The sequence below is a fragment of the Arthrobacter terricola genome, from assembly GCF_004354015.1.
GTDB lineage: Bacteria > Actinomycetota > Actinomycetes > Actinomycetales > Micrococcaceae > Arthrobacter > Arthrobacter terricola.
The window spans coordinates 57,672-114,594 of sequence record NZ_SMRU01000018.1 but is presented as its reverse complement, the minus strand read 5'-3'; the positions used below and the strand labels follow the sequence as shown (position 1 = coordinate 114,594).

General features: G+C 65.4%; 51 protein-coding genes and 4 pseudogenes (2 of these 55 only partly in view). 28 read left to right on the top strand and 27 right to left on the bottom strand.

From position 1 onward, the window contains the following. The 3 genes in view from E1809_RS15800 to E1809_RS15790 are tightly spaced (at most 28 nt apart) and all read left to right on the top strand, a layout consistent with a single transcriptional unit that may run on beyond the window. Positions 1-1,080: the 3' portion of an ABC transporter substrate-binding protein gene (locus tag E1809_RS15800; RefSeq protein ID WP_235835629.1), read on the top strand. The gene continues 177 nt to the left of window position 1, outside the view; only the last 1,080 of its 1,257 coding nucleotides appear in the window; the start codon falls outside the window, past its left edge; it ends in the stop codon at positions 1,078-1,080. Between the two features lie 28 nt (positions 1,081-1,108). Then, positions 1,109-2,017, top strand: a complete 909-nt coding sequence (locus tag E1809_RS15795; protein WP_133205191.1) for a carbohydrate ABC transporter permease — start codon at positions 1,109-1,111, stop codon at positions 2,015-2,017. Beyond that, positions 2,017-2,919, top strand: coding sequence for a carbohydrate ABC transporter permease (locus E1809_RS15790; protein WP_133205190.1), 903 nt, complete (start codon positions 2,017-2,019; stop codon positions 2,917-2,919). The genes E1809_RS15795 and E1809_RS15790 overlap by 1 nt, the downstream gene beginning before the upstream one ends. A 21-nt stretch (positions 2,920-2,940) precedes the next feature. On the opposite strand, the gene E1809_RS26735 is transcribed toward E1809_RS15790, so the two are convergent. From E1809_RS26735 to E1809_RS15765, 9 genes and pseudogenes are all read right to left on the bottom strand, one after another. Next, positions 2,941-3,099, bottom strand: a complete 159-nt coding sequence (locus E1809_RS26735; protein WP_165962342.1) for a hypothetical protein — start codon at positions 3,097-3,099, stop codon at positions 2,941-2,943. Beyond that, the gene (locus E1809_RS26730; protein ID WP_165962341.1) at positions 3,096-3,257 is read right to left on the bottom strand and encodes a hypothetical protein; all 162 of its coding nucleotides are present in this window, start codon (positions 3,255-3,257) and stop codon (positions 3,096-3,098) included. The genes E1809_RS26735 and E1809_RS26730 overlap by 4 nt, the downstream gene beginning before the upstream one ends. A 35-nt stretch (positions 3,258-3,292) precedes the next feature. Continuing rightward, the gene (locus tag E1809_RS15785) at positions 3,293-4,273 is read right to left on the bottom strand and encodes a LacI family DNA-binding transcriptional regulator (protein WP_165962340.1); all 981 of its coding nucleotides are present in this window, start codon (positions 4,271-4,273) and stop codon (positions 3,293-3,295) included. Positions 4,274-4,368: 95 nt separating this feature from the next. Beyond that, positions 4,369-5,172, bottom strand: coding sequence for a heme-binding protein (locus tag E1809_RS15780; RefSeq protein ID WP_133205188.1), 804 nt, complete (start codon positions 5,170-5,172; stop codon positions 4,369-4,371). 26 nt (positions 5,173-5,198) lie between these two features. Next, a complete protein-coding gene (locus E1809_RS27435) occupies positions 5,199-5,837 on the bottom strand; it encodes a Gfo/Idh/MocA family protein (protein WP_235835636.1) in 639 nt (212 codons plus the stop codon). Between the two features lie 95 nt (positions 5,838-5,932). After that, positions 5,933-6,235 (bottom strand): annotated as a pseudogene (locus E1809_RS27430) (Gfo/Idh/MocA family protein); the annotation flags it as partial. 53 nt (positions 6,236-6,288) lie between these two features. After that, positions 6,289-6,669: a choice-of-anchor J domain-containing protein gene (locus E1809_RS27425; protein WP_235835628.1), complete on the bottom strand. Its 381-nt coding sequence runs from the start codon at positions 6,667-6,669 to the stop codon at positions 6,289-6,291. Between the two features lie 124 nt (positions 6,670-6,793). Continuing rightward, positions 6,794-7,063: pseudogene (locus tag E1809_RS27990) on the bottom strand (fibronectin type III domain-containing protein); the annotation flags it as partial. 93 nt (positions 7,064-7,156) lie between these two features. Further along, the gene (locus E1809_RS15765; protein ID WP_133205186.1) at positions 7,157-8,944 is read right to left on the bottom strand and encodes a polysaccharide deacetylase family protein; all 1,788 of its coding nucleotides are present in this window, start codon (positions 8,942-8,944) and stop codon (positions 7,157-7,159) included. 250 nt (positions 8,945-9,194) lie between these two features. Here E1809_RS15765 and E1809_RS15760 point away from each other — a divergent pair, with 250 nt between their 5' ends. Both E1809_RS15760 and E1809_RS15755 read left to right on the top strand, forming a co-directional pair. Next, positions 9,195-10,814 carry a LuxR C-terminal-related transcriptional regulator gene (locus E1809_RS15760; RefSeq protein ID WP_133205185.1) on the top strand — a complete coding sequence of 540 codons (1,620 nt, stop codon included), beginning with the start codon at positions 9,195-9,197 and terminating at the stop codon, positions 10,812-10,814. 144 nt (positions 10,815-10,958) lie between these two features. Then, on the top strand, positions 10,959-12,092 hold the full coding sequence (locus E1809_RS15755; RefSeq protein WP_133205184.1) for a flavin-containing monooxygenase: 1,134 nt from the start codon (positions 10,959-10,961) through the stop codon (positions 12,090-12,092). A gap of 112 nt (positions 12,093-12,204) precedes the next feature. Here E1809_RS15755 and E1809_RS15750 read toward each other — a convergent pair. Continuing rightward, positions 12,205-12,429 (bottom strand): annotated as a pseudogene (locus E1809_RS15750) (amino acid permease); the annotation flags it as partial. A gap of 246 nt (positions 12,430-12,675) precedes the next feature. Between E1809_RS15750 and E1809_RS15745 the strand changes: the two are divergent. Next, entirely contained in the window at positions 12,676-13,173 is a 498-nt protein-coding gene (locus E1809_RS15745) for an SRPBCC family protein (protein ID WP_165962338.1), read from the top strand. Between the two features lie 158 nt (positions 13,174-13,331). On the opposite strand, the gene E1809_RS15740 is transcribed toward E1809_RS15745, so the two are convergent. After that, complete coding sequence (locus E1809_RS15740; protein WP_133205182.1) at positions 13,332-16,676, bottom strand: galactose oxidase-like domain-containing protein; 3,345 nt, start codon at positions 16,674-16,676, stop codon at positions 13,332-13,334. A gap of 313 nt (positions 16,677-16,989) precedes the next feature. Between E1809_RS15740 and E1809_RS15735 the strand changes: the two genes are divergently transcribed. The 9 genes from E1809_RS15735 (at position 16,990) to E1809_RS15695 (ending at position 26,828) form a co-directional block, all read left to right on the top strand. Continuing rightward, on the top strand, positions 16,990-17,607 hold the full coding sequence (locus E1809_RS15735) for a PadR family transcriptional regulator (RefSeq protein WP_133205181.1): 618 nt from the start codon (positions 16,990-16,992) through the stop codon (positions 17,605-17,607). 53 nt (positions 17,608-17,660) lie between these two features. After that, positions 17,661-19,448 (top strand): sulfatase, encoded by a 1,788-nt coding sequence (locus E1809_RS15730; protein ID WP_235835627.1) that lies wholly within the window; start codon positions 17,661-17,663, stop codon positions 19,446-19,448. 66 nt (positions 19,449-19,514) lie between these two features. Further along, positions 19,515-20,861, top strand: coding sequence for an MFS transporter (locus E1809_RS15725; RefSeq protein ID WP_133205180.1), 1,347 nt, complete (start codon positions 19,515-19,517; stop codon positions 20,859-20,861). 62 nt (positions 20,862-20,923) lie between these two features. Further along, a complete protein-coding gene (locus E1809_RS15720) occupies positions 20,924-22,573 on the top strand; it encodes a sulfatase family protein (protein WP_133205179.1) in 1,650 nt (549 codons plus the stop codon). Between the two features lie 25 nt (positions 22,574-22,598). Continuing rightward, complete coding sequence (locus tag E1809_RS15715; RefSeq protein WP_133205178.1) at positions 22,599-24,878, top strand: glycoside hydrolase family 3 C-terminal domain-containing protein; 2,280 nt, start codon at positions 22,599-22,601, stop codon at positions 24,876-24,878. Continuing rightward, positions 24,871-25,095, top strand: coding sequence for a hypothetical protein (locus E1809_RS15710; RefSeq protein WP_133205177.1), 225 nt, complete (start codon positions 24,871-24,873; stop codon positions 25,093-25,095). Before E1809_RS15715 ends, E1809_RS15710 begins: the two co-directional genes overlap by 8 nt. Continuing rightward, positions 25,067-26,041: a formylglycine-generating enzyme family protein gene (locus tag E1809_RS15705; protein ID WP_133205176.1), complete on the top strand. Its 975-nt coding sequence runs from the start codon at positions 25,067-25,069 to the stop codon at positions 26,039-26,041. The genes E1809_RS15710 and E1809_RS15705 overlap by 29 nt, the downstream gene beginning before the upstream one ends. 71 nt (positions 26,042-26,112) lie before the next feature. Next, on the top strand, positions 26,113-26,484 hold the full coding sequence (locus E1809_RS15700) for a YidH family protein (RefSeq protein WP_133205175.1): 372 nt from the start codon (positions 26,113-26,115) through the stop codon (positions 26,482-26,484). Continuing rightward, a complete protein-coding gene (locus E1809_RS15695; RefSeq protein ID WP_133205174.1) occupies positions 26,481-26,828 on the top strand; it encodes a DUF202 domain-containing protein in 348 nt (115 codons plus the stop codon). The genes E1809_RS15700 and E1809_RS15695 overlap by 4 nt, the downstream gene beginning before the upstream one ends. A gap of 50 nt (positions 26,829-26,878) precedes the next feature. Here E1809_RS15695 and E1809_RS15690 read toward each other — a convergent pair whose 3' ends face one another. The 5 genes and pseudogenes from E1809_RS15690 to E1809_RS15670 all read right to left on the bottom strand — a co-directional run bounded on the left by E1809_RS15690 (position 26,879) and on the right by E1809_RS15670 (position 31,505). Next, positions 26,879-27,766 (bottom strand): polysaccharide deacetylase family protein, encoded by an 888-nt coding sequence (locus E1809_RS15690; protein WP_133205173.1) that lies wholly within the window; start codon positions 27,764-27,766, stop codon positions 26,879-26,881. Then, entirely contained in the window at positions 27,745-27,993 is a 249-nt protein-coding gene (locus tag E1809_RS15685) for a hypothetical protein (RefSeq protein WP_133205172.1), read from the bottom strand. Before E1809_RS15685 ends, E1809_RS15690 begins: the two co-directional genes overlap by 22 nt. 68 nt (positions 27,994-28,061) lie before the next feature. Next, positions 28,062-29,092, bottom strand: a pseudogene (locus E1809_RS15680) (6-phosphofructokinase). 182 nt (positions 29,093-29,274) lie between these two features. Continuing rightward, a complete protein-coding gene (locus tag E1809_RS15675; protein WP_133205171.1) occupies positions 29,275-30,300 on the bottom strand; it encodes a PstS family phosphate ABC transporter substrate-binding protein in 1,026 nt (341 codons plus the stop codon). A gap of 98 nt (positions 30,301-30,398) precedes the next feature. Beyond that, positions 30,399-31,505 (bottom strand): YncE family protein, encoded by a 1,107-nt coding sequence (locus E1809_RS15670; RefSeq protein ID WP_133205170.1) that lies wholly within the window; start codon positions 31,503-31,505, stop codon positions 30,399-30,401. A 284-nt stretch (positions 31,506-31,789) separates the two neighbouring features. On the opposite strand from E1809_RS15670, the gene E1809_RS15665 reads away from it, so the two are divergent. Further along, the gene (locus E1809_RS15665; RefSeq protein WP_133205169.1) at positions 31,790-32,425 is read left to right on the top strand and encodes an inositol monophosphatase family protein; all 636 of its coding nucleotides are present in this window, start codon (positions 31,790-31,792) and stop codon (positions 32,423-32,425) included. Beyond that, positions 32,422-32,994, top strand: coding sequence for an NUDIX hydrolase (locus E1809_RS15660; protein ID WP_133205168.1), 573 nt, complete (start codon positions 32,422-32,424; stop codon positions 32,992-32,994). Before E1809_RS15665 ends, E1809_RS15660 begins: the two co-directional genes overlap by 4 nt. A gap of 49 nt (positions 32,995-33,043) precedes the next feature. Here E1809_RS15660 and E1809_RS15655 read toward each other — a convergent pair whose 3' ends face one another. After that, positions 33,044-34,735: an ABC transporter substrate-binding protein gene (locus E1809_RS15655; protein WP_133205167.1), complete on the bottom strand. Its 1,692-nt coding sequence runs from the start codon at positions 34,733-34,735 to the stop codon at positions 33,044-33,046. A 261-nt stretch (positions 34,736-34,996) separates the two neighbouring features. Between E1809_RS15655 and E1809_RS15650 the strand changes: the two genes are divergently transcribed. Then, positions 34,997-36,007 (top strand): PstS family phosphate ABC transporter substrate-binding protein, encoded by a 1,011-nt coding sequence (locus E1809_RS15650; protein ID WP_133205166.1) that lies wholly within the window; start codon positions 34,997-34,999, stop codon positions 36,005-36,007. Positions 36,008-36,081: 74 nt separating this feature from the next. On the opposite strand, the gene E1809_RS15645 is transcribed toward E1809_RS15650, so the two are convergent. The 8 genes from E1809_RS15645 to E1809_RS15610 form a co-directional block, all read right to left on the bottom strand. Then, positions 36,082-37,191 carry an NAD(P)/FAD-dependent oxidoreductase gene (locus E1809_RS15645; protein WP_133205165.1) on the bottom strand — a complete coding sequence of 370 codons (1,110 nt, stop codon included), beginning with the start codon at positions 37,189-37,191 and terminating at the stop codon, positions 36,082-36,084. Between the two features lie 33 nt (positions 37,192-37,224). Beyond that, entirely contained in the window at positions 37,225-38,919 is a 1,695-nt protein-coding gene (locus tag E1809_RS15640; protein ID WP_235835634.1) for an ABC transporter substrate-binding protein, read from the bottom strand. 125 nt (positions 38,920-39,044) lie between these two features. After that, positions 39,045-40,052, bottom strand: coding sequence for a PstS family phosphate ABC transporter substrate-binding protein (locus E1809_RS15635; RefSeq protein WP_133205164.1), 1,008 nt, complete (start codon positions 40,050-40,052; stop codon positions 39,045-39,047). A 114-nt stretch (positions 40,053-40,166) separates the two neighbouring features. Further along, complete coding sequence (locus tag E1809_RS15630) at positions 40,167-41,474, bottom strand: hypothetical protein (protein WP_133205163.1); 1,308 nt, start codon at positions 41,472-41,474, stop codon at positions 40,167-40,169. 53 nt (positions 41,475-41,527) lie between these two features. Next, entirely contained in the window at positions 41,528-42,853 is a 1,326-nt protein-coding gene (locus E1809_RS15625; protein ID WP_133205162.1) for an MFS transporter, read from the bottom strand. Between the two features lie 85 nt (positions 42,854-42,938). Next, the gene (locus E1809_RS15620) at positions 42,939-43,811 is read right to left on the bottom strand and encodes a TauD/TfdA family dioxygenase (RefSeq protein WP_133205161.1); all 873 of its coding nucleotides are present in this window, start codon (positions 43,809-43,811) and stop codon (positions 42,939-42,941) included. 111 nt (positions 43,812-43,922) lie between these two features. Then, entirely contained in the window at positions 43,923-44,909 is a 987-nt protein-coding gene (locus E1809_RS15615; protein WP_133205160.1) for an ABC transporter substrate-binding protein, read from the bottom strand. 291 nt (positions 44,910-45,200) lie between these two features. After that, positions 45,201-45,836 carry a Chromate resistance protein ChrB gene (locus tag E1809_RS15610; RefSeq protein ID WP_205754209.1) on the bottom strand — a complete coding sequence of 212 codons (636 nt, stop codon included), beginning with the start codon at positions 45,834-45,836 and terminating at the stop codon, positions 45,201-45,203. A gap of 250 nt (positions 45,837-46,086) precedes the next feature. Here E1809_RS15610 and E1809_RS15605 point away from each other — a divergent pair, with 250 nt between their 5' ends. From E1809_RS15605 to E1809_RS15570, 8 genes are all read left to right on the top strand, one after another. Further along, positions 46,087-46,899 (top strand): COG4280 domain-containing protein, encoded by an 813-nt coding sequence (locus E1809_RS15605; RefSeq protein ID WP_133205159.1) that lies wholly within the window; start codon positions 46,087-46,089, stop codon positions 46,897-46,899. A gap of 3 nt (positions 46,900-46,902) precedes the next feature. Then, positions 46,903-47,124, top strand: a complete 222-nt coding sequence (locus E1809_RS15600) for a hypothetical protein (RefSeq protein WP_133205158.1) — start codon at positions 46,903-46,905, stop codon at positions 47,122-47,124. 95 nt (positions 47,125-47,219) lie between these two features. Further along, positions 47,220-48,077, top strand: a complete 858-nt coding sequence (locus E1809_RS15595) for an isocitrate lyase/phosphoenolpyruvate mutase family protein (RefSeq protein WP_133205157.1) — start codon at positions 47,220-47,222, stop codon at positions 48,075-48,077. Continuing rightward, positions 48,074-49,192 (top strand): phosphonopyruvate decarboxylase, encoded by a 1,119-nt coding sequence (aepY, locus tag E1809_RS15590; protein ID WP_205754208.1) that lies wholly within the window; start codon positions 48,074-48,076, stop codon positions 49,190-49,192. Before E1809_RS15595 ends, aepY begins: the two co-directional genes overlap by 4 nt. Then, positions 49,185-50,381, top strand: coding sequence for an iron-containing alcohol dehydrogenase (locus E1809_RS15585; RefSeq protein ID WP_133205155.1), 1,197 nt, complete (start codon positions 49,185-49,187; stop codon positions 50,379-50,381). The genes aepY and E1809_RS15585 overlap by 8 nt, the downstream gene beginning before the upstream one ends. 161 nt (positions 50,382-50,542) lie before the next feature. Then, positions 50,543-51,520 (top strand): ABC transporter permease, encoded by a 978-nt coding sequence (locus E1809_RS15580; RefSeq protein ID WP_133205154.1) that lies wholly within the window; start codon positions 50,543-50,545, stop codon positions 51,518-51,520. Between the two features lie 7 nt (positions 51,521-51,527). Continuing rightward, a complete protein-coding gene (locus tag E1809_RS15575) occupies positions 51,528-53,588 on the top strand; it encodes a dipeptide/oligopeptide/nickel ABC transporter permease/ATP-binding protein (RefSeq protein WP_133205153.1) in 2,061 nt (686 codons plus the stop codon). Further along, positions 53,585-54,640 carry an ABC transporter ATP-binding protein gene (locus E1809_RS15570; RefSeq protein WP_133205152.1) on the top strand — a complete coding sequence of 352 codons (1,056 nt, stop codon included), beginning with the start codon at positions 53,585-53,587 and terminating at the stop codon, positions 54,638-54,640. The genes E1809_RS15575 and E1809_RS15570 overlap by 4 nt, the downstream gene beginning before the upstream one ends. Before the next feature lie 54 nt (positions 54,641-54,694). Here the strand turns inward: E1809_RS15570 and E1809_RS15565 are convergent, their stop codons facing one another. Both E1809_RS15565 and E1809_RS26725 read right to left on the bottom strand, forming a co-directional pair. Next, the gene (locus E1809_RS15565; RefSeq protein WP_268908704.1) at positions 54,695-55,933 is read right to left on the bottom strand and encodes an MFS transporter; all 1,239 of its coding nucleotides are present in this window, start codon (positions 55,931-55,933) and stop codon (positions 54,695-54,697) included. Positions 55,934-56,074: 141 nt separating this feature from the next. Beyond that, a complete protein-coding gene (locus tag E1809_RS26725) occupies positions 56,075-56,230 on the bottom strand; it encodes a hypothetical protein (RefSeq protein ID WP_165962337.1) in 156 nt (51 codons plus the stop codon). Positions 56,231-56,415: 185 nt separating this feature from the next. On the opposite strand from E1809_RS26725, the gene E1809_RS15560 reads away from it, so the two are divergent. After that, a complete protein-coding gene (locus E1809_RS15560; protein ID WP_133205150.1) occupies positions 56,416-56,895 on the top strand; it encodes a GNAT family N-acetyltransferase in 480 nt (159 codons plus the stop codon). Between the two features lie 11 nt (positions 56,896-56,906). Then, positions 56,907-56,923: the 5' portion of a glycerate kinase gene (locus tag E1809_RS15555; RefSeq protein WP_205754207.1), read on the top strand. Its footprint extends 1,096 nt past the window's final position; 17 of the gene's 1,113 nt are visible here — the first part of the coding sequence; the start codon lies at positions 56,907-56,909; its stop codon lies beyond the right edge, outside the window.

The following is a 56,923-nucleotide window of genomic DNA, read 5'->3' as shown; positions in this document are numbered from 1 at the left end:
GCGGTCCGTGTGGTCCGCGACTCGACGTCGAGCATGTCTGCCGACTTCGTGCGCAACCAGCCACCGGACCTGGGGTGCTGGAACTACAACTTTGCGGTCGCGGAATTTGTCAAACACGGCGCCCTCAGCGACTTGTCCGACATGGCAGAGGCCAAGTCGATCAACCCCAAGCTGTGGCCGTTGGTGGACCAAACGGCACAGTATCCCGGGCGGACCAGCGCCATCCCGTATTCCGTGATGGCCGCATCCGTCATCTACAACAAGGACGTCTTCGCCAAGCATGGTCTGTCCGTTCCGACCACCAGGTCGCAGCTCGTGAAGATCTGCCAGACCCTGCAGGACGCCAACATCGCGCCTTTCTACAACACCATCAAGGACACCTGGACGGTCGGACAGGGAATGTTCGACTACAGCGTCGGCGGCATGGTGGACGTTCCGCGTTTCTTTTCCGCGCTCGGCAGCGAGGGCACGTCCCTGAACGCCGGCTCCGCGGCGTCTTTCCAAAAGGACTTCAAAGCCCCGATGGACCGGATGCTCCAGCTTGCCGCGTTTGCGAACAAGGATGCTGCCAGCCGTGGCTACGCCGACGGTAACCTCGCGTTCGCCCAGGGCAAGGCCGCGATGTACATGCAGGGTCCGTGGGCACTGAATGAAATTGCCAAAACCGCCCCGGCGCTGAAGCTGGGTACGTTCCCGCTGCCCGTGACCGACGACCCGGCCGACCTGAAGGTGCGCGTGAACGTGGACCTGGCCCTATGGATCCCCGAGGCCTCACGGAAGAAGGACGCGGCACGCCAGTTCCTGTCCTTCCTCATGCGCCCGGACATCAACGACAAGTACAACGCCGACAACAACGGCTTCGGTGTCCGCAAGGATGCGCCGCCGGCAAGCAACCCGGCCCTGGCCGGGATGCAGAAATACTACGACGACGGCGCGTTCTACCTGGGTGCCTCGCAGCTCATTCCCGCGTCGATTCCGGTATCGAACTACGCCCAGTCGATCGCACTGGGCAGCGCGCCCGACGCCCTACTGAAGACCTTGGACGCCGACTGGGCACGCCTTGCCCTGCGCAACGTCTGACCCGCTCCCGCACGAATTGAGTTCCGCTATGTCCTTAATACGCACGTCGCGCCCGTCCCGCACCTCAAGCCCGTCGCGGAAGCGGCGCGTTGAACCCGTGTTCTACGCATTCCTCCTCCCCACCGTCCTTGCCTTCACCCTGGCCATCACCGTCCCGGCCCTCATGGGCATCACCCTGAGCTTCACCGATTCGGTCGGATTCGGTGAGTTCAAGTTCATCGGCCTGACAAACTACATCGCGGCTTTCTCCGACCCGGCCATCCTCAAGGCCTACGGCTTCACCATCGGATTCGCGCTGGTGACCGTGGTCCTTGTCAACGTCGTGTCCTTCTTCCTCGCACTTGGCTTGACCGAGAAGATCCGCGCGAAGGTCGCCCTGCGCGCCGTATTTGTCCTGCCCATGGTCATTTCGGGCATCGTGATCGCCTACGTTTTCAACTTCCTGTTCTCCAACTCCCTCCCGGACTTTGCCACGGCGATCGGACTCAAGCCGCTGGAAACGTCCATGCTGGCCAACCCGGATCTCGCCTGGCTCGCCCTGGTGCTGGTCACCGCGTGGCAGGCTGTCCCCGCCACGCTGCTGATTTACATTGCCGGGATCCTGTCCATCCCCGCCGACGTCTACGAAGCCGCAGCCCTCGACGGAGCCACCGCCTGGCGGAAGCTGGCATCCATCACGATCCCGCTGGCGGCCGGCTACATCGTGATCAACGTGATCATGGGGTTCAAGGGCTTCATGAACGCCTACGACGTCATCGTCGGCCTGACCGGAGGCGGTCCCGGCACCTCAACCACCAGCGTCGCGATGTCCATCTTCAACGGCTTCGGCAGCGGCGACTACTCCTACCAGATGGCCAACGCAACCATCTTCTTCCTGATCGCCATCGTCATCGCGCTGCTGCAACTGCGTGCCACCCACGGAAAGACGACCTTCTGATGAGCATCCAAACCCTTCGCAAACCCAGCACCACTGCGCGGCCCATCGGCAGGGGTACCAGTTCGCGCCCGCGCAGGAACCGCACGCAATTCACCCGCTGGGCGCTCACCATTGTCCTGGCCCTCTGCTCGCTCACAGTCCTCGTTCCCCTCTACGTCACTGTCTGCATGGCCTTCAAGACCACCGGCCAGGCCGTGGACGGGAACGCCTTCTCACTCCCGGGACCATGGAGCCTGGACGGCTTCGTCCAGGCTTGGACCCTGACGAACTTCCCGCGCAGTTTCGCCGTCTCGGTCGGAGTCGCCGCCCTCAGCGTGGCAGGCACCATCATCCTCAGCGCCCTGGCCGCCTTCGCGATCTCCCGCAACTGGGACCGTCGGCTGTTCCGCTACTCGTTCTTCTACCTGCTGGCGGCCATGTTCCTGCCGTTCCCCGTCGTCGCACTGTCCCAGGTGAGCCTCAGCGGCATGGTCCACCTGGACAACCCCATCGGCGTCGCCATCCTGCACATCATGTTCCAGCTGTCATTCAGCGTCATGCTGTTCACCGCGTTTCTGCGTTCCATCCCGACCGAACTCGAAGAAAGCGCCCGCATCGACGGGGCCAGCACCGGCCAGGTGTTCTGGCGCCTGATCTTCCCGCTCCTGGCACCCATGAGCGCCACCGTCGGGATCTTCGCCTTCCTGGCCTCTTGGAACGACTACATGATGCCCGCACTCATCGTTTCCAACCCGGCGTTGCAAACGCTGCCTGTGCTGCAACAGATGTTCCAAACGCAGTTCAGCAACAACTACAACGTCTCGTTCGCTTCCTACCTCATGGCCATGGCACCGTCGATCATCGTGTACCTGTTCGCTCAGCGCTGGGTGATGTCAGGCCTGACACAGGGCGCTATCAAGTAAGACCCGCCGCTCGGGCTTTGGTCAGGACGGTGTGAGGCGGTCGAGGACTGCGTCCAGGCCTTCCCCGACGGCGGCAAAGGTGCCTTTGGATGCGAGGTGGCGGGCGAACTGTTCATTCAGGCCACCCTCGGTCGAGTGTGCACGGGCCAGGGCAGCGAAGTCGACCTCTTCGGTGTTCATTTCTTCCGCCAACTCGCTGAAGGTCGCGGCAACGTACCGGCGGGCGTCCCGGGCAGCGATGCCGTGGGCTGCCCGAGCACTTCTTCGGCCTGTTCCGGAAGAACGCTCAGGACAACCACGTCGCTCTGGTCAACGCCAAGTATGCCGAAGGTGGTCATGCGAAAGTCCTTCGATTGAGGGGAACCCAACAACTTCAGTCCCTTGGTGGCCGAGTGGTTGATCGGGCGATGAGGGTAGCGGTAGTCGCAACGTCCATAGGTGGGGCTTCGGAGTCGGCGAGGCGTCGGGTGATCGCGGACAGCGTCGCCTCAACCGTGAGGTTCACGTCCTGATGGATCGCCGTGAGGTCGTTGTAGGACAGCGAAGCGATATCGCTGTCGTCATAGCCGGTGACCGAAATTGCGCCGGGGACGTCGACGCCGGCCTGCCGGAACGTGGCGAGCAGCCCGGCGCCGCAGTGGTCGCTGCAGCCGATCACCGCCGTCGGGAGCTTCTCCCTGGCGAGGAGCGTTCGGGCGGCCGTCGCTCCGTCTTCCTCGCCGAAAGCGACTTCGACGACGTCGATCTCCCCCGCGAGTCCTTGCGCCGCCATCGCGGCGCGATACGTTTGCGCACGATCCGGGCCCACGACGCCTCCCAGGCCTCCCGCGTATGCGATCTCGCGATGTCCCAGGCCGGCGAGATGGGAGACAAGTAGCGCGAGTCCGGCGTCGTCGTCGGTTCGGACGACGTCCGCGCGGGGTTCCCTGGATCTCTCGCCCATCCACACCACGGGCATCAGTTCGAGGGCGCGCTTCAGGGCCGGTGATTCCGGATCCGGGTTGTAGCAAGCCAGTGCCCCGACCCTGTGTTCGAGGAGCTGTGAGATTACAACCTCCGTGGTCCGTCGCTCGGTGACCGGGCCGAGCACAACACCGTATCCCTCCTCGGCGGCACGCTCCAGAAGCCGCTCCACAACGCGGCCTTCGAATGAGTTCATGGCGCTAAAAAGGACCCCGATAAGATGGGTACGGCTTTGCCGGAGCAACCGGGCGGAAGCATTCGGCCTGAAATCAAGCTCGGCTGCGGCGGCCAAAACTAGTTTGCGCGACGCCTCGCTCGGCCCGGAAACACCGCGGAACACCATGGAAACCAGTTGCCGGGACACGCCCGCCCGTGCTGCGACGTCGCTCATCGTTGGCAACCTGTCGGGTCCTGTTTCCGTTGCGGTCCCGCGTTTCTGCCCCGAGCTGTCCATCACGCGTCTAATCATATTGCCGGCGTTCGAGGTCACCGTCCGCCGGGGTGCGGCACAAAATCGTATTCCTGGAACACCGCGACCTCGCTCTGCCAGTGCGACTTCACGAAGGCGACATGTGCGGGGTGCGCGTTGTACGCGTCGTAGGCAGCCTGGTCGGCGAAGAGCATGGAGAACTGCCAGCGGAGGTCGCTCTTCGCGCTCACTTGCTTGTTCACTTCGAAGTGCTCGACGCCGTCGATCGCCGCGAGCGTCTCGGCGGCGGTAGTCAGGAACTGTGTTTCGGCTTCCGATCCGGGTTCGTGTACCAGCCGGAAAGCGACTGTGTGGCGGATCGGGGCGCCTGCTGGCTCGGGCGCAGCTTGGCTGTCAAGGCGCCATTGAAGAGCCTCAACTACTAGTGCGTGATCTGCATCGTCGGAGATGCCAGAAACGACGGCGACACCGACGGATGTCCCTCGCACACGGATCGGGAATCCTCCGCCGCTGAGGGTGTGGGTGAGCGGGTCGAGGCCGAGCCGGGCAGACTCTTCTTCAATTCCGTAGGTGAGCAGCCGCTGCGTGGTGAGCCATGAATTCGCGTCATAGCGGCGCACGAGCGCGGCTTTGCGTTCCATCCATTGGTCGTTGTCGGCTGAGGTGCCCTTCAAACCTGTGTGGAAGACCCGCTGCTCGCCGAGCCAGATTGCAGCGGTTACCGGCATTGACCGCTCCCGGGCGGTCGCCACGATGCGCTGCCCAACAGCCCAAGCGTCGGCATGCCCAAAAGCCGGGAAGTCGATCGCGCGATCCTGGTCGATCAGTTGGTCAAGTGTGTGGACGGGGAAGTTTGTCATGAGTGCCGCTTCTCTTCGTTGTGAATTCAGGAAAGGGTCGCCGCTGCGATTTGCCGCCTGGCTTCGTCGATGGTGGACATGACCGAGACGATTTCCCCATGGGGATGCAGCGGTGACTCTGTCCGGCCTTCGGAGACATACGATGCGAATGCTGTCGCCTGGTAGCCGAGCCCATCATGAAGGGTTCCGAACGTGTCGTCCCGCCATGTCTCTGTCGTCTCGGACCCGATCTGACCGGTCGTGAGCGTCACTCCTGTGGGGCCGAAGAACGGGCTCGCGATGTCAATGCGCCCGCTCGAACCCATGATCGAAGCGACGACGGGCATGGAAGTGACCAGCGACGTGGACACGAGTGCTGTCGCCCCACTGGCCGAGGTCAGGAGCAGGTCGGCGCGGGCATCAACTCCCGTCGGTGCAAGCTCGCCGACGGCGGTGACCGTGCTTGGTGCGCCGAGCACCGACGATGCGAACGAGATTGGATAGACCCCCGCATCGAGCAGCGCTCCCCCACCGAGTTCAGCGCTCCACAACCGGTGAGCAGGATCCATTGGCATGTTGAAGCCAAAATCGGCCCGGACCAGCCGGACATCACCGACGGCCCCGTCGTCCAGGAGTTGGCGGACAATGTCAGCCTGAGGGAGGTAGCGCGTCCACATCGCCTCCATGACGAGGACTCCGGCCGCGCGTCCGGCTTCCGTGATTGCCTGGCCTCGCTCGCCGACATCGCGACCGGTTTCTCAATAAGTACGTGCTTGCCGGCGTTGATCGCCTCGAGCGCGAGGTCATGGTGCACCGGGTGCGGGGTTGCGATGTAGACGACGTCGACGGCGGGGTCCGCAATGAGCGCGGACGGGGACTCCAGAACGGTCGGGATGCCGTGTTCTTGCGCGAATGCTTGTGTTTTCGCGTCATCGCGGGCAGTCACTGCGACCGCACGCTGCCCGGTGTGGGCGTGGATGGCGCGCACAAAACGTGCTGCGATCCCTGTGCCAATAACGCCCCAGCGGAGGGCCGGCACGGATCCCGCGGCAATGATTTTCGGGGCGGGCAGTGCGAGAGACATGAGGGCGCCTTTTCTGGGTGGAATCAGAATTTAGCTCGTGCTATTAGCTCGAGCTAAATGGAGGATAGCACGTTCTTCTTGGTGCTTTGAGTGAGGGTGACGTCGTCGAGGTACATCCAGGTGTCATCGGCGGGGGTGGATCCGTCGAGGTGGACGTTGAACCAGAGCGTGACGGTCTGGCCCTTGTAGGCGGACAGGTCCGCGGTGAGCTGGGTCCAGGTGCCGTTGTTGTTGCAGAGTTTGAACAAGCTGGCCAAGGTGGTTCCACTGGTAGTGCGGACCTGGGCTTCCATCCAGTCGTACTGGCACGTGGTGGTGTTGCAGGTGTCGTCCGCGGTGTGCGGCTGGTACCAGAAGCTCAGCGTGGACGTTCCCGTCGCCCTCCGCCCCCGAGGGCAGGCCCAGCAACGCCGAGCCGGTTCCCGTATGGGCAACGTTGGAGGCAACAGGTGCCCGGACGCCTCCGGTCGTCCATCCGCTGAGCCCGGACTCGAAACCACCGTTGATGATGGTCGAGCTTGTTGTCCCCGTCGGCGTGACCGGCGCCGACGCAGCGGACGCCGCCGACGTGCCCACCGCGTTGGTGGCCGTCACCGTGAACGTATACGCGGTGCCGTTCRTCAGMCCGGTGACAGTCGCCGTCGTCGCGGGCGGGTTCCCCGTCACGGTGACCGGGGTCAGTGCCGTAGCRCCCRCATGCGGSGTSACMGCGTACGAGGTGATCGCCGACCCGCCGTTGYTYGGCGCSGTCCAGGACACGACGGCGGACCCGTTACCCGCCGTCGCGGTCACCCCCGTGGGAGCCGCAGGCGCCGTCGCAGCCGCCATCGGCGTGACCGGCGCCGACGCAGCGGACGCCGCCGACGTGCCCACCGCGTTCGTTGCCGTAACCGTGAACGTATACGCGGTACCGTTCGTCAGCTACGAGGTGATCGCAGAACCACCATTACTCGGCGCCGTCCAGGACACGACGGCGGACCCGTTACCCGCCGTCGCCGCCACCCCCGTGGGAGCCGCAGGCGCCGTCGCAGCCGCCATCGGCGTGACCGGCGCCGAGGCTGCCGACGCCGGGGAGGTACCGACCGCGTTGGTGGCCGTAACCGTGAACGTGTACGCGGTGCCGTTCGTCAGCCCGGTGACGGTCGCCGTCGTCGCTGGCGGGTTCCCCGTCACGGTGACCGGGGTCAAGGCGGTAGCGCCCGCATGCGGAGTGACAGCGTACGAGGTGATCGCCGAGCCGCCGTTACTCGGCGCCGTCCAGGACACGACGGCGGATCCGTTACCCGCCGTCGCCGCCACCCCCGTGGGCGCTGCAGGTGCCGTCGGTCCGGCTGGCGTGACGTCGATCATGGAGTAGTCGTCAGCGGTGATGGAGCCGTTGGATTGGATGTTCAGCCCGTAACTGATACCGGATGCGCCTGCCGGAAGGGCCGGTGTGGTCCAGGTTATTTGGGTCCAGTTGCTGGCGGCGTTGAACAGCGGGCTTGCGGTCCAGTAGGTCCAATACCCGGTTCCGGTGCGGTAATAGACCTCGAATTGGGTGATGACGTCGGATTGGTACCAGGCACTGAGCTGATAGATATGACCCGGTGTCCCTGTAGGTGAGCAGCCGCCAAGGTCCAGGGCAGGCAAGAGTTTAGCGTCACCGCTGACATAGCCGCTCATCGTCAGCAACTCGGCATTGTTGCCTGTGTGGCCGGGCGAGACGACGGAAAAGCTAGGCGTATTGGTGCCGTATCCGCCCGCTGCCCAGCACTGCGGAATCCCGTTGGTCAATGTTTCCAGGCTGGGGTTCTGGATCATGTTGGTGCCTTGCGGGGGCGGCGGGGGCGCGGCAGGGCCAAGGACGGCTGGTTGGACTGCGCCGCCGACGACCTGGTCAACCGTCTTCACGGCAACGCTGCCGGCGGTCTGTTGTTGGGCCAGCCAGGAGGCGAATTGGTTGAACAAGGTGGGGCTGATGGTCAGGGTCGGGTCGGTATTTGTCGCGATGTGGTGGAAGGTCAGTTGGACCCAGCCGCCGCCGGCGGCCTGTGCCTTGGTCACGCTGTCCTCAAGGTTCTGAAGGGTCCAGGTGCTGTCCACTTCCTCGGGCGCCGCAGTGTCATAGGCGTTGGCAGGCGGGATGCTTTCAGCGGCGGGCAGACCCGGGTCGTCCTTGCTGTAGAGGTCACCGAGCCCGCGTGCACTGTTGAAACCGCAGTTCTTCACGATGGTCTGCACTGAGGCATTCTGGTCAGCGAAGGGATAGGCGAAACTGGTGACTTTAAAGCCCATGTTCATCAGGGCGACCCGGCCATTGCACACCTGGCGCGTCACCTCATCCGAGGTCAGGTTGATCAGGTCCGGGTGGGTGACCGTGTGTCCACCGATTTCGTTGCCGTCGGCCGCCAGTTGCTGCAGGTTTGCCGAGGTCAAGTAGCTTGGCTGGTCGATCCACCCGGAGACGGTATAAAAGGTGCCGTGCAGACCAAGGTTCTTCATCGTGGCTGCAGCAGTCAACTGATCCGCGTTGCTGTCATCGAAAGTCAGCGAGATGACGGTATTGGCGGCGGCATGGGCGGGCACACCAAAGCCCGTCAGGACAGCGAGGACCATCGCGGCCCACACGCCGGCAGCCTTCCACCGGCCGCCGGTATGGCTTCCGGCTATTTCCCTGCGCCGCGCCAGCTCTTTCCGGGTTCGAAGGCATCCCCAGGTGGAAAGCATTTCACTCACTGTCCAATCAACGGCGGAGAAGACGGCCAGGCATGGGGTTTCCCGCACATGGCATGCGCTGACAATACGCGGCGTGTCCGATGGACGTCGCGAGTGTGCTTCACCCGGCCTTGCGGCCGCCGTTCGGCGGTGGGCACTCTAGGAGTAATTAACTCGATGACCCAGCCCTCCGCCGTCGTGCTCCCTCGCGGCACGTTCGTACGCAGCCTGGCCGGTTTATGCTGTGAGGGAGGTGGTCCCTATGCCGCAGACAATGATCGAGGAGGGTCGCCGGTTCTATGCCGCGCAGGCCTGGATGGCCGCGCTCGAGGCCTTCGAACGTGCCGACCGCGACGTTCCCGTGCCGGGCCCGGACCTTTTATCGTGGGCGTTCAGCGCGTTCCTGGTCGGCCGCGAGCAGCAAAGCCTGGAAATATTGACACGCGCGTTCCGGGGCTTCTTGGATGCCGGTGACGCCGCGCCGGCCGCCCGAACGGCTTTCTGGCTTGCTTTCGCCCACGAGATGCACGGTGACCCGGTACGTGCTGAGGCGTGGGGCCGGCGGCTCGCTGCCCTCGTCGAGGATGCCGGGCTCGATGCCGAGCGGGCCCTGGTGTGCTCGGGGCTGGGGCATGCCGCGCTCTCATCCTCGGAGCCGGCCGGGATCGAGCGCGCTCTTGAGCTCTCGCGCCAGGCCATCGAGATTGCCCGGCCTGCCGGGGACACGGACACTGCCGTGCTTTCGAGCCTGAGCGCCGGGTGGGCTCTGTTGCGCTTGGGCAGGAGGGCTGCGGGACTGGCTGAGCTGGACGAGGCCATGGCCGTGGTGAACTGTGGGGACGTCCCTACCCCGCTGGTGAACGGGGTTGCCTATTGTTCGGTCATTTCCGCGTCCCTGCGGATGCTGGATGTCGCCCGGGCACGGGAGTGGACAATGGCGGCGTCGGATTGGTGTGCCGGGCATCCGGAGCTCGTGCCGTTCCGGGGCGAGTGCCTCGTGCACCGGTCGGTAGTCAAAATGCTCGACGGCGACTGGCCGGGTGCGCTGACCGAGGCGGTCCGAGCGGGCGAGCGGCTCAGGGCCGCGGACGTGGGGCCGGCGAGCTATCAGTTGGGAGAGCTGCACCGGTTGGCTGGACGCTTCACCGAGGCCGAGGAAGCGTACCGGGTGGCGAATTCCGCCGGGCGCAGGCCGGAGCCGGGACTCATGCTGCTCAGGCTCGCCCAGGGCCGCACGGACGCGGCCGTCCTCTCAGCCAGAAGGCTTGAACGGGAGACGGAGGGCGACGTGGAGCGTTCGGAGCTCTTGCCTGCCTATGTGGAGGTGATGGCGGCCGCGAGCGCCCTTGAGGAGGCACACTCGGGGGCCGAGGAACTCCTCAGCCTTGCCCGGGCTCTGCCCTCGGCCTTGCTCACCGCACGTGCCGTGACCGCCATCGGGACCGCGCGCTTCACCGCGGGAGACGCCGTGGACGCGGCCGGAAGTCTTCGGGATGCGTCCATCCGGTGGCACGAACTGGGCCTGCCCTATTCGGAGGCGAGATCACGGGCGCAGCTCGGACGGTGCTACGCGGCCCTCGGGGACGACGAGGCCGCTTCCCTGGAGTTCGAGGCTGCCCGCGCGGCCTTCGAGCGGCTGGGTGCCGCGCCCGACCTTGCCGCCCTGCCGGGCAGCGCGCCGTCGCCGTCCGGGCCGCTGACCGCCCGCGAGATGGACGTCGTCCGCCTCGTGGCCAAAGGACTCACGAACCGCGCCGTCGCCGAGCGTCTTGTGCTGAGCGAGAAAACCGTCGCACGGCATCTGGCGAACGTCTACAGCAAGCTCGGCATCGCCTCCCGGGCCGCCGCGACCGCCTATGTGTATGACCACGGGCTGCTCTGACACCATCCTCCGGCCCTGCATAGAATGACCCATCTGCCCCGCTGCCGTGGTTGCATCATCCGCCCGAAGCGCTGACCGGACGGCTTCGCTTACGGTCGTAGCAGAAGCCCGCACAGGGCGGGTCCGAAATATCGGGAGGGCATCATGGCAGCTAACCAGCCCCTCGCGCCGGCAACGGCCAGCACGGGCAGCCGGAGTGTTGAGACGGTCATCGTGGGCGGCGGACAGGCCGGGCTCGCGACGGCCTATTGGCTTACCCGGGCGGGCCGGGAGTGCGTCGTTCTCGAAGCCCGGGACCGTGTCGGCGACCAGTGGCGTGAACGGTATGACTCGCTGCGGCTCTTCACCGCCGCACGAGTCGACGGCCTTCCCGGAATGCCGTTCCCGGGACGGAAATCGGCGTGGCCGACCGGCAGGGAACTCGCGGACTATCTGGAAAACTATGCAGCCAACCTTGGCGCGGCGGTCCGCACCGGGGTGCGCGTGCTCGACGTCGAAGTCGTCACGGGCGGTGGGTTCGCGGTCTCCACGACGGATGGTGACCTCCAAGCCGTGAACGTTGTGCTCGCGGCCGGCAGCGACGCCTCGCCAAAGGTCCCCGACGTCGCGGCCCAGCTTGATCCGGGCATCCGCCAGCTTCATTCCAGTCAGTACCACAACCCCGCACAACTGCTCCAGGGCCCGGTGCTCGTCGTCGGGGCCAGCCAGTCCGGCGCCGACCTCGCCCTCGAAGCGGCCCACGCCGGCCACCAGACATGGCTCTCCGGGCGGAACCACGGACAAATCCCGATCAACGAGCGTATCGCCGGTCCGCTCTTCTGGTTCGCCGCGAACCACGTCCTCACCCTTCGCACTCCGATCGGACGCAAGCTGCGCCCTGCCATCCGCCGCGGCGGCTCCCCGCTCATCCGCACCAAGCGGGCCGACCTGGACGCCGCCGGGGTGCACCGCATGACTGCCCGGACAGTGGGCTCACAGGACGGACGCCCCGTCCTCGAGGACGGCACGGTGCTCGACGTCGCCAACGTCCTTTGGTGCACCGGCTACCGCCCCGACTACTCGTTCGTCCACCCGGCCGCCATCGGACCCGACGGCTACCCCGCAGAAACAGGAGGCGCCGCCGACGGCGTCCCCGGCCTGTTCTACGTCGGCCTCATCTTCCAAAGCGGCTTCTACTCACATCTGGTGGGCGGAGCAGGGCGGGACGCACGCGTCATCGCCGACCGCATCAGTGCCCGTACCCTCGCCGGGCATCCCGTGGCCATGCAGGGCTGGTGACCGGGGCTGGTCCGTTACCCTGGCCAGCGCGCGCAACTGGTCAGTGCAACATTGGGACCGGAACCGGGTTTGAGCCGAAGGACGACACCGAATCGCGAGTCCGGTGAACCGGGGGGGCTGACCCGTTCATGGCCATGGACCGGAGGATCCGGCCGGTGGAGTAAAGTCCGGCGTTCAGGCTGGACAGGGCCGAGGCCAGGACGACGAAGTTCATGACGGATGCGGCTGTTTTCCCTGTTTGGGCGTCCCCGAGGTGGGAGAAGAACGTCACGAACGGTGATTCGCCGCCTTTGTAGGCGGTGAACGGCAGCAGCAAGGACAGCAAGAGGAAGCGGCCCGGAAACCATCGCACAGAACTTCATCCGCTGCGCGAAGAAGACTCTCCGCGATGGGCGCGGAGGTCAGGGCAAGACTCAACTCGGTAATCCATGAAAAGCGGAACCAAACTTTCCCTGTCGCAGCTTGGTCGAGTTGCGGAGCCCGCCTGGCGTATTGTCCGCGAACTGGCCTCCTGCTAATACTGACGACAAGCGGGCTAGCGCAGCCGACAAGAATGGATTTCTCCCGACTCCGGAGGTTGGCCATGGTCCAGTATTCGTTCCTCACACGCTGGGATCTCGAAGGGCCCATCGAAAGAGTCTGGGACACCATCATTGACGTCGATTCCTATCCGCAGTGGTGGAAGTACGTCGCGGGTGTCGAACTGGTTCGGCCCGGCGACGAGGCAGGAATCGGGGTCATTCACCGTGTGCGCTGGACTACCGCGCTTCCATATTCGCTGACGATAGAGACCGAAGTCGTGCGCCGCGAGCCTCCGCACGTGCTTGAGGTCATAGCCCGGGGCGAACTGCAGGGGTCTGGCCTTTGGGAGCTCACACAAGCCGATGGAACAACAACTGTCATTTACCGGTGGAAGGTGAGCACAACCAGGACCTGGATGAACCTGACCAGCCCGGTCCTGCGACGCGCCTTCGCACGGAACCACGACGTCCTGATGAAAGCAGGCGGAGAGGGCCTGGCCCAACGTCTCGGAGCTCGCATCACGGTCAACAGCACACGCGATGGTCGGAGCCCTGCGTAGGGAGTCCGAGGCCATGCCATAAGGTGAGGTCACTACGCTCGACGCGTGAGCGCAATGAGCCCCCTAGATAAATGGCGGTCTGTCGTAGCCCTTGGTGGGTTTACGGTTCAGCGAGCCCGCGGTACGCAGACGGCTGGAACTCCGGTCGCCCCCAAGGCCTAGGGTGCGGCAAGGATTTCAATCATCGCGAGGTTCCACTGGTCCGATGTCGGGGACGTGTCATTGATCGTCACCGGTGTGCCGTTCGTGGCTGTGGTGGAGTTCTGTCGCTGGACCCAGTAAGTGTCCCCGGCCGGCGCCAGGTACTGGTCGGCGAGGGTCTGGTTCGGCCCTGGCATGCGGGATATCGGGTTGGACCAGTCCGTGCCGACGCCCCACACCCAGGAGCCTGCCCTCGTGGTGGTGAGGGTGGCAGTCGGTGCGCCGGAGGAGGCGTTCGCGCCAAGTGTTGCTCCTGTCGTGGTGTCTGCGCCGCGGAAGGCGACAACCGTCATGGCGGCCTGCCAACTGCCCGAGGCTTGTGTGGCGGTAACGGTGGCGTTGGACAGCGGGCCGGGGGCGACGGCTTGCCAGATCTCCGCGGTACCTGGCCGCGTGTTGGATCTTTGTCGGAGTGTCCAGGTGAGCCCTGCGCCGGAAACGCCGGCAATCCGGGCCGAATTCGCGGAGTTCGGTCCGTCCGAACTGATGAAGGCAAGGAGGAGTTCGTTGGTGCCCGTGGTTGTCACACCGGGGGCGCTGATCGTCGTCGTGCTGGTTCCTTGGTGGACGGAGACGATCTTGTCGATCGTGATTCCACTGGGCGCTGCGACGGCTTGCGCGGTGGCGGTGTTCGAGGGCGGGCTGACGTTGCCTGCCGCGTCGAGGGCGACGACGGTGTAGGAGTAGGTCGTGCCGGCGACCACCGAAGTGTCGGTGTAGCTGGTTGATGCCGAGGTCCCGATCACGGTTCCGTCGCGCGAGACCTGGTACGAGGTGACGCCCACGTTGTCCGTGCTGGCCGTCCACGTCAAGGCGATCTGTCCTGGAGAGGCTGACGCCGCCAGGTTCGCCGGCGCTGTTGGAGGCGTGGTGTCCTGGCTCGGCGCCGGCAACCGGATCATGCCTGCCGTGGACGGAACACCATTGCCGTCAACGATCGAGAGCATGTAGTACCCGGGAGGGGCGTAGTTGCCGTTGACGGGCATTTGAACGTTCAGCCCGCCCGTGGCCTGCGTGAAGTTCAGGGTCATGGCCCGCGCGTTCTGGTCGAAGGCATGGGTCACGGATCCTGTCTTGATCAGAGACACGGATTGGATCCGGGACGCATCCGGTGTTCCGATGAACGCCGTCGAACCGTATTGGACGCTGCCCGGTACGCTGGAGATGCTCGGCCGCGGGCCTTTGAAGAGGTACGGCGGGGAGTAGATCTGGTAGCTTTTCTGGTCCGCGACCCCGTTGTCCCCGCCGCTGCCGGACACGAAGACCCGGCCGTCCGGGAGCAAGACGGCCACCGAGTGGTAGAGGCGGGGAACCGACATCGGCGCCATGGTGCTCCAGGTTCCCGCGGCCGGTTGCCAGACCTCGGCCTGCATCACGGCTTTGCTGACATCCTGACCCGATTTGTCGGTTCCGCCGCCCGTGGCAAGCACTGTGCCATCCGGAAGATTCGTCAGGTTCACGAAGCTGCGGGGGAACGCCATCGGGGCCGCCGCCTGCCATGCCGGGCTTGGCACGTTCATGTCCAGGGTGTAGGCGGAATTGGCGGATTGCCCCGTGAAGCCACCGTCCGAGGCGGATCCGGCCTTGATGAATTTGCCCGGCGCGTAGTTCGCGATCGAGGCGCCGTCCAGGACACGGGAGTCCACGGTGGCCCATTGCTGCGTGGACACATTCAGGGCCAACGTTGAGGTGGCCTGTTCGGACGCCCCGGCCTGGAGGATGCGGCCGTCGGGCAGCTGGTACATGAAGGGGTAGTACGGGATGCTCTGGTTAGCGCCCGTCAGGTCGGTCCACGAGTTCGTGGTGGGTGAGTAGACCTCCGGGATGGTCACGAGGTCTGTCGAGGTGGTGTTGGCGCCAGAGGTCACCAGGACGCGTCCGTCGGCCAGGGTCGTCGCGGTCGGATACCAGCGGGGGTGGTTCATGGGCGCCAGGGTCTGCCAGGTTCCGGTGGCCGGGTCGAAGGCGGTCACGTTCCGGGTGCCCAGTCCGCCGCTTGTCGCGGTCCCGCCTACGACGAGGATACGGCCGTCGGGCAGGACGGCCTGGCCTGCGCAGAAGAGGTCGACGGCGGCGCTCGGCACCTGGGTGTAGCTGCCTGTCGCGGGATCGAGCAGGTACTGCTGGCCGCCTTGGGAGAAGTCGCCCTGCCATGTGAGAACCTTGCCGGTAGGTGTCAGCGCCGCGTGGATGGACACCTCCGGCCAGGCGACGACAGGTCCCCACGAGCCGACCACCGACGGGTCCGTGCCGGACCCGCTCGCCGTCGTGAAGCTCGCGTCGCCCGAGACGGCAAGATTGCCTGCCGCGTCGGCGGATTTCACCCGGTAGTGGTACAGGGTGCCGGCGGAGAGCCCGGACAATGCCACCGAGTGCGTGGTCTGAAGCGTGGAATCCAGGACCGTGCTCTGGCCGTATGCCGTGGTGGTGCCGTATTCCACCTGCGAGCTGGAAGCTTCGTCGGTGGTCCAGGTGATGGTTGCTCCGCTGGAACCGGGCGTGCCTGCAGACACGGCGGAGATCACGGGCGGAGTGGTGCCCCCTGTTGCCGGCGAGGCCGGAAGAATTTCTATGACGGAGAGGTTCCACTGGTCAGTCGTAGGTGCTGTGTCATTGATCGCCGCGACGGTAGGAGGTGCCGCCGTCGTGATTGCGCTCTGGCGCTGGACCCAGAAAGTATCGCCTTGGCTTGAGAGGTACTCATCGACTTTTGTCTGCCCGGCGCCGACAGTACGCGCGGTGGCCGTGTCCCAGTCGTTTCCCACGCCCCACACCCATGAGCCGGCGCGCGTTGTGGTCAGGGAAGCGTTGGGCGCCCCCGTAGCGGCGTTCCCTGTTCCAACAGCGCCGTCGGTCGCCAAATCCGCGCCGACAAAAGTGGCCACAGTCATCGACGATTGGTACGAGCCCGGGTTGGTGGCCGTGACCGTGGCGTTCGTCAGCACGGTCGGTGCGACGGCCTGCCAGATCTCCGCCGTTCCCCATCGGGTATTGGTCCGTTGGCGCAACCGCCAAGAGAGGCCGCCACCGGCGACCGACGAGAATGACTCTCCCCCGGTGGATTGGGGCCCGTCCGACATGACGAAGGCAAGAAGGAGTTCGTTCGTCTGGCTTGTCGTGAAGGCGGGCGAGACGATCCGTGTCGAAGGGGTGCTCTGGTGCGTGCTGACAATCCGGTCCGTCGCCAGAGGTACGGCAGCTGCCGCCGGCGCGGCTGCCGGGAGCAGACCCACGATGGATCCGGCGACGGCAAGGGACAAGCACGCAAGCAGCGTGAGGGCCCGCCTCAGAAGCCTGATCATGGACTTTTTCCGAACACGGTGATCTCCTCACGGTTCTGCAGAGAAACGCATCACCCATGCCGCCCGACGCGCGGGCCAGGTATGGCGGCGGATGGGAAAGACCTTACTGAGCCGGCATGGCCACCGCCCGAGTAGCGACTACTTGTAAACGTTGCGATGTCTTTCACCGTCTAGTTACTCAGGCTTCAGCCATGCGACGGCAACGCTTCCCAAGAGCATTCCACTTGTGTCATTGACTGAGCATTCCACTTGTGTCATTGTTTTCTTAGAACGTGAGGTACATCACGGAATACCATCACTAGCGGAGAGAACAATGAAGCTCGAAGACATCCTCCTGGGAGTACTCCTGGAACACCCGAGCACGGGTTATGACCTCAAGAAGTACCTCGACGTGCACGGACGGTTCCTCCGGTCCAACACCCAGATGAGCCAGGTGTACCGTTCCCTCACCGCGATGGAAAAGCAGGGCTGGATCACCCACACGGTCGAACCCCGCCCGGGTGCGCAAGACGCCAAAACCTACCGCGTGACGGACGAGGGAGCCACCGTCTTCCTCGACTGGCTCACCGGACCCTACCAGCCGCCGTCGCGGTTCCAGGACCCCGAGTTCGGGGCACGGCTGAGCTTCGCGGGGTTCATGAGCGCCGAGCAGTTGCTCCGACTCCTTGACGTGGAAATCCATACCCGGCAAGAAGAGATCGCCAGGTACCGGTTCCGGGATCGGCGCGAGAACTGGGCACCGACCATTCCGTTTGACGCCGAGTTCGCCGATTCGCTCGGCGAGCGGCTTCACGCCATCGGCGCCGCGGCCATTGACGCGCACGTCGCCGCCATGATCGAGCTTCGCAGGGACCTCCTTGACGGGAAACTATCCTCGCGTTCCCTGACCGCCCTTCCCGGCGACCTGGACCGTTCCGACCTCTCCAGCTGAGCGAACCGACGACGCCGTCCCGCGACTCCGCGCCTAACCCTCCTGAAAGGAACATGATGAGGGCCATTATCCTGATGTTCGACAGCCTCAACAGACACATGCTCGCCCCCTACGCGGACACGATCGTGGAGGCGCCGAACTTCGCCCGGCTCGCGGCACAATCCGTGACCTTCGAGAACTTCTACGCCGGCTCCATGCCCTGCATGCCGGCCCGCCGCGAAATGCACACCGGCCGCTACAACTTCCTGCACCGAAGCTGGGGCCCCCTGGAACCGTTCGACGACTCCATGCCAGAAATCCTGGGCAACGCAGGGATCCACACCCACCTCGCCTCCGACCACCCGCACTACTGGGAAGACGGCGGAGCCACCTACCACCCCCGCTACACCACCTGGGAATTCTTCCGCGGCCAGGAGGGCGACCCCTGGAAGGGCGTCGTCGCCCCGCCGGCGGCAGACGGGGCAGGGCCCGGCGGCGGTGCCCGGGACTGGCGCGCGGGGATGAAACGCCAGGACCTCATCAACCGCTCCTACATGCCCACCGAAGCCGAACACTCCCAGACCCGCACCGTGGACGCCGGCATCCATTTCATCGACACGAACCAGGCCTCGGACCAGTGGATGCTCCAAATCGAGCTCTTCGACCCGCACGAACCCTTCTTCACCCACGACGCCTACAAAGCCATGTACCCCCACGACTACGACGGTCCCGAGTTCGACTGGCCAGGCTACCAGCGCGTCACCGAACCCGAATCCCAGGTCGAACACGCCCGCTACGAATACGCCGCGCTCGTCTCCATGTGCGACAAGTCCCTCGGCCGGGTCCTGGACGCCATGGACAAGTACGACATGTGGAAAGACACCCTCCTGCTGGTCAACACCGACCACGGCTTCCTCCTGGGCGAGCACGGCTGGTGGGCCAAATCCGTCCAACCGTGGTTCAACGAACTCGTCCACCTGCCCATGTTCCTGTGGGATCCCCGTACCTCTGGCCGGGACACCCGCCGCGCTGCCCTGGCCCAGACGATCGACATCGCCCCCACGATGCTGCGCTACTTCGGGCTCGAACCGACACCCGACATGCAGGGCCGGGACCTTGCCGTCGTCCTCGAAGACGACGCGCAGGTCCGCGACGCCGCGCTCTTCGGCATCCACGGCGGACACGTTAACGTCACCGACGGCCGCTACGTCTACATGCGCGCCGCCGTCGATCCTTCGAACGGACCGTTGGAAGACTTCACGCTCATGCCCACCCACATGCGCTCCCGCTTCACCCCGGCCGAACTCGCCGCATGGGAGCCGGCCGAACCGTTCACCTTCACCAAAGGGCTCCGCACCCTCAAAGTCAGCACGCACTCGCTCATGAACTCCTGGGCCCACGGAACCCTGCTCTTCGATCTCGAGAACGATCCGGAACAGAAGGCCCCCCTCACGGACGACAACGCCGAACTGCGCATGCTGGGCCTGCTCGCCGACCTCATGCACGCAAGCGACGCCCCGGCCAGCCAATTCGCCCGGCTCGGCATCCCGTTCGATACCCCACCCACCACGGACCACCTCCTCGTCCGCCGCCAGTCCGAACGCGCCGAGACAGACCTCGAACCCCTCCCGCCGCTCACGTCCTTCTTCGACAAGGGCGCAGCACTGAACATCCCGATCCTTGAACTCCTCCAGGACCCGAACCGCCGAAACATCCTCGAACGCCGCCTTCCGTACCTCGTCACCACCGAACTGGTCAACATCCCCGGCCAGCTCACGCTCTACCAACTGGCGAAGGTCAGCCCCATCCCGGCCATGACCCTCGAACACCTTGCCGCAGAGCTTGTACCGGTTCCGGCCTGAGCACGCTTCATCAAGCAAACCGCTCCACCCACCCCGTCCACCTGTCAAAGTAGTCAGGAAAAGACCATGGAAGCCCAAACCATCAAGGCCACTCCCGTCGAGGGAGAGCTCCAAGCCCGCCGCGTTCCCCACCGCTGGCGCAACCTCATGGTGCTCACAGGAGTGAGCATCGTCGACAACACGGAAGCCGGCCTCACGTCGACGATCTTTCCCTCGATCGCGCAGGCCCTGAAACTCAACAGCGGGCACTTGGGGCTCCTCGCGGCCCTCGGCAAAATTGTCGCCGTGCCCGCCGGCCCGGCCTGGACGTGGCTCGCCGGACGTATCGGACGCCGGAACACGCTTGTCCTGATCACCCTCGTCGGCGGCCTGTTTGGCGCGGCGGCCGGCTTCGCGCACGACTTCACCCAACTGCTGATTTTCAACGCGCTCATGTCCGCAGCGATGGTGGGCGGCGTTCCGATCTCGAATGCGATCCTCGCCGACTCCTTTGACGACACAAACCGCGGCAAGGCGGTCGGATACTTCTATGGCTTCATCAGCCTCATCAGTTCCTTCGTCGGTCCTCTCATCGCACTTTTCACCGGGCTCACGGACGGCTGGCGCTACGGCATGTGGACGATCGGCGGCATCTGCGCCCTTGCCGGGCTGCTGGTCGCCGCGCTGTACAGGGATCCAGGTGTCGGCGCCGCCGAGGCGCAACTGGCCGACCTGTCCGAAAGCAAGCGCCACCTGTCCCGCGTGACGTTTGGATCGGTGCTCTCGATCATGAAAGTGCCCTCGTTCTCCCTCATGATGGTTTCCCGGCTCCTTTCCGGCCACCTGCTTATCGCGATCTTCGGGATCCAGTTCCTCGTGACCGAGCGTCATTTCTCGAACGCGGTAGCAGCCACCGTGCTCGTCCCGTTCGGCCTGTCGTACTTCGCCGGAACGGTCGGCGGCGGATGGTTCCTGGCGCTTCTTGACCGCGTGATCCCGCACCGCGGCCGCGTCGCCTACCTCCAGGGTGCTCAAGTCTTCTTCGCCGTCGCAGCATTCTTCGGAACCCAGTTCCACTACGAAGGAATCGGCATCTACGCCGTCTTCTGGGGCCTCATGGGCTTTGGCCAGGGCCTCAACCCTTCGGCAAACCGCTCGATCGTCGCGGCCGTCATCCTGCCTGAGCTGCGCGGCCAGGCGTTCGCAATCTTCCTGACCATCTTCGAGACCATCGGCTGGGCGCTGTTCTCCCTTGGCGCCGGCGCCCTCGCCACGAACCTCGGCATCCAAACGGTGTTCTTCTGGATCATGGTGGTCCTCATGCTCATCAACGCAGCCGTGCTCACGGGACTCTACCGCTGCTACCCACGTGACGTTGCCAGGGTGACCGACACCCTTGAACGGCGCCGCGAGGAAGCGCTTGAGCGAGGCTAACCCGCATTCGTCACAGGCGGCCGGCCGGCAATTCGAAGAACAAGTCTCTTGGAGAGGGAACCGTGAAGCAGCCGAATATCGTGTGGATTTCCACGCATGACATCAATCCGGACCTGGGGTGCTACTCCGGGGTGTGGCCGGGGGCCGAGTACGCAGTGACGCCCCACCTGGACGCTCTGGCGGCCGACGGCGCGCGGTTCGACCGGGCGTTCGCTGCCGCGCCTATTTGTGCTCCGGCGCGGTCGGCGATCATGACGGGCTGTTTCCCGACGGCGATCGGGACGATGCACATGCGTACGAAGGCGGTCCCACCGCCGGAGGTGCGGCTACTGCCGGAGTACTTCCGGGCCGCGGGGTACTACACGAGCAACAACGTGTTCACGGATTTCCAGGTCGAGGTGCCCCGGACTGTGTTCGATGACTGTTCAGCGTCGGCGCATTGGCGCAACCGGCCCGATCCCGGCCAGCCGTTCTTCGCCGCCTTCCACGGGATGGCCACCCACGAATCGCAGATCTACCTCGGGGAGGAAGCGTTCGCCGTCGCGACCTCCCACGTGCCCGCCGAGGCCAGGCATGATCCCGCGGGTGCGCCAGTGCCGCCGTACTACCCGGACACGCCCGTGTTCCGGGGCGCAATCGCAAGGTACGCGGACCTCATCACGGAAATGGATGCGTGGGTGGGAAGGATCCTGGCAGAGCTGGAGGAAGATGGACTCGCGCAGGACACGATCGTGGTGTTCTGGTCCGACCACGGACGGGGGTTGCCGCGGGCGAAACGGTGGGCCTGCGAGTCGGGGTTGCGCGAGCCGCTGCTGGTTCGCTGGCCCGGCAGGATCGCCCCCCACACCGTTGTGACGGACCTCGTGCACACCATGGACCTGGCACCGACCATGCTCGCCGCCGCAGGCCTGCCCGTCCCTGGCCACATGCACGGCAAGGCCCTGTTCGACCGGAACGGCCGCTTGACCGACTGCCCCAACGAATATGTTTACGGCGGCCGCGACCGTCAAGGCGAAGCCGAGGACACGATCCGCACCGTCCGCGACTCGCGGTTCCGGTACATCAGGAACTATCACCCCGATCGTGCCCCGATGCAGCAGAACGACTACCCGGACAGCCTCGCCACGTGGGCCGAGCTGCGGCATTTCGCGTTTCTCGAGGCTGAGCAACTGGGCCGCGGAGAACGAAAGAGCCTCCTGACCCCGCTCCAGCGCCGGCTCCTCGCCGCGGACAAGGCGGCCGAGGAGCTCTACGACCTCGACGCCGACACGCACGAGACCCGCAACCTCGCCGAGGACCCCCGGCACGCAGGCGACCTTGTCCGGCTCCGCCAAGCGCTCGACACCTGGCAGGGATCCTACGGTGACCTCGGCCTAGTGGACGAGGAAACCCTCCTCGAAGAGTGGCGCCCCGGCGGGCGTGCGCGCACGACCGCCGCCCCCGCCGTCGTCGACACCCCGGACGGTCTCGTCGCCGAATGCCCCACCACCGGCTCATCCATCGCGTGGACCACCGACCCGCCCGGAAACCCCGGCACGCAGACACCGCTGGAAAAGATCGCCGGGATCCCCGCGGACGACGGACGCCGCTGGCACCTCTACACCACACCCGTCCACCCCGAGGCAGACACGGTCTGGTTCCAGGCCTGGCGCCTCGGCTTCCAACCCAGCGCCGAAGTCACTATCAAAGTGCCCTCCGTCCTCGCCTCCTGACACCCCCAACCACCGAAAGGCCCCCATGAACGCCCCCTTTGAATCCCGTTCGAATGCATCCCGTTCGGCTGTGCTTGCCTCGTTGTCCTTGGAGGAGAAGGCGTCCCTGACGTCGGGAGCCGACTTCTGGAACACCAAGGCAATCCCGGGGGCCGGTGTGCGGTCGATGCTGTTGACGGACGGCCCGCACGGGGTGAGGCGGCAGGCCGAGGGTGATGACCACGTCGGGCTGCATGCCAGTGTGCCGGCGACGTGTTTTCCGCCCGCGGTCGCGCTCGGATCCACCTGGGACCCGGAACTGCTGGCCAGGATCGGGAAGGCCCTAGGCACCGAGGCCAAGGCCGGAGGCGTGTCGGTGCTGCTGGGCCCGGGGATCAACATCAAACGCTCTCCCCTGGGCGGACGGAATTTCGAGTACGTTTCAGAGGACCCGGTCCTGACCGGGGAACTCGGCACCGCCCTCGTGAACGGTATCCAGTCCCAGGGCGTGGGGGCGTCCTTAAAGCACTTCGCGGTCAACAACCAGGAAAGCGACCGGCTGCGCGTCAGCGCGGACGTGGACCCCCGCCCGTTGCGGGAGATCTACCTGCGAGGCTTCCAGAAAGTCGTCACCGCCGCCCAGCCATGGACGGTCATGTGCAGCTACAACCGGATCAACGGTGTCTACGCCTCAGAGGATCCATGGCTGCTCTCCGAGGTGCTGCGCGGTGAGTGGGGGTTCACCGGGCTGGTCGTCTCGGACTGGGGCGCGGTCAACGACCGTGTGAAAGGCCTGTCGGCCGGGATGGACCTGGAAATGCCCGCAAGCGGCGGCATCACGGACGCCCAGATCGTCGACGCCGTCAAGAACGGCACCCTGGACGAAGCGGTCCTGGACACCGCCGTCGCCCGTGTCCTGGACCTGGCCGACCGCACGGCGACCGTGCGCGCAGCATCCGACGGCGGGGCGTCCTTCGACGTCGACGCCCACCATGCCCTGGCCCGGGAGGCCGCGGGGCGCAGCATCGTGCTGCTCAAGAACGAGGACGGTTTCCTGCCCCTGGACCCCTCGTCCACGGGAACGATCGCGGTGATCGGCGAGTACGCCCGTACCCCCCGTTACCAGGGCGGCGGCAGCTCCCTGGTGAACCCGACCCGCCTCGAGAACGCCCTCGATGCGATCAGTTCACTCTCCGCCGCCGAAGTCGTGTTCGCCCCGGGTTACGTCCCGGGCGAAGACACCCCGGACACCGCGCTCATCAGCGCCGCCGCGGACGCAGCCCGCGGGGCCGGGACCGTGGTCCTGTTCCTCGGTTCCGAGCTCGAATCCGAAGGCTACGACCGCACCGGCATCGGCCTGCCCGCCGCGCACCGCGCCCTCCTGGATGCGGTCCTGGACGCGAACCCGGCCACCGCCGTCGTCCTCTCCAACGGCGGCGTCGTCGGGACCGACGGCTGGGACCACCGCGTCCCGGCCCTGCTGGAAGGCTGGCTCCTCGGACAGGCCGGCGGCCCCGCCACCGCGGACGTGCTCTTCGGCCTCGCGAACCCCTCCGGACGGCTCGCCGAGACCATCCCGCACCGGCTCCAGGACACCCCCGCGTACCTCGACTTCCCCGGCGAGCACTCGCACGTGCGCTACGGCGAAGGACTCTTCGTCGGCTACCGGCACTACGACAGCCGCGACCTTGACGTCGCGTACCCGTTCGGCCACGGGCTCTCCTACACCACCTTCGCGTACGCGAACCCCGCCCTGGCAGCGGACGACGGCGGCATCACCGTGCGCGTCGACGTCACCAACACCGGTACCCGGGCAGGCCACGAAGTCGTGCAGGCCTACACCTCCGTGCCCGGCTCGGCGTTCGTGCGGCCACGCCGGGAACTAAAGGGCTTCGCCGTCGTCCACCTCGAACCCGGCCAGAGCACGACGGCGGGCATCCGGCTCGAACGCGCCGACCTCACCGTCTGGCACCCCGTCCAGGGCCGCTGGGTCCTCGAGGGCGGTGAGTACACGGTCGAGGTCGGCGCTTCCTCCCGCGACATCCGGCAAACCGCCACCATCCGGCTCGACGGCGATGACCTCACCGCACCGCTCACCCGGGACTCGACCCTGATCGAATGGCTCGACCACCCTGCCGGCGGGCCCGTACTCTCCCGGATCCTCCAGGACTCCGCCACCGCAGGCAACCAGCTTGCCGCGATGCTCAACGAACCTGAAGGCCGCGCGCTCATCGGCAGCTTCCCCCTCGGCCGCCTCGCCGCGTTCCCCGGCAGCCCCCTCACACCCGCAACCATCGACGAACTCACGGCGCGGATCGATGAGTAAGAACCCCAGCTCCTTGGAAACCTGCGAGCCCGCCACGGCGAGCATCACGCTCCAGTGGGCCACCCGCAAGCACAGCCGGACCCTCACCCTCGGCCAGCCCGGCACCGGCGACCTCCCGCCCGGCGGCATCCCGTCCGCCGGTGACGGGCTGGCCGGGGCCGGGTTGGCCGGCGGACGATCCGGGGACGATGGAGAAGGAACCCGGTCCCGTGTCTGAAATCCATGCACCCCGGCACTGTTGCACACCCCAGCGCACGGGCGTGACGATCCACGGGCAGGACACCGAAGAGACAGCTCCTTCCGGGACTGCGGCGCACGTGGACGTCCCGGTTCCGTCCGGGGTGTTCCGGATGGGTGACGCTTTTGGTGAAGGCTACCCGACCGACGGCGAAGCACCCGTCCACGAGGTGGCGCTGGACGCGTTCCGGATCGATGCCACAGCCGTGACCAACAGCATGTTCGCCGCGTTCGTGGAAGCCACCGGCTACCGCACCGAAGCCGAGCAATACGGCAGCTCCGCCGTGTTCCACCTGCTGTCCACGGCCACCGGCGACGACGTCCTCGGCGCCGCCGCCGGTGCCCCCTGGTGGCTGAACATCCGCGGCGCGGACTGGGCCCACCCCTTTGGCCCCACATCGGACTGGACCGAGATTCCGGAGCATCCGGTGGTCCACGTGTCCTGGCACGACGCCCAAGCTTACTGCCGGTGGGCCGGCCGCCGCCTGCCCACCGAAGCCGAATGGGAATACGCCGCCCGCGGCGGCCTGACCGGCAAACGCTACGCCTGGGGCGACGAACTCACCCCGGACGGGGAACACCGCTGCAACATCTGGCAAGGCACCTTTCCCACCACCAACACCCGCGATGACGGTTACCTGGGCACCGCCCCGGTCCGGTCCTTCCCGCCCAACGGCTACGGACTCTACGAAGTCGCCGGGAACGTCTGGGAATGGTGCAACGACTGGTTCCTGCCCAAGTACTACCGCACCTCACCCCGGGAAAACCCCAAAGGACCAACCATCGGGGCCGGGCGGGTCATGCGCGGCGGCTCCTACCTCTGCCACGACTCCTACTGCAACCGCTACCGCGTCTCGGCCCGCACCTCAAACACCCCCGACTCCTCCTCAGGCAACTGCGGATTCCGCACGATAGGGCTCACATGAAACTCAAAGAACCCGTCTGGCGGCGCGAGGGCCAGATACCCCAAACAACAATTCCGAACGGCACAAGAGTCATGACGAAACTTCTCCAGCGTGAACCGGCTTGGCGCCGCGAGGGGCAGCGCCCGGATTACCGCTTCTCACTGGCCAACGAACGCACCTTCCTGGCCTGGATCCGCACCGCCCTGGCCATCCTCGCCGGAGCCATCGGAATCGACCAGCTCGCACCCCAGATCGCCCCCACCCCCGTCAGGATCACGCTCTGCATCGCCTTCGCCGTCATCGGAGCGCTCCTCGCCCTTGAGGCCTACCGCCGCTGGTCCCTCCAGGAACAAGCCATGCGCAACAACCGCGAGCTCCCCCACGCCTGGCTGCTCGTCACCATGGCCATCATCGTCGCAGCAGCCGCGGCCGTTTTAGCCGTCCTTATCCTCCTCGCGCAATGACCCCATCGCCCGTCCGCGACCCCGGCCTACAACCCGAACGCACATCCCTGGCTTGGCGGCGGACCCTGCTCGCGGCACTCGTGAGCGCCTATTTCATCTGGCGCGCCGCCACCTCAGCCTGGGCCCGGCACGGCGGACGGATCGACATCGAGGTCATCGGCCTCGGCACCGCCGCGGCAGTCGCGACCGCAGCCGCCACCATCATCACCGCCAGCGCCCTCCACCGCACCAAAACACTGCACCACAACCCCGGCACACCACCGGCCGCCCTGACACGAACCACCGCAGGCGCAACACTCGCCCTCGCCGCAGCAATCATCACCGCCATCACCCTGTCGCAATAGGAGCCCCAGAGGATTCACCTTGGAATTTCATCCAGACGTCCCGTTTGGAGTCACCCAAGTAACCCACGCCTAGTAGGCCAACCGCGGATGCACTTCGGGTACGACCTCTCGTCTAAAAGTGGCCTGGGTCCGCCGTCGGAATTGATGGAGAAGTTGACCGGTACGAGGCCCATGGCGCCGACCACCTGGACCGCGGTTTCGTCATAGAACGCTGTACCGGCGCGCAACCACGGTGTCTTTTTCCCGGTGAGCGCGGCGAGGCCGGCCACGCCGCCTGAAACCTCGTCCATGACCGCATCCACCGAGCTGGTCCCGGCGATCCCGTAGGCACTCCGGCCGGTCGTGGAGAGCGGGACATGGGCGAGGCCGTGGTTTCCGATCTCGAACAGGCTGTCCGAAGCGAGTTCTCTGCTGAGGGACGGGTTGGAGGTGATCCAGCGGGCGTTTAGGAAAAGTGTTGCGGGTACGTGGAAACGCCTGAGTGTTTCGATGAGACGGGCGTCGTAGCCCGATCCGCCTGCGCCCCCGCAGGCGTCGAAAGTGAGCGCTATGGCCGAAGATCCGGTGTGGGTGACGATCCCCGGAAGGTCGAGACCCCATCGACCGGGAGGTTTGCCGGTGAAGCGCCTTTCGATATCGGACCGGCTGGGTTGAACCGGTGCAGTAGGCAGCGCCTTCGGGTTCGTTGCGGCTGCAGCCTTCGCCGCCGGAGTCTGCCGTGCCTTCGGAGAAGTGGTCGGGGCGGAAGTGTCCGGGGTCGGGAATCCGCACCCCGCTACGATAGCCCCGATGGTTGCCGCGCCGGCAGCCAAGAGGACGGAACGACGGGAAACCTCCGAGTGGGTTCCTTCGGCTGCGGCCTGGGGTGTCGTTCCGTTGGGCGCGGCTGGAAGGCAGATGGTCCGGGGGTTGGTGTCTATCCGGCAGTGATGCGCCATACGGAGGTCCGGCTGTCTGAATGGACGAGAACGCGGCCCTTGCCGTGGTCGAGCCAGACCCAGAAGAGGGCCGCCTCGGCCATGATCTGGTCAACCGTTCCTGAGTCGGACGTCTTGTCCTGACGCCGGAGGTGCACACGGTCCATTGGCTGGAGCAGGTGCCATTCATGCTCGTCCAGTCGTTGGAATTCATCGGTCACTTGAGGGGAGGTGCATTCTGTGCTCATGTTTTCCTACAGGGTCGAACCCGTTGGGGTGTGGTCGCCGGGTGAGCCGGCCTGCCGGTGGGCGGGCATTAGCCGAAAAGGAGTTTGGCTTCATCCCATCGTTCTTGCGGAACGGTTTTTAGGCGGCCGAGGGCCTCGTCGAAGTGGACAGATTCAATTGCGGTGCCTTTGAGGGAGACCATTGTTCCCCAGTGTCCGTGGGCGATGGCTTCCACAGCGGCCATGCCTAATCGGGTGGCCAGGACTCGGTCAAACGCTGACGGCACTCCCCCTCGTTGGATGTGGCCAAGGACGGTGGTGCGGGTTTCGATGCCGGTCCTCGACTCGATTTCGGGGGCGATTTTGTCGGCGATTCCGCCCAGGCGCGGACGTCCGAAGGTGTCGAGGCCGCGTTCGGAGTGCGCGGCGGTGTGACCTTGTTCGATGAACCCCTCAGCGACGACGACCAGGGGCGCTCGTCCCCGGTCTTGTGCCTGCTATACCCAGGTTGCGATCTGGTCTGCGTGCACGGGCTGCTCGGGGATGAGGATCGCGTGGGCGCCCGATGCCATTCCGGCGTGAAGCGCAATCCAGCCGGCGTGTCGTCCCATGACTTCAGCGACCATGCACCGGTGGTGTGATTCACCGGTGGTGCGCAGCCTGTCGATGGCCTCTGTGGCGATTTGGACGGCGGTGTCGAAACCGAAGGTGTAGTCCGTGGCTGCCAGGTCGTTGTCCACTGTTTTGGGGACGCCTACGATGTTGAGCCCATCCTGGGACAGTCGTTTGGCGGCGGTGAGCGTTCCTTCTCCGCCGATGGCGATGAGGGCGTCAACGCCCATGGTGTTCAGCGTGGACCTTATGTTGTCCCCCCCCCGCCGCAAGGACCGTCGAAGGGGTTGGTCCGCGATGTGCCCAGGATCGTGCCTCCTTGTTTGGAGATTCCGCGGACCGTTTCCCTAGGAAGCTGGATCGCGTCGCCGTTGACGACTCCACGCCATCCGTCGCGGAAGCCGACAAAGGTGTGATCGTAGGCTTTGATGCCTTTCAGGACGGATCCTCGGATGACTGCGTTCAGCCCTGGGCAGTCACCGCCGCTGGTGAGAATACCTATTTTCATGGTGTGCGGCTTTCCTTTACGTTCGGCCCCGAAAACTTGCGGTCAGGGGATGGGAACGCGAATGCAGAAGCGGGTTCCGGCGCCGGCCCCCGGCCGTCGGGGTGTCTGTTGCGAGGTACGTGCCGGCGCCGGAAAATGTAGTGTTTCTCGTGCGGCCCTGAAGTGGGGCCGACGCGTTCGTGTCAGCTGAGTTTTGCCCGCTCCCTGAGCAGGATCTCTTGGGGAAGCGGGAAGTAGACGCCTTGGTCAAGGATGGCTCGCTGGCCGTCCCGGCTGAGCACGTAGCGCAGGTATTCCCGCGTGCCTTCCGCCTGGGGTCCCTCGGCTCCTGGGTCGACGACGAGGTAGACGTTGCGCGCCAACGGGTATTTGCGGGTCGCGAACGAGTCGGCGTCCGGGGCGTAGAAGGCCTCGCTGCCGTGCGGGGCGAGCTGCAGTGGTCTGACGTGTTCGAAGCCGTCGGCGTGATACAGGCCGGCGAGGGCGATCCCGTAGGGATTTTCGGACAGTGCCGCCATCATGTCTTTTGTTGTCAGGGCCCCGGGGGCTTGCTGCTTGGATCCTGCTTCGACGTATTCGCGATAGTTCGGATTCCACTTGCGACCACCGCCGAAGACTTCCCGTTCGAAGAAGGTGGTCATCCCGGTCTGGGCGAAGCCGTAGGTCTGGATCGGGGCGTCCGCCCAGTGGTCTTCCAGCCCGAGCTGGCCCCAGGTTCGGATGTCCTTCTCCGCGCCCCGTGCTGCCGTGGGATTCCAACGGATTTCCTTGAACCCGCCGGTCCGTTCGGCGCCGAAGATCCCGTCCAGCTGGTCCACGTTCAGTCCGGTGATCGGGTTGCTTTCGTGGACGAAGGCTGCGAGTCCGTAGCTGCCTCCCGCGACGTCCAGGGCTCCAGTTGCCACTGCTATCTCGGCGGGCATGCGCTTGAGTTTTTCACCGAACGAGAGGAATTCGGTGAGTACCGATTCCCGTCCGCTTGCGCCGAGTTCCGCGACTCCTGTCATCACGCCGATGATGCCTGATGCTTTGCAGAGGTCGTCCTCGAACCGGGCATCGGGGTGGAATTTGCGGAATCCGTCTTCCCATCGGGGGATCATGTCGGCCAGGGAGACACCGAAATGGCGTAGCACGCCGGAGAATCGAGTGCCGGGGACGTAGGGAGGCAATTCCTCGACGGCTTGGACGGTTTCTTCGCTGTATTCCACGGTTGTCGACCGCCTTTCAGTGTCGTTTTCGGGGTCCGGGGTTGCGCGCGTTTGGGCGGACACGCAGCCCCGGACGGTGCTGTTTTCCTTGAGTTGGTTCAGTCGTTCTGGTCGCGCAGCACGGTAACGGTGCTGTCGTTGTTGAGGATGAAAAGGCTTCCGGCGGAGGTGTGGATGACTCCGCTGATGGCTCCGGGCGCGGGGTCGTGTCCGAGTTCGGTGAGCCCGATGGGTGAGTCGGAGACAAAGTCGTGCACCAGAAGTTGCCGACAGGAGGAGCCGACGATGAAGAGCCTCTTCTGGGGGCTCACGACCCAGTTTGCCGGCCGGTCGATGACGTCGATGGTGCGTGCCACGATGTGCTCTGTTCCTGAAACGGCGGCCACGGTGCCGGCGCCTGTTGATGCTTCGCCGGCTCCGAGCACCCACATTTCGTCTTTGCCGTTGATGGCCTGGATGGGCAGCATCCGGAAGGGCCGGTGATTCACCGGAACGGTGGCGAGGACCTCGTCATCGGCGATGCGGATCACGGTCACGGTGTCGTCGGCCTCGTTGGAGATGTAGATGTTTCCGTGCTCACGGAAGATGGCGTTGCGGTTCGGCCGGTGCCCGACGGCGATGCGGCGGATTACTTCGTTGCTGTGGTCGTCGAACACGGTGACATCGTCGGATTCGGTGCTGACGACGTAGGTCTTCCCGACGGGTTGGGTGATCGGTTTGTAGCTCGCGCCCCACGGCTGGCCCCATTTCGGCAGGCCACCGACCGGTATCGTTGCGATGACCCGGGCAGAGGACATTTCGACGGCGCTTACCGTACCGTTCCCCTCGTTGAGCGTGTACACAATGCCCCGGTCGAACGCGGGCATGGTTCCTGTGGGCGCGCTCCCGGCCGGCAGCGCGACTCTCTGGAGCACCTCACGGGTCCGGGGCTTGATGATCGCTGCCTCGTCCGCGGAACGGAGCGCGACGAGTCCGACGTTGCATCCGGCATCGAAGGAGAAATGTGCTGCACCGCCTCCGATGTGCCATCGATCGATCACCTGACCGTCGGCGTGGTCAAGCACGGTGATGGTTTCGCCGCCGGTGTCGGAGACCCAGACGTGTCCGGACTCCTTCACATAGCCAAGGTGGAGGTGTGGGCCTGCGCCCACTTCCACGGTCGCGATCTCCCGGTACCTGACGGTGGTCCCGACTGCCGCGGTCATCGGCCGGCCTCCGAGCGCAACTTCGCCAGGACGCCGGCATCGGCGCGGGCCGTGGGTGGGCTGTTCCGTTTTGTGATCCCCAGAGAACAGATGCTCGTCATTGTGCTGCGTTCCTCTCGTTTGACCTCGAGTCCGCCGACTCATCGCACGGCTGGCCTGATAAAGGCCAACCAAACGAAACCTATACTTAAAATCAACGAAATACTAGATCCATTTGAAACGGCTGTTAGATTCCAAACGCACGGATATGGCCATGTGGCGCGCTGGGGTGCGAGAATGACGGCATGTCGGGGAATGGACAGTGGACCATCGAGGAACTGCTTACGCTCGCGTCGGATACGGCGATGGAAGCGGGCGGCCTACTCCTGGAGCGGCTGGGCGAAGCCCCGACCCGGATCGGGACCAAAGCCGGTGCCGGTGATATCGTCACCGATGCTGATCGTGATTCGGAGTCGCTCATTGTCCAGCGGCTTCTTACCGCCCGGCCGGAGGATGGAATCATCGCCGAAGAGCGCGGGGCATTCCCCGGCAGTTCCGGACTGACCTGGGTGATCGATCCCTTGGACGGGTCGGCGAACTATGTGCGCGGCGCTACTCCGTTCGGGGTCTCAATCGCCGCCTGCGACGCTATCGAAGGCCGCAGACTGTCTTCGCTCGTCGGGGTGGTGTGCTGGGTCGGCGCAGGGAGGATCGAGGCCTTCTACCAGCCGGGCCTTAAGGTTTGGGACTTCGCCGCCGCCCAGCTCATCGTGACAGAGTCCGGCGCGAGCTTCACTCTCACCTCTGGACTGCAGGGCAGCACTGAAACAGTGGCGGCCACGGTGCCGGAGCTTGAAAGCGAGTTTCTCGCCGCACTCCATTCTTCCGGCGTGCGTCCGCTGACGACCACCCTTGCCGACGACCCGCGGGGCAAAGAATGAGGACCGTTCTGCCCAAGCATGCGGTCCTTGTCCCGCCAGGGGCAAGACTCGCCTTCGAAGGCGTCATTTTCAGCACCTACCAATGGCAGCAAAAGGCCTTCGACGGAACGGACCAGGTCTTCGAAATGCTCAAACGCCCCGACACCGTTCAGGTTCTCGCCGTGAAGGATGAGGCCATCGTGCTATTGCGTGAAAGACAGCCGGGAGGAGCGCCCTACTACTCCCTCCCCGGCGGCCGGCACGACCGCGAGCACGAAACCGAACTCGACGCGGCCCGCAGGGAGCTTCGGGAAGAGACAGGCATGGCCTTTTCCGACTGGAAGCTGCTCGACGTGACCCAGCCGCACGCGAAGATCGAGCACTTCGTCTACGTCTTTCTCGCTACCGGATTTGAGTCCTTGACATCCCCGAGCCCTGACGGCGGCGAGCGGATCCAGGTACAGCCCGTCGGCCTTGATGCCCTGAAGGCAATCGCACTACGGCCCGATGCGCGCGCCATGCCTACCGGAATCCTCCATCAGATCGACACCATCGAAACCCTGCTCCAGTTCCCGGCTTACCGTCCCTAGTCCCTCCCCGGGGCCGTCACAGGTTCACGTGCGACGCCCGATCAGAGCCCTACTTGGGCGACACTTTGAGCAGGACGAGCTCGGCGTTGACGCTGCCGGGCACGGGGGCGGCGTAGGGGTCCGACGCCGATGGCCAGCCGGTAGCCCTATCGGTGCGCCACATTCCGGCGCCGCCGGAGAACACCAGGGGCAGCCCGGGCAGGTCGTTGACCATGACATTCTGGATCGCCCCGACGGCGGTCTGCTCTTGTTTGCTGCCCGGCGCGGCTGCGGCATAGGCACCGAGCAACGCGGGCGCGTCCGGGTTCGGGTACCGCTCGTAGTTGAGCTGGGTGCCCGTTGCGGCGGAGGCCTTGATCGGCTGTTGGTTGATGATCCGGTTGTAGAAGTCATACACCGAGGGAGTTCCGCCGTTGGTGCGCATGGTCAGCTCATAGTTGCCCATCTCGACATCCTTCACGTAGGCCTGTTGCTGCTCCGACTTCACCGTGACCTTGATCCCGGCGGCCGCCAGTTCCGGCACCATCACCCGGGTCATGCCGAACAGGTCGGCCTGCGGGTAGGTCGTCGGCACCGTGAGCTTGAAGTCCAGCCGCTGGCCGGTCGGAGAGACGAACACGTTGTCCGAACCGAGTTGGTAGCCAGCGGCGGTGAGGATCTTCTTCGCTTGCTCCGGGTCCGCCTTGCCGTACTTCTGTCCGGAGAACGCCGACGCGATCAGGTCGCTGCGCGTCTTGACGTCCATCCCCGTGGGGGATTCGACCGGGGCGTTCAGCCCGGCCGTGCCGATCTTCGAAATCTCGTCGCGGTCCAGTGCCATGTCCATTGCCTTGCGCACCGGCAGCTGATCGAGCGGCGCGTGGTTGAAGTTTGGCAGGAGCAGGGCGACCGACGGGTTAATGGTGGTGTTCCAGTAGTCGATCGCGTTCGGAGCGAGCTTCTTCACGGTCGCACCGTCAATGCCGGCGGTTCCGATCCAATCGACGCCGCCGGACTGCAGGTTGGCGATCATGCTGCTGGAGGAGTCGGCCGCAAGGTACTGCACCGTGGGGAAATTTCCTCCGGCCTGCCAGTAGTTGGGGTTTTTCTGCAGTGTGATGGCCTGCGGAGTGAACGTCTTGAGCATGTAGGGGCCGGTGCCGACCGGGTTGGGGTTGGCGTACTTCACGGGGTCCTGGACGTCTTTCCAGATGTGCTCGGGCACGGTCTCGGTGCGCCACCACATGACCTGGTAGGCCGGCTTGCTGAAGTGGACGACGGCGGTCGTGTCGTCAGTGGCCTCGGCCCCGGTCAACGGAAGGGATACCGCGTTGAACGCCGGGTTGGCCTTCATCAAGTTGAACGTGAACGCCACGTCCTTTGCCGTGAACGCCGTGCCATCGGACCACTTCACCCCGTCCTTGATCTTCAGGGTCAGAGTCTTGCCGTCCGGGCCCCAAGTGTATGAGGTCACGAGCCAAGGCTGTGTCTTGCCGCTGCCGAAATCCTCCTGCAGCAAGGGCTCGAAGATCGCGTAGGCGGCAAACCCGGTGGCGCTCGAAGAGCTGGCGATGAGCGCATTGAAGTTATCGGTGAACGGTCCGGAGGCGCCTGCGGTCACCTTGAGGGTTCCCCCTGCCGTGTTGGAGGCACTGGAGGTGGTCCCGGTGCACGCCGCGGTGGCAAGTACGCAGCCGACCATGGCGGCGGCGACGGTGACCTTGGCCCGGAGTAAAGGATTCGTTGTCGTCAGGAACTTCATTGTTCTTCTTTCGTTGTGCGCGGCATCCGCGCAGCACGTGATCGCGCCCCGGCGTGGAGAGCCCATCGGGCCACCGGCAACACGAAGCTAACGGAAGCTACAGTTCTGCAAGACAAAAGAGTAGACCTGACTGCAACACAACATCAATAGAAAAATTAACAACTGTTAATTCCAAAGTGGTATTAGAGTTGAAGCGCTACGTAACTAAGTGGGAGGAAGCCACCACGGCGCCACGGTGTCTTTCCTCAGGAAAGGAAAACGATGTCGACAATGCAGACGAGTGCCGCGCAATCCTGGCAGGTCCTGCCCGAATATGAGCCCCAGGCCGAGTTGAGCGGCAAGCTCGTGGCGTGGGGTGACCCCGCGTTTCAGGAACTCTGGGACGGATGGGTCAAGCAGTTCGGACAGTTCCATCCCCAACTCGAGTTCGACTCGTTCCTCCGGGGCACATCCACTGCAGTGGGTGGCCTCTACACGGGCGTTGCAGACATCGGCCTGTTCGGCCGGGAGATCCGCAAGCTGGAGCGCACGTCGTGGAAGCGCATCTTCGATCACCAACCCGAAGGGTTCGCGATCGCCACCGGCGCGTTCGACACGTTCGCCAAGACCGTGGCGGTAGCGGTGCTGGTCAACGCAGATAATCCCCTGACGGAACTAAGCTTCGACCAGCTGGACGCGATCTACTCGGCCGAGCGCCGGCGGGGCTATCCCGAGCCGATCACCCGGTGGGGTCAGCTCGGTCTTACCGGCGAGTGGGCCGACGCGCCGATCCACGCCTATGGCCTGGATCGCGACACTGGGACGGCGCAGCACATGTGGCTGCGCGTATTGCAGGAAGGGCCGTGGTCTGATCGGGCGGTGCTGCCCAAGGGGGCACCGACGCGGATGTACGCAGGTTCCGGAGGACATGCCGCCGAGGCGCTCGTCGCTACGCTTGAGAGTGACCGCCACGGCATCGGGTTGGCGGGGTTCAGGAATCTGACCAAGGATTTGAAGGCAGTTCCGATTGTCGAGGACTCAGGTCATGCGGTCACGGGGACCCGGGAAACGACGGCCAGCCGTGAGTACCCGCTCAGCAGGTCGGTCTACGCGTTCGTCCGCGAGGCACCCCATACCCGCTGGGACCCGAAGGTGAAGGAGTTCATGCGGTTCGTGCTGAGCCGCGCCGGGCAGTCCGTGGTCGCCGCGGAAGGCGACTACCTGCCCCTGCCCGAGTCGGTCGCCGGCCCGGAACTCGAGCGGCTGATGGGTTTGTCTTCGCCCACGGAGTAGTGGGCCGGCACCTGTGGCGTGGACGGCGTCGTGGTGCCCGGGGCCAGGTCAGCGACCAGCCCCGGGCACCACGGTTATCCGACCATGCTCTCGACCCGGCCCGGCTGGAGGCCTGCAAGGAGCTTGGGCGCCTTGCCGGTGGTGATTTCCTCGGCAGCCAGCCTCCCGGTCACGGCGCCGAGGGTCACGCCGGTGGGGACGGTGGCGACATACAGGCCCGGGCGGTCGTCCCAAAAGCCAACGGCAGGAAGCCCGTCGAACGCTGGGCGGTGGGCGATCCGGATGCGTTCTGCCCGGACCGCGGCCGGCTCGACGTCGGTCAGCGCCTCCCCCAGCTGCGCGAACAGCGCCTGCACGGCCGGCTCGGGCAAGGTCCAGTTCGTGAGGTTGATGTCCGCATCGATGCCGGAGGAGCGGACGACAAGGCGCCCGCCGGAATCCGGCCGGACGCTGAGCCCGGGAACGTGCAGCACGGTCGTGAGCTTGGAGGACCCGGGCGAGGTGGTGACCGTGACTCCCGGGGTGCCCTCCGTGCGCACACTGATCCCTTGCGTTTCCAGAAGGCCGCCGATGCCGGCACCGGCTGAGACGACGACGACGTCGCTCTCGATCCGCTCACCGCCCTCGAGGACGACCCCGGTTATGCTTTCCGCGTCCGATAGGAGTGCCTCAACCTTGGTCGAGTGCCGTACGGTCGCGCCGTGGGCGGTGGCGGCGTCGAGCAGCTCGTGGATGAGCAGGGGCACCGTGATGTGCCCCTCGCCGGGAAAGAAGACGCCGGCTTGGTAGTCCTCGTTTGCACGGATCACGGGGTCAAGGCGCGGGATCTCCCTCGGGGCGACGGGGATCGCCGCGTAGCCGGAGGACTCGAGCAGCTCCGCCCGTGCGAGCAGCCCTGCGGCTTGGACAGCGGTGGCGGCCACGTGGAGATGACCGTTCCGGTGAAGCCAGGAAGAGCTGCCCAGCTCCCGGGCAACAAGTGGCCATTCGGCCATCGAGATGACGCTCAGATGGTGGTAGGGCCGGAGCTCCTTGGCGTTGGAGTTGAGCCACGCGAAGCTGGCCGCGCTGGCTCCTTCCCCGGGAATCCCCTGGTCAAGGACGGTCACGGCAACACCGCGTTTGGCGAGTTGGTAGGTGATGGATGCGCCCAGGACTCCAGCGCCGACGACGATGACTTTCACTGTTGTTTCTCCTTCTGGTTCACCCCGACGGTCCTACTTTGTGCCGGCCGGTCGTATGGCGGTGAGCACTTCCTCTGCGTTGTTGTGGTTTCCGGTGGGGACGGCGTACTGGTCCGTCTGGCTCGGCCAACCCGTGAACCGGTCGGTCCGCCACATTCCTACGCCCGAGATGTGGAAGAGCGGGATGATCGGTGCTTGGCTGACCATGAGCTTCTCCAGTCCGGCAAGAGCGGTCGTTTCTCCGGCACTGTTGGGCGCAGAGTCGGCGAAGTCCGCGAGGAGCTTGCCTGCCTGTGGGTTGGTGTAGCGCTGATAGTTCACGTTGGCCGACTTACCCAGGGGTGTGAGTTCGTTTTGGCTGAAGATCCGCGAATACAGGTCGTATACCGGAAGGATGCCGCCAAGTGCCCGGAGCGTCAGTTGATAGTTGCCATTTGACGTGTCGGTGTGCCAAGCCGGCTGAGCCTCGGTCTTGAGCGTCGTGGGGATACCCGCTGCGGCCAGGTCAGCGGCAATCGCTTGGCCGGCGCGCACCCAGTCTCCATAGGGGTTGGTGGTCGGCACGGTCAGCGTCAGCTGAAGTGGCTTGCCGTCGGGAGCCGTGAAGGTGCCGGACGTCCCTGCCGTGTAGCCCGCAGATATCAGGGTCTGCTTGGCGGCCTCAGCCCCCGCGCTGGAGAACGTCAGGTCTTTGTACTCGGGTGCGATGGATTTTGCCCTGCTCTTCGGGTCCAACCCAGTTGGCGATTCAGCCGGTGCGTTCTTGTCCCCGAAGGCCAGTTTCGAGACTTTGGCCCGGTCGATGGCTTCGCTGATTGCCAGTCGGAGGTGGGCATCATTGGTGGGCGCTTGGGCGTCGTTGGGATAAAGGAAGATCATGGCCGGGCTCGGGTTGGTGGACCAGTACCCGATTTTGGACGGTGCCTGTTTCGCGATGGCCGCAGGATCTGCTGTTCCGGTGGTGATCCAATCGACTTGGCCCGCCTGCAGGGCGGCGAGCATGCTGCTCTCCGAATCGAAGGCGAGGTACTGGGCCGTGTTGACTTTTGGCTGTTCGCCCCAGTAGTGGCTGTTTCGCTCCAGCGTGATGGCCTGTGGGCTGAAGGATTTCAGGGCAAACGGCCCGGTGCCGACCGGTTGGGGGTTGGTGTACTTGACCGGGTCGGCGACGTCCTTCCAGAGGTGCTCAGGCACAGGAGTGGTGTTAGACCAAAGGTATTGAAACGCCGGCTTCGTGAACGTCACCACTGTTGTAGCGGGATCGGGCGACGTGGCTGAAGCAACCGGCAGCCCGTAGAAATTGAGGGCAGGATATTTGCCCATCAACCGGAAAGTGAACGCGACGTCCTCCCCCGTCATGGGCTGCCCGTCGGACCACATGACGTCATTTCGCAGCTTGATGGTCAGCGTTTTCCCTCCGTTGGACCAGTCGCCCGATGTGGCGAGCCACGGCTTGCTTTGGGAATTTGCGACGTCATCGACCATGAGCGGTTCGAAGATCACGTACGACGAATTGCCGCTCGCATCCTTTGACGCATTGAGGAGCGGGTTGAACTGACTGGTGAACGGGCCCGTAGCGCCTGCGGCTACCCGGACCGTCAGTTCGTCGGCCCCCGCCGTCTTTGCAGGGCTACTGCAGGCGGCCAAGAGCATTGAGGCTGACGCAACGAGCGCCAATACCAGCCTTGTCCTGTATTTGGACTTCGTAGTTCTGTTCCTGGACTTCATTGTCACGAACTCCCCTTCCGGAACTCGAGTGGAGGGTGGCCGCCAACCCCTGCACGAACCTCCGTGGTGCCCGGTCCCGGCCTAAAGGACGGTGCGCGGGAGTCGTCCCGCGCACCGTTTTGGCGCTACTGCTCCTGAATGAGGCCTTCGAGCAGGGAGCGGTCATGACGCACCACGCGTTCGGGCAGAGGGAGGAACAGCCCGTCCTCCGCGACGGCCGCCTGCCCCTCTCGGCTGAGTGCGAAGCGTAAGATCTCTGCGGTGGCCGGCGGAACAGGCTCGCTGCCGGCGCCAGGGACGAACAGATACAACCGGCGACTGAAGGGATATTCCTGTGAGAGCGCGGTCTCGGGCGTGCACTCGACGGCAGGCCCGCCGACTCTCGGCGAGAGCGCGAGGGCCTTCGCCCCAGCGACGTCCAGGCCGTGGCCGAACCCGGCGTACCCGATTGAGTAGCGGTCCTCGGCAACACGCTGCGGAATTGTGTCCACCTGGTGCAGGAGCTCTATGTCTTCGCGGTAGTCGCCGCCAAGGAGCGAGCGTTCCTGGACGAACCTGTCAAAGCCGACATCCGGTGTCTGCCCCCAGAGCCTGATCGGCTGTTTTGCCCATTCGCCCTCGAGGCCAAGGTCCCCCCACGTGCGGATGGGGTCGAGGCCCTGGTTGCGGGTTGTCGAGTAGATGGCGTCGAGCTGGTCAAGGGAGATCTGAGCCAGGGGGTTGTCCTTGTGGACGAAAACCGCGACGGCGTGGGTAGTCCCAGGAATGTCCAGATTGCCGCCGCAGCCGGCGAAGCGACGCGGGACTCCGCCGAAGTGTGCCGCGAACAGGTCGCGCTCGCCCCAGAGCATCTCCCGCCCGATGAAAGCAAGATCGGCCTCACCGTCAACGAACGTCTGGGCTGCAACACTCGAGGCTACGATCAGCGTCTCGATGTTCAGCTCGGGGTGATATCGACTCAGGGCTTCGACCCACCGGGGGACGATCCCGATAGTGCGGTCGGAATGGACGAACCGCACCGTCCCCCTAAGTGCAGGACGGTGCGGTTCGAACGTGGGCAGCGCCGGGTCGACCTCGGGTGTGGGGCCGCTAAGCATGGGCATTTCGCGGGGTGTTTTGGTGATAACTGGCATTCGATCTCCCAATATCTATCGGTTGGATATGTGTAGTGATGACACCTCAAGGAATAGTGAATTAACAATGGTTATTTTGCGTTTATATCACCGGTGCGGATAGGCGTCAACGAATCACGCGCGGTCGACGCGACGCGTCAGCTGGCCAGCCGTCATTGCTGGCCGGTAGTCGATGCCAAGGTGCGGGGTTTCCACGACGCTGCCCCCGAGCCTGCGGGACGTCATCGCAGCTTCGAGAATGCCGCTGGTGAGCACGGTCCGTTCGATCGGGAACGGTGACTGGCACGTGAACAGGAACCGGTCGACGAAATGCGCCAGATGGTCGAAGTTCCAGGTCGGTGGCTTCTTTTGTCCCGGCGCCGCCACGGGCGCGCCGACCATCGGGACATCGGTGAGCTTGGATCCGGTGGGTGTCCAGGTGACCAGCGGGTCGGCGGTCTCTGCAGATCTCACGGCGATGGCCCGGCGCAGCATGAATCCGGTCAGCAGCAGCACGCTCACCCGGGTGCCGTCGTTGTAGTTGACGACGACGGCCTCTTCGCATCCGCGGGGCGAGGCGCCCAGGTCATGGCGTGTGTTTGACGGATACCGTGTGTAGTACTCCCGGGCGCCGCCGGCATAGTGGGGTACGGCTTCGATCGCCGCATCGGCGAGCTCCCGCGACCACAGACCGCCCTCGGTGAACGCGTCCCAAAACCGCTCTCCCGAGACGAACTGCACCGACGCCACACCGGTCTCGAATCCGGCCCGCCGTTCGATCATCGACTGGATCAGTTCCAGCGGGTGGAAGATGGGCGGCTCCCCCGAACCGGTGGCGACGGCGACGACTTCGTTCACCCGCGATCCGACCGGGATCTCCACGGGAGGGCAACGCACGGTCACGGGAACCGAGGAGCCCGCCATGAGCGGGATCGACAGCCGGCAGGACGTCTGGTAGACCTCGCTGATCTCGGCCCAGGTGTTTCCCAGGTGCTTGTCCATGAACACCGGAACCGGCCGCCCTGACCGCTCGCATTCGGCCGCCACCTGCATGAACATCTCGTAACGCCGGTCCTGGGGCCTGCCGCGCCGGTCGAACTCCTCGGGCCGCCCCGACCGGGGGTTGCGTTCGGCGATCAGGACGACGCCGTCGACATCGATCCCAGCGCCGGTCGCCGAGAGCGCATCGCCAAGGCTCCCCGCCGCCCGCACGCCCCACTGCCCGATCCGCTGCGCTCCGAGATCGGCCGGTCCCGGATCGAGCACGTGCAGCGACGCCAACTCGCAGAGCGGTTCAGACGGCGTCCACAGGAGCTCGTAGCCCTCGTGCAGGCGTCCCAGAACCAGGTCGGCGTGCGATCCGGACCAATATTCGTTGACCACCGCCGCGAATCTCGGCCGCCCACTCCGGCCGGTGGGTGTCTTGGCTTCAAATGCCGACATGTGTCGCCTCTCTTTCACGCATGAATTGGTAGACGGGATGATCCGCAGGCCGGTCATCCGGCAGGAGGCCCCACGGTCGGGTCGGGATATGGGTCGGCACGTGGATCATTCGGGTTACCGTCGGGTCCCGGAGGGTGCCCCCGACGGTCGCGGCCATGGCGCCGCAGCATCGGCAGGAGCGCGAGCCCGAGGATCAACGTCGGGATCCCACCCGCCAGCAAACCCCACCGGCTCCCGAACTCCTGTGCGATCCAGCCCATCAAGGGAGCGCCGATCACGGTGCTTCCACCCCAGCACATGGCCCACAGCGCCATGACCCGGCCTCGCATGTCGGCCCGTGCGGTCAGTTGCAGGTTGGCTTTCGCGCCGGCGTTGAAGGCAATGCTGGCAAATCCGACAAAGGCCAGGGCCACGAGGGCCGGCACGATCGTGGGGGCCAACGCGGCGAGAATCATGGTGGCACCCCAGGCGGCAGCCGTCAGCGACAGGGTGAAAGGGGTGGATGCCGCGCGCCGCCCGGCCGCGACCAGTCCGCCGACAATCGAGCCGATTGACATCGCCGCGACCAAAGCACTGTAGGTGGCCGCGTTGCCCGCGAACGCATCCGTGGCCAACAACGGCAGCGTCGTCGGGAACTCCCAGGCAAGGGTCCCGGTCACGATGATCATCAGCAGAGTGATCGCGAGATCCCGGGTCGTCAAGGCATACCGCACCCCCTCACGGACCTGACCGGGAGCACGGGGGGCCCGCTCCGACCGGAACATCTCCGACGGGCGCATCATCACGAGGCTCACGATCACGGAGCCGAAGGATGCGGCGTTGCAAAAGAAGCAGGCAGGAATGCCGATGATCGCGACCAACGCACCCCCGGCCGCCGAACCGAGCACACGGGCGAGATTGATCAACACCGAACTCAGGATGATGGCGTTGGACAGGTCCGAATCGTCGACCAGTTCAGAGATGATGCTCTGGCGGGCCGGGTTGTCGAACACCGTGAGGCAGCCGAGGAGGAAGCTGAGCCCGAGCAGGAGCGGATACGTCATCAAACCGGTCAGGGCGAGCACGCCGAACACCGCTGAGCAGATGGCGCATGCGGTCTGGGTAAACAACAGCATGCGCCGTTTGTCGTGCCTGTCGGCTATCACCCCGCTGATCGGGCCGGCAACAAGATACGGCAGGAGGCGTATGCCCACAGCCAGTCCGAGGGCGGAGCCACTGCCGGTCAGATGAAGGGTGAGAAAAGCGATCGCCAGTGTCTGCATGAAATTGCCGGCAACGGACACCGACTGCCCGACCGTGTAGAGCCGGTAGTTGCGCACGCGCAGTGAGCTGCCGGCGGCCAGAAGCCTGCGGCGTACCAGCTCCCCGGTGAAGGTCATGAGGGGAGAACGCCGGGGATGCGTTCGGGCAGGCCGCCCGTCCCCGGCAGCTCACGCTGTTCGCGGTGGTCGCTTCCCGGGTGACTCACCGGTCGCTGACAACGGCGCCGGGAGGCGCGGCGACGGCGGCGCCGACCGGTGTCAGTTCGCGAATCCAGGTGCGCAGCATGAGCCGGTCGCGGTCCTGGGGGTCGTCGCCGAAAGTGGTTCGGCCGTGCAGGAGCCGGCAGTTGTCGATGACGGCCAGCTGACCGGGAGCCAGCTTGACTTCGAGGCGGTCGGGGGCAGCCACAGCGGCGGCCACTTCCTGGTCGAAGCGGTCAAGCGCGCGGATCTGTCCGTCCGTGAGTGGCGTTCCGGCCGGGTGCTTGTGTCCGAGTTCGATGTATTCGCGCAGGTAGTTCACGTGCCAGCGGCCGTCGGGCTGGTGCTCCAGGACAGGGCGCGGCACCGGTGGCACATCGGCTTCGCGCTGGTCGAAGAGGAACGGTTCCTGCAGCACCGCCAGGGAGGCGGGGTCGAGTCCTTGGATGATTGTCCCGGTGGGGACAAGGATGAGGCCGCCTCCGACTTGGGCTTGGCGGATGCACAGGAGCGCGAAACAGTCCGGGGCGGTGTCAGGGCGGTGGGGGCCGTCGGTGTGGAATTGTCCTCCTTCGCGGCTGTCCGAGTACCGGCCGGTGGCGCCCTCGCCGAGCTTCACGCCGCGGTATTTCACTTCGCGCACGAGCTGGCCGGCGCCATCCTGGGGAAGCAGGCGTCCCAGGGCGGAGGAGACCGCGGCGGCGTACCGGGCCGCCAGTTCGGGTTCCTCCACCGGGATGCCCTCGATGATGGCCAGACCGTGCTCTTTCCAGCCCGGGCTGGTGAAGACTTCTTCGCGGAAGGCACGGACGGAAGGGTCCTCTCCGTCCGGGGTGGTATCGAGGATGGATGAGGGAAATGTCAGGTGTTCCATGGGCGGGCTCCTTACAGGCCGGGAGTTCTTGGCGGCGGTGCCGCACTGCGGAGACAGCTCCGGCGAAGGTCCGCGGCTGGGGCCTTCGCCGGAGTGGAGGGTGAAACGGTGTCAGGAGGCGACGGCGCTCTGCTCCTGGACGAAGGAGTTCGTGTAGAGGGTGGAGGGATCGATGTCGACCGTCTTGACCTTGGCCCGGGTCTGTCCGCTGACGGTGTCATCGAACGGGCAGGCCTTGATCGCGTCAATGATCAGCTGCGCGGATTCCGGCGAGATCGTGTACTCGCCCTGGGACAGGGTGGGCCACCTTTTGGCGATGGCTTGGACGGCCTCGGCCGTTTCCTTACCGGCGAGGTAGGTGGAGGACAGGAGTTCGGCGATCTGCTCGGGCGTGCTCGAACGGACGTACTCAAGGGTGCGGGCCATGGCGTTGACCAGGCCTTGGACCGCTTCCGGGTGGTCCTTGGCGAACTCCGGGGTGACGAGCACCGATTCGGCGGGCCAGACCGCGCCGAGCTCAGCGACTGTGCTGTCGCGGGTGCCCAGGTCGTACAGGGTGGAGACGAGTCCCGTGTCCTTCATGTAGCTCGTCATGGGCTCCATGAACGTCAGGACGTCGACGGTGCCTTCCTGGAGTCCCTGGGTGACCGCCTCGCGGCGTCCGTCGACCGCGGCCATCACCGGGGTGTAGCTTCCGCTCGGGAGTCCGGCGCGGGTGGCGAGGTAGCTTGTCACGATGCCCTTGGCGGAGTGGCTGGCGCCCTCGGCGATGCGACGGCCGGCAAAGTCGGCGGCGGAGCGGACGTCGTTCTTGGCCGCGTCCGACACCATCACCGTGATGCCCGGCGAGTCATGCAGGACCATGACGGCGAGCTGGGGTTTGCCGTTGACCACGCCGAAGACGGCGTGCTGGAACCAGTTCACCTGGGCCTCGAGACGGTCACCGCCAGCCTCGAGGTCCTTGATCTCCTGCTTGTTCAGCAGGGTGACGGCGAGATTCTCGTCCTTGAAGTACCCGAGCTGCTCGGCGACGTAGGCGAGCCAAGATGCCTTCGAGCCGAGCCGCAGGGAAAGCTGCGGTTCCTGGGATTCAGCCATTGAACCCTCCTTCTGGAGCGGCTTCCGGTCTCGCAGGATACGGACCGGTCCGCTCGCGTTCGCTGATGCACTACAACGTATCACTAACAAATATTCATGAATAGATGTATCAGCTGTTACTTTTCAAAAATCTCCAAGCGGCATCGTCAGTCCTGCGGATGTCACTCGGACAGCCAGATACCCCCGGGCCGACCCGCCGGCATCGGGCAAGAACGAAAATGAGCGGCCCCCGGGGATCAGTTCAGATCCCGGGAGCCGCTCATGCAGGGCTCGTGAAGGCAGGCCTTTGTGTCAGAGTGCCGCGCTGTCGGCTTCGTAGACGCGGGCTGCGAACTCTTCCAGCGTGGAGGCGCAGTCCGCCAGTGCATCGGAAACCTTGTCCGCCAGGGAGGCGCCGAGCATGTCGCGGGCCTTGACCTTCTGGTACCAGCCCTTGAGCTTGACGAGGTCTTCCTCGTTTTCTTCGAGCTCGCCGTAGGTGAAATGCTCCTCCCGGACCTCCTTCTCGACCCCGGCATGGAAGTCCCTGCATTTGTCGAGGATCTCTTCGTATTCCTCGTTGCGGGCCTCGTTGAACATCTCGACCAGGTCCGTTTCGCCGATGATCGAGGTGGAGTTGATGAGGAAGGCCTTCCCGGACATCGACTCAACGATTTCGTTCCGCAGTGCCCGCATGGCCCGTTCGCTTGCCGCGGTGCGTGGTACCGCGGCTGCCGAGTTCTGCATATAGATGGCCCCCAGGTTGCGCAGTTTGCGCCAGACGGCGGCGCGCAGGCGGGTCGGCTCGCTCGGCACCCGGTAGACCAGGAGCAGCCAGGTGGGCGAGCCCTGGGCCTTCGCCGCCTGCCGCTCGGGGGCGACGGCCGCCAGGTCGGGCATGACAACCTCACCGTCGGATGGGGCCTCTTTGTTCGTATTGACGCTCATCTGGTCTCCTCACTCGAGCAAGACAATCGTACCCCGCGGACGCTCGAAAGTACCGTGACGGATAGCCCTCCAGATTCTTGACGACCGCCAAGTCTCAAATACTCCATGACTTCCCCTCCAAACGATCAGCCGTTCTGATTGGAAGCTAACTTACTTATTCCAATTCAAGATTGACTGTTGCTTAATAGATCTAACAGTCGTTAGCATGGTCAACGAACGCAAAATTTGCGAAACCAGAAAGGTGGTTGTCATGGGTTCAAGTACCGACTGGGGCTTGGCCATCTCCGTGTTCGTGGCCGCGATCGTGGAAATGGTCGAGGCCCTGACGATCGTGCTCGCCATGGGCATGACCAGGAGCTGGAAGTCCACGCTGTACGGTGTCGGAACGGCACTTGTCGCCCTCACCGGCTTTACCGCGGTGACCGGGTATGCGCTGGCGAACTGGCTGCCGCGATCGAGTCTTCAGCTGGTCATCGGGGTCCTGCTGCTGATCTTCGGATTGCAGTGGCTCAAGAAGGCCATCCTGCGCTCGGCCGGCCGAAAGGCCATGCATGATGAAGCGCGGATCTACCAGAACAAGGTCAACGCTGCGGCCGCGGCCGGAGACAAGGTCCGCTTCGGCCTCGACTGGTTCTCCTTCGTCGTCAGCTTCAAGGGCACCTTCCTTGAAGGTGTGGAAGTCGTCTTCATCGTCATCACGTTCGGCCTGAACGCCAACAACATGCCGGTGGCCATCATGGGGGCCGTCGCCGCTGTCGTCGTCGTCCTGCTCGCCGCCATCGTCATCCATGCCCCGCTGACCAAGGTCCCGGAGAACACGCTCAAGTTCGGCGTCGGACTGCTGCTGACTACCTTCGGCACGTTCTGGGCCGTGGAGGGCCTGGGAGCCCTGACCCCCTCGCACACGAGCCTGGAATGGGTGATGTCGGACCTGGTCCTGCTGCCGATCCTCGCCGGTTGGGTACTGCTCTCGGCGATCCTCGTCAAAATCCTGAAGGTGCCCGCGGACCAGGTCCCGGTCATCGAAATCATCCAGCCCGTCAGCGTCCGAGAGGAAGCCTAAGCCATGAAATTCATCAAGGGATTCTTCCACTTCTGGTACGACTTCATCATCGGCGACGACTGGAAGATCGCCGTCTCGGTCCTCATCCCGCTCGTTGTCGGGGCAGGGTTCGTCCTGAACGGCTTCGAGGATTCGCTGCTCCTGCCCCCGATCCTGGCCGTCGCCTTGGCGGCATCCTTCGTCGTGGCTTTGTCCATCGACGTCAAGCAGCACCCGAGCGACTAGCCGCACCGAGCGCTGCCGCCCAGATCGTGGCCCGGTGCCAGCCGCTTGCCCTGGCACCGGGCCGCTTCCATATCCGTTGTAGAAAAGGAGTCGTCATGACCAAAGCCGCACACCTGCGCAGCCTCATCCGAGAAGGCAGGGCCCCCGTCTTGACTGCAGGAGCCCACGACGGGCTCGGCGCCGTCCTTGCCGAGCGGGCCGGATACCGCGCGGTCTGGGCCTCAGGGCTTGAGGTCTCCGCGGCCCACGCTCTGCCGGACGTCGGACTCCTTGGCATCAGCGACTATCTGGCCGCTGCCAGAATCATGAACCAGGCCTGCGGGCTGCCGGTCATCGCCGACTGCGATACCGGATTCGGCAATGAACTCAACGCCGCGTACACCGTCCAGCAGTACGAAGCAGCCGGCGTCGCGGCGATCTGCATCGAGGACAAGATCTTTCCCAAGGTCAACAGCTTCGCCGGCCACCGCCAGATGCTCGCCCCGATCGGCGAGTTCGCGCATAAGATCCGCGTCGCCAAGGGCTCGCAGAAAGACCCGGACTTCATGGTCATCGCCCGGACCGAGGCACTCATTGCCGGGGCCGGCATGGACGAGGCGATGGACCGGGCACACGCCTACGCCGACGCCGGAGCCGACGCCATCCTCATCCACTCCAAGGCAAAGACCCACGCCGAGGTCGAAGAATTCATGGGTCGCTGGGGCGGACGGCTTCCGGTCGTGATCGTCCCCACGACGTACTACGAATGGAGCGCCAGCGACGCCGGCCACGCGGGAGCCTCGATTGTCATCCACGCCAACCAGGGGCTCCGAGCCACCGTCAGCGCGGTCATGTCCGCGTTCGCCATCATGCTCAACGACGGCTGCTCAAGCGCCCTTGAAGGACAGATCGCCAGCGTCAAGGAGATCTTCGACCTGCAGCGCATGGACCAATGGCTGGAGCTGGAAGCATGATCGACTGCTGTGATCTCATCGCAGGCCTCGCAGCCCGCGGCTGGAACCAGGGATCCGGCGTACCCTGCAGCACCTTCGCCGGCCCGATCGCGCACCTGAGCGCCTCCGGACACTACCGGGCAGCCGCCAACGAAGGCCTCGCCCTCTCCGGCGCGGTCGGCGCCCGGCTCGCCGGCCGCCGCGAAGCGGTCTTCCTCCAGAACAGCGGGCTCGGCAACCTCATCAATCCCCTGACATCACTGTGTCAGCCCTATGCCGTTCCCGTGCTTGCCCTCGTCAGCATGCGCGGCTGGCCCGACCCCGGCGCAGACGAGCCCCAGCACGCCCTCATGGGCCAGACGACGGAGACGATCCTCTCGGCCCTGGGCATCTGGCACACGGTCCTTACCGCCGAATCCCTCGACCCGGCCCTGGACCGGGCGGAGCAGATGATCTCCAGCGGCCGGAGCGCGTTCCTTCTGGTCCCCCACCGCTCCATCAGCCAACACCCCGGTACTATGCCGGCCCTCCGGACGGGCGGGCCCGACACCGCCGAGGTGACCTCCGCCGTCGCGGACGCGTGCCCGCCCGGCACCGCGGTTTTCGCAACCACCGGCTACACCTCCCGCTACCTTCATGACGCACTGGACCGGCCGGAAAACTTCTACATGCAAGGATCCATGGGGCACGTCTCCTCCCTGGCACTGGGCTACGCCGACGCCGCGCCGGAGAAAACCGTCATCGTCCTGGACGGCGACGGCGCCGCACTCATGCATCTGGGCGCCTTGTCGACCATCGGCGCCGCGCAACCCGCCAACCTCGTTCACGTGGTCATCGACAACGGCGGGTACGAGTCGACCGGATCGCAACAAAGCACCTCCGGAACCACCGACCTTGCCGCCGTCGCGAAAGCCTGCGGATACCGAGCCGCCTCCACGGTGGACAGCGTGCAGGCCCTGCAGCAGCAGCTCGCGTCCGCTGCGGCCGCCCCCGGCCCGCACTTCATCCTCGTCCGGGCAGGAAGAACGGTCAGACAAACCCCCCAGCGTGCCGGCGCATCCCTGTCCCTGCCGCACATCGCGGCCCGGCTGCAGGACGCGACACTTCCAGCAGCAGCGGCCGCCAGCCATGCATGAGCTCCAGAACCTTCTCTTCAACGCCTCGAAGCTCGGACGCGCACCGCAACTGATCGAAGGCACGGGCGCTGCGTCTGCCCTGAGCAAGATCGTCGGCCGATCCCCCCGCCGGGTGCTCGTCGTCGGGAGCCGGCGGACCGTCGAAGGAATCCCTGCCCTGGCCTCCCTGGTACGCCACGGCGCGCACCATTACGGACTGACACGACCCAATCCGTCCGTCCAGGACGCACTGGATCTCTCGAGCGCCATCGAGGAAGCCCGGCCGACGACGGTTCTGGCCGTCGGCGGCGGCTCTGCCATCGACCAGGCCAAGGCAGCGCGCCTGTTCAAACCTGATTGCCGCCTGCTGGACTCCGGACTGCGGGGGGACGCCTCATCGTTGCGGCCGGACCCCCCGCTCCTCGTTGCCGTACCGACCACCGCCGGAACCGGCGCAGAGATGACCCCCTTCGCCACCCTGTACCGCGGGCAGGCCAAGGTCTCCCTCGACCTTCCGCAATGCCGCCCCGACCTCGCGGTGCTCGACGGCGAGCTGACCCGCACGTGCCCCGACCGGCACAGCCTCGCCGCGGTCCTGGACGCCGTGTGCCATGCGATCGAGTCCGGTTGGAGCCTGTCCCGCACACAGTCCTCCCGCTTGTACGCCAACGCCGCCCGGGACCACCTCGCCACCCACCTGGCCCGCACCGCTCCCCCGTCCCCGGGGAACCGGTGGGCCGACGATTCGGCGCACTCCGAGACCCGCCGCCACCTGCTCCTGCTGGCAGCAGCCGTTGCCGGGATCGCCATCTCTCAGACACGCACCACCGGCGCCCACGCCTTCGCCTACCACCTCACGGCCGCCTACGGCGTCCCCCACGGATTCGCCTGCGCGGCAAGCATGTCCTGGATCGAAGCCCAGGCCAGCTCCCGCCGGTCCGGGACCGTGGACGAGGCGACCCGCGCAGCGGTGGCCACCCTCAGGCAGCACCTCGACGGCGCCCAAGGCGCCCGCCTTGTCCACCTGCCCTCCCTCAACGGCAATGCCCTTGAGGAGTACGTCGACGCCGGCCTTGCCGTCCGTTCACGGATGGCGACCCACCCGGTTCCCATCGATCGGCCAGAAGCCATCCGCCACATCCGGGCGGACGGCCGCCTCGGCGGAACATCCGCCGCCAATGTTGCACGAAAAATGCCACAAAACGCTTGACCCGGCCTTCACGAACAATTTAGGTTAGGTTAGGCTTGCAAACTAACAGCTGATAGCAATTCTTGTGAACGGGGAGTCGCGCAGCTCTTAGGAAACGTCAAAGGTCATCAGAGTCGAGGCCAACCTCAACGGTCGCGACCGCGAACGAAAGAGGGCAGCATATGCGCTTCCTCGCACGACGCCTAGCGTTCTATCTCGTCACGGCGTGGGCTGCCATCACCATCAATTTCCTCCTGCCCAGGCTCATGCCGGGCGACCCGGTCCAGACCGTCATGGAACGCTTCAACGGCCAGTTGTCACCGGAGTCCAGCGAAGCCCTCGCCGTGGCTTTCGGCCTGGACCGCAGCAAGAACCTGTTCCAGCAATACGTGGAGTACATCGAACACCTCTTCCACGGCGACTTCGGACTCTCGTTCACTTATTTCCCGACACCTGTCTCCTCGGTAGTCGCCGACAGCCTGCCGTGGACGATCGGCCTGCTCGGGGTGGCGACCCTCGTGGCATCCCTGCTGGGAACACTTCTGGGCTGCATCGCCGGCTGGCGCCGGGGAACGTGGATGGACTCAGTGCTCCCGGTCGGGGCATTCCTGCGCGGAATCCCGCACTTCTGGGTGGGCCTGCTGCTGGTGGCAGTCTTCGCCGTCGGGTTCGGTTGGTTCCCGGTGAGCGGCGGATACGACCCGTCGATCCCGCCCAGCCTGAGCCTTGAGTTCATCGGCACCCTTCTGTACCACTCGATCCTTCCGGCGTTGACGATCGTCATCGGCTCGCTCGCCGGCCACATGCTGATGCAGCGCAACATGATGGTGACAACCTTGTCCGAGGACTATGTCGTCGTGGCGCAGGCCAAGGGCCTGTCCTCGCGAAGGGTCATGCTCAACTACGCGGCCCGCAACGCCATCCTCCCGGCCGTCGCCGGTTTTGCCATGGAGCTTGGCCTGGTCGTCAGCGGCTCGCTGCTCGTGGAGAAAGTCTTCTCCTTCCCCGGCATCGGCTACGTAATGTTCCAGGCCGTGAGCAACCAGGACTTCCCGCTGCTGCAGGCCATCCTTCTTGTGACGACGTTCGCCGTCCTGGCCGCGAACCTGTTCGCGGATGTGGCGTTCTTCGTCCTCGACCCCCGTACCCGGAACGCGTGAGGCATCCATGACATCCACCGCCGAAATCACAAAAGTCGTTACCAGCACCCGTCCACGCCGTAAAAAGCGCCACTGGCTCCGCTCCCGGAAGGTCCTCATCGGCGCATCGATCCTCGCCGTGTTCGCCGTAATCGCGATCATCGGACCCTGGATCGCGCCGTACGACCCCTCCGCCACGGGCCCGGACGTCCTCATGCCCCCTTCTGCCCAGCACCTGCTCGGCACCACCGCACTAGGTGAGGACGTCCTCTCCCAGGTCCTTGCCGGCACCAGGCTCAGCATCGAAGTGGGCTTCCTCGCCGCGCTCATCAGCGAGACGGTCGCGATCCTGGTCGGGATCACCTCCGGATACCTTGGAGGCTCCGCAGACGAGGTCCTGTCGCTGGGCACGAACATCTTCCTGGTCATCCCCGTGCTCCCCCTGCAGATCCTGATCATCGCCTATCTCGGAAACGTCAGCTGGGTGGTCACGGCGGCCGTCATCGCGCTGACGGCCTGGTCCCACGGGGCACGCAAGCTGCGCGCGCAGACCATGTCGATCCGCAAGCGCGACTATGTCGAGGCGGCCCGCGCCGCAGGTGAGCCGGCCTGGCGCATCGTCTGGTTCGAGATCCTGCCCAACGAGACAGCCATCATTGCCACCGGATTCCTCTTCAGCGTCCTGTCCGGCATTGTCGTCCAGACCGGCCTGGCGTTCCTTGGCCTCGGCGACGTCGCCAGCTGGAGCTGGGGATCCGTGCTGCGCTGGTCCGAATCGAGCAACGCTTTCCTGACCGGCGCATGGTGGTGGTACGTTCCCCCCGGGATCTGCCTTGCGCTGGTCGGCATGGGGCTTGCCTTGATCAACCTGGGAATCGACGAAGTGGTCAACCCCCGGCTGCGCGGCGTCGGCCGCGTCAAGACGGCCCGCGAACGCACCGGCTTCTCCCGCCGCCTCATCCAGCTGGACCACGACGCGGAGCACGCCGCGACCACGCCCGACGACGGGAATTCCGTCCTGGAAATCACCGGGCTTCGCGTCGACTACCAGACCGCCCACGGAGGCCTTCCAGCCGTGCGGGGCGTGGACCTGACCCTGCGCCGGGGAGAGGTCCTGGGCATCGCGGGCGAGTCCGGATCAGGCAAATCAACCCTGGCCTTCGCCGTCACGCGCCTGCTGCGGGCGCCGGGTGAAGTCGTCGGCGGCTCCGTGAAGTACTTCGGCCGCGCCAAGGACGGCACACCCGTTCCCCCGCTGGACGTCCTCTCCGCGAGCCAGGCCCAACTTCGCCGTTACCGGTGGGAGGAGACCGCGGTCGTGTTCCAGGCCGCCATGAACTCGCTGAACCCGGTTCTTACCGTCCGCACCCAGCTCGAGGACACCATCCGGGCCCACCGGCCCACGATGGCCGCCGCCGACCGGGAGGACCGTGTCGGGGAACTCCTGGAGCTCGTCGGGATCGACCGGTCCCGGCTCGGTTCCTACCCGCACCAACTCTCGGGCGGGCAGCGCCAGCGCGTCATGATCGCCATGGCCCTCGCCTTGGACCCTGCCGTGGTCATCATGGACGAACCCACCACCTCCCTGGACGTCGTGGTCCAACGCGACATCATCCGGTGCATCATGGACCTGCGCACCCGGTTGGACAGCTCGTTCATCTTCATCACCCATGACCTGTCCCTCCTGCTGGAGATCGCCGACCGGATCGCCGTGATGTACGCGGGCGAACTCGTCGAGCTCGGCGACGCAGCCCAGATCCAGCACCAGCCACGACACCCCTACACCCGTCGTCTGCTGCTGTCCTTCCCTGTCCTGCGCGGCCCACGGAGGAAACTCGCCGCGATCGACGGTGCCGCACCGAACCTCCGCAGCATCCCGACAGGGTGCGCCTTCCACACCCGCTGCCCCCTCGCCACGGACATCTGCGCCCAACAAGACCCGCCGCTGTTGGCCTTGGTGGATCAGCCTGGCCAGGACACCACGCACAATGCCACCGGCGACCCACGACGTGTCGCCTGCCACCACGTGGATGAAACCCTACAGCTGCGTCCCGTGGACGCTCTCATCCAAGAGGAGTTGCCCAGATGAACGCCGGAATCGAGGTGCTTCCCCTGTCCGAAACCGTCAAGAAGCCCGTGCTCGAGGCGAGCGACCTCGGCAAGACTTTCCATCTAGGCGGCGGCAGGTCCGCTGGCGGGCACCGGAAGGTCGTGGCGGTCGACGCCGTCAACCTCGCCCTCTGTGCCGGGTCCACCGTGGCGCTCGTGGGCGAAAGCGGTTCGGGGAAGTCCACCGTCGCCCGCCTGCTCGCCCAGCTGCTCCCGGCATCCGCCGGAGAAGTGCGGTTGCACGGGGAACCCGTGCACCCCCGCACCGGGCGCCAACGGCGCCGCTACGTCGGGGAAGTCCAGCTTCTCCTGCAGGACCCGTTCGCGTCCTTGAATCCCGTCCACACCATCCGCTACCAGCTCACCCGGGTGCTGCGGTTGCACGGCAACCACGCCGGGCGCCGGGGCATCGAAGAGCAACTGGATACACTTCTCTCCACCGTCCAGCTGCACCCGGCTTCCCAATTCCTGGACAAGTACCCGCACGAGCTCTCCGGTGGCCAGCTGCAGCGCATCGCGATCGCCCGGACTCTGGCGGCCTCGCCCTCGGTCCTGCTGCTGGACGAACCGGTCTCCATGCTGGACGTGTCCATCAGGCTTGGCATCCTGAACCTGCTCGCGAACCTCAAGCAGCAGCAGGACCTGGCCATCTTGTACATCACCCATGACATTGCCTCCGCCCGGTACTTCGCGGACGAGATCCTGGTGATGTACCGCGGACACGTCGTGGAGCGCGGGCCAAGCGAAAGCGTGACCCAGCACCCGACACACCCGTACACCCAGCTGCTGATCGAGTCGGCCCCCGACCCCGCGCGTCGCGGCCGCGACGCGGCCGAAGTGCCCGGTATCGGCCGCGGTGGCGGCGCCGCATCGGCGGCAGCCCCGACCGGCTGCCCGTTCGCCCGGCGCTGTCCCTTCGCGATGGATGTCTGCTTCACGCAGATGCCTGCCGTCTCGGCGGTGGACGAAGAGGGCCACGAGGTGCGGTGCTGGCTCAACAGCCCGGAAACGGCTGGCGGCCCCCGGCACTAAAGATCCTGCACCGGCACTGTCTGGAATGAGTCCCGGGAGCCCGGGCGGCAAGGCTTAGCCAAGGTCGCCCGGGCTCCCGCGCGTGTCATCGGGTTCCGGTGAGTCCGCTGTTTTCTGTTCCGTCCGAAGGGTCCGGCGGACCCTTATAGCCGCGGCGCAGGTGACCACCGCCGATGCCAGGCCACCAGAGGCGAGTGCGGCCGCTGGCCCGAACTGTTCGGAGAGGTACCCCAGGACCGGGCCGCCCAAGGGTGTTCCACCCGCGGTGGCGATCACGAACGCGGACATCACCCGCCCCCTGAGCTCATAGGGAGTGACCACCTGGATCAGCGAATTCGCTGTGGTGTTGATGCTCAGGGCGAGAAAGCCCAGTGGGACCAGGGTAGCCACGAACCAGCCGTAGCTTGGCATCAACGCGGACGCGACTTCGGTGATGGCGAACAGGGCCGTGACGAGAACCAGGTAGGAGAACCGGGGCCTTCCCCGCCATGCGGATACCAACGCACCGGCCATGGATCCGGCCGCAAGCGCTGTCAGCAGCACCCCGTAGCCCTGGGCGCCGGTGTCATACCGGCTTCTCGCACTCAGGGCCAACAGCACAGGCCAGTTCATGGCGAACGTGGAAGTGACAAAAACGAGTCCCAGGGTGGCCCCGACCCGCCGGTCACGAACGATGTATGACCACCCGGCCCGGATCTGCCCGCGGGACCGCAGGGTGGGGGGTTCGACGAACAGCGACTCACGGCGCATCAAAGCCACTGAAACGATGACAGCCAGGAAGGACGCCGCGTTGACCAGGAAGGCCGGGCCTGCGCCGACCAAGACGATCAGGGCACCGCCAATGGCGGGCCCGATCATCCGTGAGACATTGAACGTCGCCGAATTCAGCCCGACCGCTGCCGGAAGCCGATCACGGCCGACCAATTCGATGAGGAACGATTGGCGCGTGGGGTTGTCCACCGCCGCGGCCACGCCCATGACCCCGGCAAGGACGTAGACGTCCGTAAGCGTGAGCTGCCCGGTGAGGGCGAGGACTCCGAGAGCCGCTGCCGCCAGCGCCAGCACGGACTGGGTGATGATGAGCAGCAGCCGTTTGGAATATCGGTCCGCCAGGAGACCGCCCCACGAGCTCAATAGCATCATGGGGGTGTACTGGATTGCCGAAACAAGGCCGAGCGCGACGCCCGAGCCGTTGGTCAGATCCAGAACGAGCCAGTCCTGGGCGACCCGCTGGGTCCAGGTTCCCGAGACCGACAGCAGCTGGCCGGCAAGAAAAAGGCGGTAGTTTCCCAGACGAAGGGTCTCGACGGGACCACCCGCTGTCGACGTCCGTCTCCGCGGGGGGCGGCTCGCTCCGCGAGGAGGCGGTGGCGTTAACAGTCGAACTCAACTCCCTACCCTCAGCGTGCGAGCGTCCACTCACGCGGACAACGATCAGTCATAAATGTGGGAGTAGTTGATGCAGACAAAGCACCGGTGGCCCGTGCCGTCGTGCCGGCACTGCCTCTCGCGCGCCTCCCGGTCCGCTTTCCGCTTCTCCCACCAGGCGTGCAACCGGCCCCACAGCCGCAGTACCAGCATCGATCTCACGCGCCCCTCCTTCAGTGGAGTATCCCGCCGGCCCGGCGGCTTTTCATCGCGAACCGTTCCCTCCGCACCGGCCATCCGAAACCCTGGCGATACTTTGAAAAACGAACAGTTGATACATTTGTTTCTCCATATCTGCTACATATAATCTATCATGTTTGTTATTCAACATATAGTAGGAGGCGTGGATGGATCTGCAACAACTGTCCGGTGGCGCATTTGTACGTCCCGCCCGGGCCGAAGACCTGCCACGAATCGTCGGTCTCCTCGAATCCGACGCACTCGGCCCGGCCGGCGGCCTGCCCGCCACTACCGCGGAGGGCTACCTGAGGGCCTTCGAAGCCATCACCGCCGAACCGTCCAACGAGCTATGGGTGGCCACCGATGAGGGCGGGGAGGTGATCGGGACTCTTCAGTTGATCTTCTTCACGACCTTGAGCTGGAACGCGGCCCTGAGGGCCCAGCTCGCGGGAGTGCGGATCGCCGCAAGCCAGCGCGGGCGCGGAACCGGTTCCGCTTTGGTGGCGTGGGCCGTGGAGCGGGCCAAATCCAAAGGCTGCCATGTCGTGCAGCTCTCCTCGGACAAGAGGCGGGCCGACGCCCACCGTTTCTATACCCGGCTGGGCTTCGTTCCCAGCCATGAAGGACTGCGGCTGGTCCTACCGTGAAACCCGTTCGCGTGCTCGTAGCCCCCGA

Excerpts from the sequence above, each read along its gene's own strand:
- E1809_RS15755 (WP_133205184.1), top strand. The coding sequence starts at position 10,959 with ATGGCAGCTAACCAGCCCCTCGCGCCGGCAACGGCCAGCACGGGCAGC.
- E1809_RS15560 (WP_133205150.1), top strand. The coding sequence starts at position 56,416 with ATGGATCTGCAACAACTGTCCGGTGGCGCATTTGTACGTCCCGCCCGG.
- E1809_RS15710 (WP_133205177.1), top strand. The coding sequence starts at position 24,871 with ATGAGTAAGAACCCCAGCTCCTTGGAAACCTGCGAGCCCGCCACGGCG.
- E1809_RS15570 (WP_133205152.1), top strand. The coding sequence starts at position 53,585 with ATGAACGCCGGAATCGAGGTGCTTCCCCTGTCCGAAACCGTCAAGAAG.
- E1809_RS15725 (WP_133205180.1), top strand. The coding sequence starts at position 19,515 with ATGGAAGCCCAAACCATCAAGGCCACTCCCGTCGAGGGAGAGCTCCAA.
- E1809_RS15630 (WP_133205163.1), bottom strand. The coding sequence starts at position 41,474 with ATGTCGGCATTTGAAGCCAAGACACCCACCGGCCGGAGTGGGCGGCCG.
- E1809_RS15730 (WP_235835627.1), top strand. The coding sequence starts at position 17,661 with ATGATGAGGGCCATTATCCTGATGTTCGACAGCCTCAACAGACACATG.
- E1809_RS15690 (WP_133205173.1), bottom strand. The coding sequence starts at position 27,766 with ATGGCGCATCACTGCCGGATAGACACCAACCCCCGGACCATCTGCCTT.
- E1809_RS15595 (WP_133205157.1), top strand. The coding sequence starts at position 47,220 with ATGACCAAAGCCGCACACCTGCGCAGCCTCATCCGAGAAGGCAGGGCC.
- E1809_RS15615 (WP_133205160.1), bottom strand. The coding sequence starts at position 44,909 with ATGGCTGAATCCCAGGAACCGCAGCTTTCCCTGCGGCTCGGCTCGAAG.
- E1809_RS15700 (WP_133205175.1), top strand. The coding sequence starts at position 26,113 with ATGACGAAACTTCTCCAGCGTGAACCGGCTTGGCGCCGCGAGGGGCAG.
- E1809_RS15795 (WP_133205191.1), top strand. The coding sequence starts at position 1,109 with ATGTCCTTAATACGCACGTCGCGCCCGTCCCGCACCTCAAGCCCGTCG.
- aepY (WP_205754208.1), top strand. The coding sequence starts at position 48,074 with ATGATCGACTGCTGTGATCTCATCGCAGGCCTCGCAGCCCGCGGCTGG.
- E1809_RS15790 (WP_133205190.1), top strand. The coding sequence starts at position 2,017 with ATGAGCATCCAAACCCTTCGCAAACCCAGCACCACTGCGCGGCCCATC.
- E1809_RS15585 (WP_133205155.1), top strand. The coding sequence starts at position 49,185 with ATGCATGAGCTCCAGAACCTTCTCTTCAACGCCTCGAAGCTCGGACGC.
- E1809_RS15605 (WP_133205159.1), top strand. The coding sequence starts at position 46,087 with ATGGGTTCAAGTACCGACTGGGGCTTGGCCATCTCCGTGTTCGTGGCC.
- E1809_RS15735 (WP_133205181.1), top strand. The coding sequence starts at position 16,990 with ATGAAGCTCGAAGACATCCTCCTGGGAGTACTCCTGGAACACCCGAGC.
- E1809_RS26735 (WP_165962342.1), bottom strand. The coding sequence starts at position 3,099 with ATGAACACCGAAGAGGTCGACTTCGCTGCCCTGGCCCGTGCACACTCG.
- E1809_RS15740 (WP_133205182.1), bottom strand. The coding sequence starts at position 16,676 with ATGATCAGGCTTCTGAGGCGGGCCCTCACGCTGCTTGCGTGCTTGTCC.
- E1809_RS15610 (WP_205754209.1), bottom strand. The coding sequence starts at position 45,836 with ATGAGCGTCAATACGAACAAAGAGGCCCCATCCGACGGTGAGGTTGTC.
- E1809_RS15635 (WP_133205164.1), bottom strand. The coding sequence starts at position 40,052 with ATGCCAGTTATCACCAAAACACCCCGCGAAATGCCCATGCTTAGCGGC.
- E1809_RS15760 (WP_133205185.1), top strand. The coding sequence starts at position 9,195 with ATGCCGCAGACAATGATCGAGGAGGGTCGCCGGTTCTATGCCGCGCAG.
- E1809_RS26730 (WP_165962341.1), bottom strand. The coding sequence starts at position 3,257 with ATGACCACCTTCGGCATACTTGGCGTTGACCAGAGCGACGTGGTTGTC.
- E1809_RS15655 (WP_133205167.1), bottom strand. The coding sequence starts at position 34,735 with ATGAAGTTCCTGACGACAACGAATCCTTTACTCCGGGCCAAGGTCACC.
- E1809_RS15745 (WP_165962338.1), top strand. The coding sequence starts at position 12,676 with ATGGTCCAGTATTCGTTCCTCACACGCTGGGATCTCGAAGGGCCCATC.
- E1809_RS27435 (WP_235835636.1), bottom strand. The coding sequence starts at position 5,837 with ATGGAGGCGATGTGGACGCGCTACCTCCCTCAGGCTGACATTGTCCGC.
- E1809_RS15785 (WP_165962340.1), bottom strand. The coding sequence starts at position 4,273 with ATGAGCGACGTCGCAGCACGGGCGGGCGTGTCCCGGCAACTGGTTTCC.
- E1809_RS15575 (WP_133205153.1), top strand. The coding sequence starts at position 51,528 with ATGACATCCACCGCCGAAATCACAAAAGTCGTTACCAGCACCCGTCCA.
- E1809_RS15685 (WP_133205172.1), bottom strand. The coding sequence starts at position 27,993 with ATGAGCACAGAATGCACCTCCCCTCAAGTGACCGATGAATTCCAACGA.
- E1809_RS15765 (WP_133205186.1), bottom strand. The coding sequence starts at position 8,944 with ATGCTTTCCACCTGGGGATGCCTTCGAACCCGGAAAGAGCTGGCGCGG.
- E1809_RS15715 (WP_133205178.1), top strand. The coding sequence starts at position 22,599 with ATGAACGCCCCCTTTGAATCCCGTTCGAATGCATCCCGTTCGGCTGTG.
- E1809_RS15660 (WP_133205168.1), top strand. The coding sequence starts at position 32,422 with ATGAGGACCGTTCTGCCCAAGCATGCGGTCCTTGTCCCGCCAGGGGCA.
- E1809_RS15780 (WP_133205188.1), bottom strand. The coding sequence starts at position 5,172 with ATGACAAACTTCCCCGTCCACACACTTGACCAACTGATCGACCAGGAT.
- E1809_RS15670 (WP_133205170.1), bottom strand. The coding sequence starts at position 31,505 with ATGACCGCGGCAGTCGGGACCACCGTCAGGTACCGGGAGATCGCGACC.
- E1809_RS15705 (WP_133205176.1), top strand. The coding sequence starts at position 25,067 with ATGGAGAAGGAACCCGGTCCCGTGTCTGAAATCCATGCACCCCGGCAC.
- E1809_RS15640 (WP_235835634.1), bottom strand. The coding sequence starts at position 38,919 with ATGAAGTCCAGGAACAGAACTACGAAGTCCAAATACAGGACAAGGCTG.
- E1809_RS15650 (WP_133205166.1), top strand. The coding sequence starts at position 34,997 with ATGTCGACAATGCAGACGAGTGCCGCGCAATCCTGGCAGGTCCTGCCC.
- E1809_RS15695 (WP_133205174.1), top strand. The coding sequence starts at position 26,481 with ATGACCCCATCGCCCGTCCGCGACCCCGGCCTACAACCCGAACGCACA.
- E1809_RS15665 (WP_133205169.1), top strand. The coding sequence starts at position 31,790 with ATGTCGGGGAATGGACAGTGGACCATCGAGGAACTGCTTACGCTCGCG.
- E1809_RS15580 (WP_133205154.1), top strand. The coding sequence starts at position 50,543 with ATGCGCTTCCTCGCACGACGCCTAGCGTTCTATCTCGTCACGGCGTGG.
- E1809_RS15600 (WP_133205158.1), top strand. The coding sequence starts at position 46,903 with ATGAAATTCATCAAGGGATTCTTCCACTTCTGGTACGACTTCATCATC.
- E1809_RS15620 (WP_133205161.1), bottom strand. The coding sequence starts at position 43,811 with ATGGAACACCTGACATTTCCCTCATCCATCCTCGATACCACCCCGGAC.
- E1809_RS15625 (WP_133205162.1), bottom strand. The coding sequence starts at position 42,853 with ATGACCTTCACCGGGGAGCTGGTACGCCGCAGGCTTCTGGCCGCCGGC.